Here is a 42,669-nt window from a genome sequence, read left to right as displayed (position 1 = left end):
CTAAATGATCGGCATTACTGCTTTGCAGCCCTTTTTAGTGGGTGGATATCAATGGTTAAACCAGATAAAGTTACTGAGTAACTCTCCCGAGTTAAAAGGAGTATTGTTTGAAGCTAGCCCTATTTGATTTTGATGGCACACTAACCCATCATGATATGTACACTCGATTCATCCTTTATTCGGCCACTCCTATACGTTTGTTTCTTGGCTCTATTTTCCTTTCTCCGTTATACATACTTTACCGGCTAGGCATTATCCCTGCACGTAAGATCCGGCCACTGGTGAGCTATTGCGCTTTTGTAGGGCGAGATGTAAAAACGGTAACTGCACTTGGTAAACAATATGCGCAGGAGACTATTCCCAAATGCCTGCGACCTGAGATGCTATCAGTGCTCGAAAAGCATCAAGCAGACGGTACTGAGGTGGTATTGGTGTCGGCATCTCTCGACCTTTACTTACAGCCTTGGTGTGAATCTATGGGGATAAGGTTAATCTGTAGCCAGATGGCCGTAGAGCAGGGCCGCTACACGGGTCGTTATCAGGCTGGGGATTGCAGTTGTGAGATGAAAGCAATCAAAGTACAGCAACAGTTTTGTTTAACCGACTATAGCGAAGTCTTTGCCTACGGCGACACCCATGAGGATCTCGCTATGTTAGCCCTCGCAGAACACCCGCATATGAATGGGATAAAAGTGTCGCTTTGATTGCCGTTGGTTATTCAGCCATTCTTACAGTAGAACTAGTTAGCGATGAGATTGAACTTTGCCCTCATCTCGATATCTCATCTGTTGCAGAAAATCGATGGCGCTAGTGTCTCTTTGTGGCGTGAGCTTAGGATAATTCGTACAAAGCTATTTAACACTGATACTGAAAATCAAAGCTCAGTATTAGAGCAAGCCCGTTTTGCCGCAGGTAACAGCGATTGGCAGGATTACACGACAACTATGGGGGGGGCTCGACCAAACTTAAAGATAGGCCGATTAAACTACGTTACGAACTGAATAATGATGAAGAAACAGGGGAGTGCTTACCGAGTTACTATGACGGTGAGCTTATCAGTAAAGTGAAAGGGTTATGGTATGCAGGAAAAACCATAGTCACCAGACTTTACCAATGGAGGAAAGAGAAGGCATAGGAGCTTTCAGGTTAGGCTCTAAACCTAAGTTAAAATTAAATGGACAGATAAGCCTAAGCTTTCAATGCTGACAGCTTAAATCTAGAAGAACACCCCTCACCAGCAGTTTTAGCCAAAAAATAGGCTATAGCTCTAATCAAATACATTCAGAAATCTCTCAGAAACCTTTTGTTAGTTGCCTGCCAGAATGGTAAGGATGCTTTTACTTGGAGTTCTGTAAATAACTGTACTAGGCAAGTTTTTTATTAATATGTTACGCAGCACTGTTAAAGCTATTAGTTATTGGTGATATCAACTTATTATTGGGCAGAAGTGAGTTGAAACGATGTTTGGTCGGATATATTTTATGTTTAACTCTATACGCTCAAAAAAGGCTGCGCTATAAACTAAATATTGTTGACGGTGTCACATCGGTAGTGGAGTGTAGTAGTATAAAAATTACTTTCCTTAAGACTCCATCGAATTATGAAAGCAGCTTTAGTATTTACATTAGGTTTGACAACCTGTACGGCTGTAAGCGCAACCACCTCTCTTAAAACTGCATTCGATACCTTCTCAGATAGCTGGCTAAATACTAGCTATGTATTCACTTGTGGCTCGGACACTTACAAGCTAGAGAAAACATTCCCAAATAACACTTCGCTTTTCAGGAAGTTTGGTCTGGAATGGAAGGCGATGATGGGCCTGCTAGTTAAGGGTACAGGTATTGAATTCTCTGGATTAGCAATCAGTGGAAATCTTCCTAGAGAAGCAATTCCCCTTAATGTTGAGCTACCTATACATAATGGAAAGGATGATGTATGGCGGTATTTCACACTAAGCCAAAGTCGCTCTTCACACCCGCTTGCAAACGTAGTCGATTTTTATGAGTCAAAGATGATTACAAGAAACACTACAGGTGCAAATCACTACCTGATGTTTGATTCTGAAAAATATATAGTCGAGCAAAAAGTTGTTAGCCGCCAGAAGGAAATTGATGTGCACCCGCAGAGACTTTCAAATCTAAAAGTTAAATTAGAGCTGCTTAAAATCAGAAAAATTGCAAGTCATAACGAGAATGTAAAAGAGATAAATCAGTTGATTGCTAACACCAAATTACTAATAACCGAAGTAAAACAGAAAGAAGAAAAAAAGGCCAAGGAATTAAAATCGAGCAATAGTATCGAGGACTTAGCGCGTTTAATGGAAGTTAAAGCAACTGTAAAGCTATACGTAAATGGTATTACGGTAAAAGCACCTGCAGGAAGCTACCTAGCGACAAGCAATTGTAGGTTTTCTGAGTAATGCCCTGTTTTGATGCCAAGGCCAAGGCCAAGGCCAAGGCCTATGGTTGTTGAAATAAATAGGTAATTTGACCAACTAACTAAATGCTTTCTCTAAATCATCGCTAACACACTTTTGGAAAAAATACGCTAGATTATATACTCTGGGGCGGGTGGCTCAGATGAGAAAAAACTTCTAAATATCCCTAATTCACTCCGTCCCACTTATCCGGTATTCACGAGGGGGGGATTGGATAGCAATTCATACTGCAATTTTAGCTGTTTAGGTCAGGTGTTATAATTGAGTTAACCTATGTGAAGTTACATGCTGTATAGCGTGGGAGCTAGAGGCTGGACGCCTCTGACTACCCAATTGTTTATGCTGCAAGAACTGGTTTTTTAGGTATAATCATATTTTGTATTACTGATTTATACATGCTCTTATAGTCGCCATTTGAAACTTCTGTTTCTATGACCTCAACTCCAAATGACTGCAATAGTCCTTTTTTCTCATGATCAATATTATTTGTATAGAAAAAAATTTTATTATTAACCAGTTGTTCAGATGAATAGCGTGCACGCTTATTCAATATCCACCATAAGTCAGTTTCACTATAATCTAACGAAAGCCCAATAATATGAACATTACTAGAAAAAAATAGATCTACCCATGAGGTATCACAGTATTTATTTGCTTTAAGTTTTTTCACCATGGATAAAACACGTTGCTTCTCACCTTTTAACTTATGCGTATACTTTCCTTTAACATAAGAATCGATTTTGCTAACAGAGCCACAATAATGATCTAGCCCAAGCATGATTGATTTTGGGTGTTCTATTTCGCCATGGATATTCCACAAATATTTAAATCCACCATTTAACTTATATCTTCTTTTTCTACGTAAGCTATAGATTTCTTCAGTGGTAAATTTTTCAGGTGAGCAGTTAAGGGCCTTTTCAAAAGCCAAGTCATAGTTTGTTGTCAGGTAATTATCAAAACTCATACCAGCCAGTAGCTCGAAAAGTTCATTTGATCCCTGCTCTCTCATCTCATCGGCTATGCTTTCTTTTATTTTTAGCTCATCCGCCTTTTGATTATGACTAGAATCGTGTTGTTCCATGAAAATTCGCTCATAAACCATAGTGTTTGGTAGATTCTTGTTCGTAAACTTTTTACCTGCTTTAAGCTTATCTAAAAGGCTATCCCATGAAACGGAGTTTTCTGAAATTCTATTTAATCCATTCCCAAATAAAAGAGTATTTCTCATAATCCCTCTAAGCAGTATTTATATGTGGTGGGAGTGACGGAAAGGTTTTAAACCATTCCTCATGTACTTTACAGTTTTCACTATTTGGCTCAGGTGATGCTTGCTTAATACGAACGTGTAAAGGCATCGCTACGCAGTTGCCAAAGACTAGTGCCTCACCAGGTACAGACTGTTTTATTTTATTAGCAAAATCATCTGAGAAATAAGGTAGTATCGAGTAAACATAGTTCATATCCACTTCATTCTGAATGCGGTGAACAATGAAGTTAGAGCACTGTGATAATACGGTTCCAGATAGTTCAGATGGACGCTGTGAAGATATCAATAAATACAGCGCGTACTTGCGACCTTCCCGCGCTATCTGTTCAAAAATGTTCTCTCTCAGAAGGTACTTTGAATCTTTTTTAATATAGCGATGAGCCTCATCCAAGACCAGATGGATTGGTTTTTCACGTCTTTCTGAACCTTTAAGCTTTTTCCTGAAAGAGAAGTGAAGTCTGGATGTCACGGAAGTTAATGTTTCAAGTGCATCTCTGGAAAGTTCACTGGTATCAATGATTACCATGTTCGTCTGTGAAGGAATTGCACATTTTGAACTCCAAAGCCAATCAAGATAATCCTCTATCTTACTAACATTTGGAGGGCTATTTCTCATGAATAAGCAATTATCGTTATCAAGGAAAAAATCCAGTCTAGTCATCATTGTCGATGTGTATTCTCTGATTCGACCGTTACCTCGGGCATCTTCTTCGAGCAGAGCCATATTGGCCGCTTGCTTTAGGAAGCGATAGTCGAAGAACTCCTCAGTAGTAGCTCTATAATCCATAACCAAACGTACATCGTCATCGTTAACTTTTCTACGGACTGTTTGGAGAGTGTTCTTAAGCTTGTCCTTATTTTCACCGAATGAAATAGTGCAACTCGTTAATAATTCACGAAGGTCTTTAAAAATACCTTCTTCTCGGCAAGCAGACGCTAAACCAGTATCAAGTTTAATCAGTTCCACAATACCGTAGATAATACTTTTTGCTGCAGTAATTATCGCTGTTTCACTATCACCTTGTGAGTGAAGTGTTTGGAGTAGATTGCAAATTTTAAATCTTAGATAGTTGATTAACTTCTGACGTTCATCCCCCGCTCGCGTTGAGATCATGTAGAATTTATAGCTTTCTTGTAGCACCCTATCCCAGAACGGCCGCTGAGTGGCATCCGTTGCCATCAAGAAGGCACTCCATTCGTCGATATTCATCAGAAAATGAGGAAGAAAAAAAGGTTCATAACCATCTTCGCAAGCTTCAATATTTGGCTTAAGAAATCGTACACTTAAATTATGGCATTTTTCATGTTGCTCAAACGCATTTCGATATTCACCGTTCACATCGAAAATTAAAATCCTAGAGCCGATAGCTGAGTTGTCTTTTTTCTTATGGATTTCCTGAATGATATGAGTAATAGTATTCGACTTGCCACTGCCTGAGTTTCCTAGTACAGCTGAATGGATGTTGAAAAACGAATTGATAGATATATCTATTGGGTAATTAATTAAGTTCTTGCTCTCCCCCAAATAAAAGCTTTGGTGAATTTTATCACATAGCTCATTGTTTCTACTGGTTTGAAGTATTAACTTCATATCTTCAAAAGTAACAATATTTACTTCACTATAGATAGCTGGAAAAATACCAACACCGAGGTTAAAACGATCATCCCTTGTTATCGTGCCGATAGGTTTTAGTAATAACTCTCTGCTGCTATCAACGTCATAAGCAGCAGTATCGCCCTTCATATCACTATCAAAGATAGAGACAACCTCACATATTAATTTGTCACCAATCGAATTGGTGGTCTTAAGATAGCTACCAATGTTTCCAAAGTAGTAAATAACACCCGCAAGATTGACCGAGTTCCCCCTGACTTCTGTTGATACTGTAACTTTAAACTGGTTAAAGTTGACTGAGGTGATTTTACCAACTTTCATGAGTTACCTCTTGCCTGCTTCAGAGTTTGCATAAAGTCTTCTAATAAATCGCTGTCGCGACTCTTATCCAAATCAGGAATGAGCTTGTTTACGATGTACTCGAAGTAGTGAATTTTTGATTTTTCACTCTCAATATCAACTTCTCCAGAGATTTGATATATGCGTCTATCTGGGAGCTGTGTAAGGTTTTCAGAAGGGGAGTAATCACCGAAGATCACTACGCTCAAACTTGGGTTTGAAGCAAGAGCGGCATAGATGGCATTGTTAATGTGTTCATCACTAAAACTGTAGCCGATTACAATTAGCACTCCATGCTGGAGTAATAACTTATTCTGAAACTCTCGAATCAAATCAGCATATGGGGAGCCTAAACTCTTATTCTGCTTTAAAGGTGTTGGGTATATGAGAATGTTATTTTTTGGAGGAGGCTGATTTGGCTCAACATCAACCTCTTTTATATTAAAGAAGGAGTTATCATTAGACTCAACCCAGCTGATCGAACCATGCAGTTTGTATAGATAAACCATGTTCTCTAATGGTTCATACTTCTCCATATTCGAGTCGATTCTTCGGGAAAATGTGTAAGAAAACCGCGCAGGATTGAAGGTTCGAGATAGGCCACTACTAAAGCCATTGTTGTAGTTGACGTTAAGGTAGCCGAGAGCTGTTTCACTTAATAGATCGTTGTTAGTAGTGAAAATATTCACCCTCGCTAGATCTTTGTTCCGCAGTGACAGTTTTTGATAGAGATGCTTGTACAGTCCTAGGGATTTTTCTGAGTCACTAGCGTTACAATCAATGTTGATTGATGAGTAGATTTGGGATTCAATTAGGTCAATCAAGTAGTCATTAACCTCATCTTTTTGACCTACGCCTTTTAGGTAGGAACGCTTTGAATATAGGGTTCCTAACATGTTTTCAAGGTTAGTGGGCGAATTATCTTTAACCTTATTGAAGGCTTCTATTAAATCCTCATGAGTAAAACTAAACTCTCCAAACGTTATAGCTGCTAATGAGTCGGTTACCTTCTCTTCAACAATCCTAATCAGTGGAGCCATAGCAGGTATAGCGTCAGCACTTGCCCCTGCTCCAAGGAGAAAATGCAGATTTTTAATGTTGGTTAGATCAGACATCTTGTTTCTGATTTTCTTAAGCCCCTCTTCGACATCATCCATGTCACTAAATAGCGAATCTTGACCTTGTTTGAAAATGAGCTGTTCATTAGCTATTTGCTTTCTCGCTGTATTCTCAGGCATTACTATAGATTCCTTTTCTCTAGAGCTATTTTTCGTGGACTTAACAGATGATTAGCTAGCCTATAATGGAGGGTGAATAGCTTACTTTACGCTTATACATAGTGATAGACCTAGTGCCAAAGCGGCCACGACCATGACCAAATAGCATCGCTGTGACAACTAATAAAGATATTATCGTGCTAGCCACCACAAACCCGTTTACTATGAAACTCTCGCCAAAAGACCGTATTAAATCTTGTTCGAATAGATATTTGATCCCTAAAAGAAACCAAATAAATACAAACATTAGACTTACTAATTCATTGATCTTAGATACTGAAAAGGTTTGCTGAGGATAAACAGTTTTGTACAGTGGCCCTGTAAATGCGTCCTCTAGAAGATCCACATGAACCTCCCAATGACGTTGCCAAGATTTACTACCAATATTGGTTAAATGCCAAGCTAAAGACAGTACGAACCCTATACAGATTAGGAAGTAGACTTCGACATGGTTGAACGGATCTGGCTTTACATAATTTGCCGATGAAATTAGAGCAAAATATCCTACGAATGTACTGGCTATGAATGCCCAAAAGTAAGTGGCTCGCTTCCAGTACATTTCAATCTCAAAATTTCTTGTAGCCCAAGCCTTCTCAAATGCCCTTTCTGCTTTTTGAGGGCAAATATCGACTAATAAGCTATTGTATTCATCTTTAGAAAGCCCAGAAAGAGCTGATGGCTCATTAGAATATATATATTTGAAAACTTCCAAGTATCCCTCTCCCAAAGTTATCTAAATTTAGACTGATATATCTACCTTTTGACCAGTCACTATCTTGCAAGTATCAGGTAAGCAATTCAAGGTGTATTAATAACTTATGTGATTCTGGGTGAAGGGAAGATCGTTAATGTTGGCAAAATTATGTAGTCAAACACGACAAGACTTCTCAAGTTTTGAAAGGAAGAGCTGTACACTGCTTAAAAATGAACTTCTTTATTAATGGTATTAGTTTTATGAGTATAGAGTCGTATACTGCGCGATGAAGCGTTGATAGGGGGCTTGGTTAATTGTATAGGATTGATTAACAGCTGAAGTCAGCAGTATTTTTACCAATATACTTAACAGTGCATCTGCTACATATTTGCTACACAGAACTTCAGATACGAAAAAGCCGTAGTAGGTACTAACCTACTACGGCTTATCTGTATTGGTGGCCCCTCCCAGACTCGAACTGGGGACCTGACGATTATGAGTCCAGGTCGCTTTTTTAGGCTCATAATAGAGTATAACCTATCCTACTGAAAATCAAGGTTTTAAATTCTATAGGTAAATGAGCTTTTGCATTGCTTTGCATTATTTATCATGTTTCTTGTGCGACAGATGTGCGATCAGATTTCACTGAAATGATGAGAGCAGACTTATGAAAACCAATATACAAATTCCATTTTCGAGAAAATCCATTACGCAGTTTCTTTGCTATGTGGCTATACGTTTAAATCAGAAAAATGCTAAACCAAACCAAAAGTCGTTAGCGCTTAAAGCCTACCTTGACGCAACTTACTCTCGAGAATCTATCGACCATTTTCACAATGAAATCGAACGTTGGTGGTTGGGAGATACAAAATACTTAGTACTTAATTGCACTGATGTGAAAGGACTATCAATAAGGTTTTACAAAGCCCAGCTCAAGCTGACTAAAACAACATTATCACCGATTGAGGATGCAAAGCTTGCAGTGGTCTATTTACGATATCGAGACGCACTAACAACAAAGTTGATAGCAACTAAAGTTGGTGAACTTTCAAAAGATAATATTAGCCAGTTAGTAAAGGCTGCTGTTCAGCTTAAATCCGGTAATAACCTAGGCATGAAGCTGATTGAAAAACAGAAAGCGGCAGTAAATAGTGATAGTTGTGCTGTCAGTTTACGTACGTTTTTACATTCAGATTACCTAGAAACAAAACGCTACGAAAACCCTAAAACGGTTATGTGCAAGATCAGAGTGATTGAAAGAAACTTCAAGGGGTATCTTGATAGGCCTATATCCGACATAACGGCTGAAGTGGTTCGCGAGTGGATGCGTGCGAAAGAACGCAAGCTAACTAAAAGACAATTAGCAGCAGGTGAGAGCTTATGGAGTGTTAAGCCCTCAACGCTTAAAGAGACTATTTGCACCTTAAGGGCATGTATTCAACTAGCTAAGGAAAAGGGGGCTATAAGAGATCACGACTTGTACACTTTGCCCAAAATTAGAGTCGATAACCAAATTATTCGCTATTTGTCAGATAGTGAGGAACTGAGGCTCTATGATGCGATTAACCATCGCAATAAGATGAAGCATGAGCAAAGAGTTAGAACTATCGGGCATCGACAAGAACGTGGCTTGCAGGCTCCAATAAAGTTAGACCTTTGCCAGTTTGCAGATCATGTCACGCCGTTCATTATTTTATTCAAAGAAACTGGAATTCGGCCTGGTACCTTGTTTAATTCTCGCTGGCAGGATATCGACTTAGAAAATCGCTTTTTCCGCATAAGGAAGTCATTGGATAAGCGGGGAGTTTCAAACTTTATTCCTTTAAATGAGCTTGCTTACGCAACGTTAGTTGAGTGGCGTAAGCATTGGGTTCACAAGGAGTCAGCTAAACATTTTAGGAGTAGAGCAGATTCGTGGCTGTTTCCATCACCAACAAACCCCAGCCTACAGTTAACAACAATTAAGAAGCCTTGGACCAAATTGCTTAAAGAGGCAAAAATAGAAAGCTTCAGGCTCTATGATTTACGCCATGATTTTGCATCAAAAGTGATGATGCAAACGGGTAATATCTACATGGTAAGCCAGTTACTCAATCATAAGCAGATTGAGACTACTAAGCGTTACGCTCACTTAATGGATAGAACACGGTTTGAAGCTGTTGGTAAGTTGGACTCATCGCGACAGCTAGGAGCGCTGCCGGATTTTTTGAAGTAAAGAGAACTCACAACGTTAAACGTTGCTGATACATATTTTGCTATTTGGCTCGTATGTCTAATTTGAAAATAAAAGCTGCCTATTAGACATAAGGAGTCTGCTGCTTGCTTCGAGATTTAGGTTTTTTAGTATCAATGTTCTAATTCATATAACGATTTCAAACTCCTAATTGAAGGCGTCCAGATCGATTAGATTTAGAGTAAGTGGTAATGGAGCCAACTTAGTATACATTTTCATTTAATGGTCAATTGCAGCTAATGTCCGTTAGTGGACATTAGTTTACTTTTATCTCTGTCACAATAATTCGGTTATTTATTGGTAAAGTTTGCATTGAGTGTAAAGCACACCTTCGTTTTTTTAATATTGGTAGTTAATGTCAATAGCATCAACAGCATACCGAAAGTGATAGGGTGGTTATACCTTAAGTTACGGTGTGCTTTCGTGGTTTGCCGATGATGTTTCATTCTGGTGAACCTCGAATCTTTTGTTTATTCAAAAAAGATTTTATGTCACATCTACAGTGGGGGAGGTGGTACTTTATGTTATTAGATTGTTCCTCTTGAATAAGTGCTTTTATTTGATTTGTTATTTTTGGTGATCTTGATCAATGTTAATCAACAATGTTAGCTAATGCTTGAATTTGGTCTTTAAAGTAATTGCTGTGCGGTTCATTTTGACACATACTGCGTCTAATTATTTTGTCAGAGCCTTTTCATGAGTTTAAAAGATATCAATTATGCTCAAAAGCAAAGACTTGCTTACATCGACTTTAAGTTACTGTTTGTTGGGTCTCTATCTCGAATCGAGATCGTCAATCACTTCGAAAAGGGGTTATCTTCTGCAACTAGAGATATCAACCTGTATAAAGAGTTATGCCCCTCTAATATGAAGTATGATCCTAAAGATAAGAAATATTATCAAACCAGTGAATTTGAGCCACTTTTTAACCACGATCCGCGTAAAACACTGGTTAAGCTTGCTAACCAGATCACTGATGGTTTCGATGTTGTTGGTGAGTTAGCTTTCCCAGTGCAGGCACCTTCACAGCTTAATGTCCCTAATATTTTTATCGTTGCTAAGTTAGTGCAAGCCATCATCAATAAAAAATCAGTTAAAGTCACCTATACCTCATTAAGCAGCGGTGAAACAACTCGAGAGCTCGTACCCCATAGCATGGTTGATAATGGCCTTAGGTGGCATATCCGTGCGTACGACCGTAAATCTAAATCTTTTCGTGACTTCGTTATTTCACGGATTTCTGAGGTAACACTTTTACCAGTAATTAATGAAATTAAAGAGGGGATACTCGAAGATCACCAATGGATGCGTATGGTACCGCTTCAACTTGTACCTCACCCTAAAAATGTGAAGCACGCCAAAGCGATTGAGATGGATTTTGGTATGCTGCATGGTGTCCTTGAGGTCAATGTCAGGGCCGCAATGGCGGGCTACCTTCTTAGATGCTGGAATGTGGATTGTTCTAATGAAGCCAAGTTAAAAGGTGCAGAGTACCAGCTTTTCTTACAGAACAGACAAACGTTATATGGTGCAGATAACTTAATGATTGCACCCGGATACCAGTCAGATGAAGAGGGATTTTAAATGACACCTCAGCAAATAAATAGTAACCATAAAGCCTATTTAGGTGACCTAATAGGTGGCAGTTTGATGTTAAGTGAGGCTCAACTCGTGGCTGAGCTGCTTCTTACTGAGCCAGATAAACAGCAGTGGGATGATGCAATAGTAGAGCAAAATATATTGCAAAAGCGTTCCCCTGCTTCAGCCAAGCGAAATGCGGCAACAATAAAAAAGCGCATTGCTAACTTAGGAGAGCAGTTCCTCAGTAGTTTGGTAAACGCTAATCATGAGGAAGCGGCACAACTGATGATGGCGGCAACCTTAATCAACTCGCCTTTACTAGCAGATTTTATGCGCACCGTAGTTATGGATGCTAAGCGCATGTACCGCGAAAGCATCGATATAAAGGATTGGGAAGGTTTCTGGGAAGATAAATGTCGAATTTATCCTGAGTTAGCAGATATGTCAGAGAGTTCGACCTACAAAATTGCCCAAGTCGCCTTTAAAGTAATGACCGATAGTGGCTTCTTAGAAAGTACTAAAACCAAGGTGTTGACCAACATCTATATCACCCCAGATGTCCGTAACCTATTAGTTCAAATGGACCAGGAAGATATCATTCAAGCGATGGAGGCTTACTAGTGCTGCAACTACAACAGCGTTTAGACAATATCCAATCACGCCTCGAAAGTGACGAGTTTCTTCAGAATAAAGAGCTTGGTGGAGAGATTGGCTTCTACATCTTCGACTATAAACCTGAGCATGAGCTTGCCGTTCGTGAACATATTGCGCAACTCGAGAAGAAGCTACCAAAGCGAGGCTATACCTTTGCAAGCATTAACCTTTTCGAGATGATCATTAGATTGCTTGAAAGTGAAGGTATCTTAGAAAGTACTTTTGAAATGCAGAAAAAAAGAAGTGAACGGTACTTATTTAAAGCACTGAAAGGAACGTTTGAGCAAAATCGCGTCGCTGAGTTCATTGTGAAGGAAGCAAATATTGATAATTGTGACTTCATCATGCTTCATGGCATGGGCAGTGTTTGGCCAATTGTTCGAGGCCACGGCCTGCTTAATGCATTGCACGCAAAAGTAGGGCAAGTGCCTACCGTAATGTTCTATCCAGGTGAATATGATGGCGCAGCGCTAAAGCCATTTGGACGTATTGAATCAAACAACTATTACCGAGCCTTTAAACTGGCCTAACGTGTCTTTAAGTACGTTAAAGCAAGAAACGTTAGTCAACACAATCAGTGTCGTCAGAAAAAAGCCAATATGGAATATGAACTCTTGGAATAAGAGAGTCAGATAGGAATTATCATGCAGTTAAAGCAGTTATTTAATAAAGATATCACTCGCCCAATTAATGGCGTCGTTAAAGCCGATCAAGTAGGTAATGAGACAGTCTTCGTCGAACTAGACGAATATGTCATTACAGCCGAGCTCAAAGGCCATATTGAGGACTTCTTCAAATACTACATGCCATCGGTTGATGATCCTAAGACGGCCTCTAAAACGGGGAAATCAGGCATCTGGGTATCTGGTTTCTTTGGTTCAGGTAAGTCGCACTTTATCAAAATTATGTCATATCTACTTAAAAATATAGAGACAGCCCATGATGGTGTGACAAAACGAGCGATTGACTTCTTCGAAGATAAACTAGAAGAGGAGCAGATGCTACTGGGTGACATGCGCCGTGCTATTCAGAAAGAGAACAATGTAATTTTGTTCAACATCGATAGCCGCGCCGATACTGACGACAAAGAAGATGCGATCTTAAAGGTATTCCTAAAAGTCTTTAATGAATACATGGGATATTCAGGAGACCACCCCCATCTAGCCAATTTAGAAAGAACCTTTGATCAGCAAGGGAAACTGGACGACTTTCAAAGTAAGTTTAAAGATGTTTCAGGGCATGATTGGGAATCAGTAAGGCATAATTACTATCACTATCTAGACCAAGTTATCACAGCATTTTCACATGTTACTGGACAAAGTGAGGAGTCCAGCGAAATAGCAATTGAACAGATAGATGAAAACTTCAGCCTCGATATTCAGAACTTTTGTAAATGGGTAAAGCAATACCTTGATGGTAGCCCTGAACGCCGTATCAGCTTCTTTGTTGATGAGATTGGCCAGTACATTGGTCAAAACACGCAAATGATGCTTAAGTTGCAAACCATTACAGAAAGCCTAGGAACTATTTGTGAAGGCCGAGCATGGGTGGTAGTTACATCACAAGAAGATATCGATGCAGTATTAGGTAAGATGCAAGAGGGATCGCGCAAAAACGACTTCTCACGAATTCAACAACGTTTCGACCGCATCTCTCTGTCTAGCTCAAACGTAAGCGAAGTTATCGAAAAGCGTCTACTCGATAAAACCGAACCTGCGCAAAATGCACTTGCAACCCTGTATAGTGACAAAGGCGACATCATTCGCAGCCAATTGAGCTTCGAAAACACTAATACCGCAGAGTTTTCTAACTTCGCAGACACTGCCAACTTTGTATCCAGCTATCCGTTTGCACCCTACCAGTACAACCTAATACAAAAGGTCTTCTCTGGTATTAGTCAAGCAGGCGCAGCAGGTACACACCTTGCTAAAGGTGAGCGTTCATTAATCGAAGCATTCCAAACGGCGAGCAACCAATTTGTTACCGACAGTATTGGCCGCTTAATCCCGTTATACAGCTTCTACCCATCAATTAAAAAGTTTCTAGATACCGCTGTTGTGCGTGATATCAACCACGCTCAAGAAAAAGCATCTATCGACGGTTTTGCCGTTCAAGTGCTACAAATCCTATTTATGATCCGCTACGTCGAAGAGATGAAGTCGACCATAGATAATATCGTCACCTTATGTATCTCAGAAGTTGATCAAGACAAGCGCCAACTTCGCATCGACATTACAGAGCGCTTAGATGCATTAGAGAACAACCTGCTTATCGCACGTCAAGGTGATGAATACATCTTTTTGACCAACGAAGAGAAAGAGATCGAAAAAGAGATCCAAAACACCGAGATCGAAACCTCTGATGAAACCGCGGAACTCAGTAAGATCTTGTTTGATGAGATTTTAAGCAAAAATAAAATTTATAACTACCCAGAGAACAGGCAAAACTTCCCAGTTTCACGCTTCTGTAATGGCCAGCCATTCGATAAGGGCTCAGTAGATAATGACCTGCGTCTTAAAGTGGTATCGCCAATAGACGCCAGCTTCGATGACATGAACGAAGGTGTCTGTGGTAATGAATCTGCTGACTCAATTCTAATCAAACTTCAAGATAAAAGTCGCTTGTTTGACGAGCTGCGCACCTATATCCGCACTGCTAAGTATACCAAGCGCAACGCAGGTCGTGATGCCGATATGGAACTGCTTATCCGTGCTAAAGCGGCTGAGAACAGTGCCAGGCGTAAGCAGATTGTCACCGAGTTAGAGCAGGTGATAAAGGAGTCAGATTTCTATCTATTAGGCCATAACTACAACGCCAAAGGCGCTACGCCAACAGCGATTGTCGATAACGCCTATCGCCAAGTAATAGAAGATACCTTTAACAAGCTTAAATACGTTAAACCTTACGTTGGTGACATTCGTCAGCAGATTCAACAAACCTTGGTTGTTGATGATCTGAGCCAGATGAATATCGACCTGACTGACGTAGAAGCTAATCCCCGCGCTTTAGCCGAATTAGAGCAGCACATCGCCATTAGTGACGAATATAATCGCCCCATCACCGCGGGTGACATGGTGAAAAAGTTCGCACGAAGCCCCTTTGGCTGGAACGATAATGAGATCATTTTAATGATTGCTCGTTTAGCGGTCGCCAACAAAATCACACTACAAGCTAATCAGCAAGATGTACCGCTACGCAGCGCATTTGATCACTTAGACAAAAACGCCAAACGTGCCAATTTGCGTATCCGCCGTATTCAGCAGCAATCAGAAGCGAGCCTTAAGAAGGCTGCCAAACTGTACAAGTCAGTGTTCGGCAAAAATGCGCCAGTTACTGAAAAAGAACTTCACGAACAAGCGCGTCAGCAGCTTAAAGGGATGCTGGCTAAATTAAAGGATTTCAGAGCAAAATCTGACACGGGTCATTTTCCGGGTAAAAATGAGATTGAAGATGGCATCACCACTCTTTCATTACTCGTAGAGCAGCAAGGTAGCTATAAGTTTATCGATGAGCTGCTACGCTTAGGCTCTGAGCTGGAAGACTTTAAAGAGGACTTCGAAGATCTAGAGGTCTTTTACGAGAAGCAGTTCTCAGCATGGCAAAGCTTGGCTAAGGCGTTAAAAGTTGAATTTGCCAAAAACCGTCATCTATTGGAAACATCTGAAGTTGCGAACTCAGCCCTAGAGAAGCTAGAGGCAATCTATAACGATACACGTCCCTACGGGAAAGTACGCCAGGTACAGGGCTTAATTGAATCGGTGCAGTCTGTGAATGATCAGATGCTCAATGATTGTCGCACAGAGGTTGCAGGCAAACTTGATACCGCAATTGAAGATGTACAGCAGCACGTAGCGGCGGCAAATGCGCCAGATACTATCAGTCACAACGCGCTTCGTCCGCTACAACAGTCGCGCAAGCGTTTAGCGCACTTAACCAGTATTGCCGAGATCAATGAAGAGCTTCGTAATGCATCAAATTTAGTGGAAGAAGCTGAAAGGCTCATTAATACCTTTATCGATCAACAAGCTAAGGAAGCTGAGCTTGCAGCTAAATTAGAAGCGGAACATCTAGCAAAGCTTGAAGAGGAGCGTCAAAAGCTAGAAGGACGAAACGATGACCAAAACAAGGTGGCAGAGCCCAAGCCTAAACCTAAACCTGCCCCAGTAGCACCTAAGCCAACACCGAAAAAGCTGGTGACGGTAAAAGCTGCTGATGTCTACCAAGAGCTGGCAGACACAGCTTATCTAGAGACAGAAACCGAGTTAGACAACTATCTTGCTGCGTTAAAGTCTCAGTTATCAGAGCTGCTGGCTTCAAACCATAAGGTTCGAATCAAGTAGCCAAACATTCCCTCACAGAGGCTACACAAGGCATTATCTGTGAGGGAATAACTAAGTATCAAGCAATAATAGAGAGTGGTGATTAAGTTGTCACAATTAGATATCAAGCCAAGTTTCATCAAAGAGCTTATCGGCACAAATAATTACAGCCTACTTAAGCATAACCTTGAGTTTATGTGTAAGGCTTATGACCACTCTTACTTTAATGTGTTGCTTGAACAACTGAATGAACACGAATACTTAGCATTTTTCAATGAATTAAATAGTTCGGTTTTTGATGGGGGATTAAGTTCAAGTGAAATAAATAACAGTATCCAATTATTAAAAATAAATGCTCATGAAATTTTTGTTGATGAGTTTGATATATTTATGCTGAAAAGCAACAATGCACTAGTTTTCAGTGCAGTGCTTGAGTTTCACTTTAAGTTACAACATGTTGTCGAACTGATATTGACAGAACCAGAAGACCTAGCAGGCCAAGAGAGTTTGCTACATACATTCCGATGTACACAAGAAAAAAAGCAGCAATTAACTCAAGAGTTGGAGCTATTAGACATTGGTAGCGATGAATATATTCATACGCATGAGTTACTGCTTGCCATTGAAAGCGAATTACTACAAATAGCCAAAGAAGTAAAAGTAACTAAAGAGAAGTCTAATTTAGCTGCTGAAAGAATAAGCCTGTTCCAGTTATTGCAACCACTACAAAAATTGGGTATGCCCTATAGCATGCAATCACTAGATGGGCAAAATTCAATTAAAACGCTCTACTCTCAAATCAATAAGATCTTAGAGTGTCTCGCTAGCCAATACTTTTCTCTCCCAAATGGAGAATCCGAGTCATTAAGAAACCATATTAGCCCTGAGATATTGTCTCAGCTTCAAGACGGGCAAGGTAAAACTGCCGATTTTGATCTATTTAGGTTCGTTTTCTTACCAAAGGCACCTGATTTAAAGACCCTGCATAAAGCTATTGAGCTTGCTCTGATTCACCTAAACGATCTGTTAAAAACACTAGATCCTGAAAACGCAGCAATCAGTAAAATTGTAGAGTTGCCTAAAGCGCATAAGAATGCAAAAAACTTCAGGCTGTACAAACAAGGCGACCTAGCCATTTTATCTACTCGTAAAGGGACTAAAGTTTTAGAGTTCCAATCTATGGCAGAAGCTGAAGTGTGGAGTCGGCAATTTCAATTACTTAACAGCAATATAAAAATAATCAAAGGACTGCCTGTTCCCAAAAAAACAAAGGTCAGACGAGCTTATTCAACACCTGCGCTAGGTAAAAGAACTTTAGTCGTAGGTAACGCAAATGCATCAACAATATGCAAGACCTGTAATGGTACTGGATTGTGGGGAAACTGTAGAAGTTGTGACGGTAAAGGGTTCTTTTAGAGTGCTGCTCGGCTTTGGTCGTGGGCCACAAAATCTAGTCCCCACTTATCAAGCTTAGTTCAGTAACAAAGTTGCATACAAAATAAAAGCAGGCGCTCTTTGAGCGTGGAGCTTCAACCAAATCAAATGAGAACACAATGAACACCAATAAATTAAAAACCTACGCACCTAAAGCTCGACTCGCTTTCATGCATGCGGTAGAAAAAAGAGCTGCGACATTAGGTCTATATCAAGATCGCATCGCAGATATGACCACTGACGGCGACAGTGCGGTGATTGAAGGCCGTATTTTTACTCGTCAGCAAGGCCAGCAGCGCAGCCAACTGGTACGACGCATCAAAGCCCTAGGTACTAACAACGGCAAGTTGGTTATTAAAGAGGGTTTTAACCAGTTCATCAACGAAATAGCGTTTACCTGGTTCAACCGCTTAACCGCTATTCGCTTTATGGAAGTTAACGAGTACCTAGACCACGGTTTTCGTGTATTAAGCAAAGGGGAGGGGGCAAAATTTGGTGAAGGCTTTGAGATACTCGCCTCTGCGGCAGATGTTGCAGATGACTTAGGTCTTAACAAAGAGCAGATCATCGATATGGTGCTCGACGGCAATAAAGAGGAGGAGCTGTATCGCACCATTCTTCTTGGTCAGTGTCACCAGTTAAGCGAGTCAATGGCTTTCATGTTTGAAAAGCTCGATGATGCAACCGAGTTACTGTTGCCAGATAACCTTACTAAAACCGATTCTATCTTAAAAGATCTAATCAACGACATCCCTGAAGATAACTGGCGGGACTTTGATGAAGGTAAAGGGCAGATTGAAGTTATTGGTTGGCTATACCAGTTCTATATCTCCGACCATAAAGATGCAGTAATAGGTAAAGTGGTCAAGCGAGAAGATATTCCTGCGGCAACACAGCTGTTTACCCCCAACTGGATTGTAAAATACCTAGTACAAAACTCGTTGGGTCGAAAATGGCTTGCGACCTACCCTGATTCTGAACTGAAAGAAAAGATGGAATACTACATCACCCCTGCTGAGCAAAGTGATGATGTTATCGAGCAGCTCAAAGCCATTACCCCGACAAGTGTCGACCCTGAGGCAATTAAAGTCCTAGATCCCGCTTGTGGTAGTGGACATATCTTAGTTGAAGTCTATGAGGTACTGCGTGAAATCTACCTCGAACGTGGCTATCGACTACGTGAGATTCCAGAGCTGATTTTAACCAAAAACATCTATGGTTTAGATATCGATGATCGTGCTGCACAGATGGCTGCATTTGCTGTGTTAATGAAAGCCCGTGAAGATGATAAGCGTATCTTTAGCCGTATTACTGACTCTGTCGGCACTGAGAATGAAATCAAGCTTAACATCTACTCACTGCAATCAACTGAAAACCTCAATATCAACAAGCTGTGGGCAGATTTAGATTTTGACGGTATACAGCAAACTGGTGGAATCTCAGATCTATTTGCAGAGCCACAACAAGACGTTGCCGAAACATCTCCTGCCAGTGCCGATAATCTGGTTTACCTTAACTTACTTCGTTATCTCAAAACGCAGTTTACCGATGCAAAAAATCTAGGTTCATTGATTGAAATAGACAGCAAATATCAAGAATCATTAGTGGCGTTAAAAGCCAAATTACAAGATAAAGCAACAAGTAGCCATCAACCAACGCGATTAGCGGTAGCGACTTTATTACCGATTTTTGAGCAGGCGATTGTATTAGCGACTAAATATGATGTAGCCGTTGCGAATCCGCCTTATATGGGACTAAAAGGGATGAACCTTACCATAAAGGATTTTGGTAAGAAGAATTTCCCAAACTCCAAGTCTGATTTATTTGCAATGTTTATGGAAAATGGGTTTAGAGTATTAAAAAGGGGGGGCTTTAATGCACAAGTGAACATGCAGTCTTGGATGTTCTTATCAAGCTATAAAAATTTCAGGGCTTGGTTATTGAGTACCCATTCGGTCATGACTATGGCTCACCTAGGAGCTAGGGCTTTTAGCCAAATTTCTGGTGAAGTTGTTCAAACTACTGCCTGGGTTTGTCAAAATAACTTTAATTTAAGCTATACCCCTACCTTTTTAAGGTTGGTAGACGGAGACGAATTAAATAAAAAACAAAATTTACTATTAAAGAATAACAAGTATACAAACTTAAGCCATTATGATTTGCAAAAAATCCCAGATAACCCTATTGCTTACTGGATAACATCTGGGTTATTCGATACGTTTTTAAAATTAAAACGAATCGGAGAAATTGCAGAAGTAAAAGGGGGAATGAACACAGGAAATAATGATTTGTTTTTGAGGCGTTGGTCAGAAATTGATCTTTCAAGAATAAAATTCAATTGTAAATCCCATGAAGACACTCTTCTTTATGATGAAAAATGGTTCCCATATAATAAGGGGGGGAGTTGGCGCAAATGGTATGGAAATAGAGACCTAATAGTTAACTGGAAAGATAAAGGAAAAGAGATCCATGCATACAACAATAAGCCTATGGATTATAATGGCGCTCCTGTGAGGGCTAAAAGGTTTCAATTTAAAGAAGCTATCACATGGTCTGACATAGCTATAAAAAGCTTTGCTGCTAGATATTCTCCAGAAGGTTCATTGTTTGACGTGAAAGGCTCATCAGGTTTTACATCTGATCAACATTCTAAAACACTGCTTGCATTAATGTGCTCCCCATTAATAGTCAAGTATATGAAGTTACTAAATCCTAGTGTAACGTTTCAAGTTGGGGATATAAGTCGAGTCCCATTTCCTAGTGAAAAGCCAATAAGTGAAGAATTAGAGATAAATGTAGAAAGAGCTATTTCTATCGCAAAAGAAGATTGGGATAGTTTCGAGGTTTCATGGGATTTTAAAGGAAGTCCTCTTCTCAATTTTAACGACAAATTGTTGTCATCTATCTTTCAAAAAACTTATAAAATGAACTCTGCAACTATTCAAGAGCTCCAATCAATTGAAAATAATAACCTCAAGCATTTGTTGTCTTTATATAGGCTTGATTCTTCAGAGTGTGAAACAGTGCCTGTTAATGAAATTTCATTATTTGTAAATCCTTTGTATCGCTATAAAACTGAAAATCCTACTGCTACGCAACAGGGGGAGGCTATTGGAGAGTTTATATCATACTCATTAGGCTGCATCATGGGCCGCTACTCCCTAGATCGCGAAGGCCTAGTCTATGCGCACTCTGGAAATAACGGCTTCAAAGAACTAGTCGCTGATGGTGCATACAACACTTTTCCCGCTGATGACGACGGCATTGTGCCTCTAGCAGACGAAGATTGGGTGTTTGAAGATGATGCTACTACCCGCTTCCGCGAATTTGTGAAAACGGTATGGGGTGAAGAGCACTTACAAGAGAACTTAGGCTTTGTGGCTGAAAGCTTATGCCTTGATGCCATCAAACCGAAGAAAGGTGAAAGCTCGATCGATACTATTCGTCGTTACTTCTCCACTCAGTTCTACAAAGACCATTTGAAGACTTATAAAAAGCGCCCTATTTATTGGCTGTTTAGCTCAGGTAAAGCAAAAGCATTCGAGTGTTTGGTTTACCTACACCGTTACAACGAAGGTACGCTGTCACGTATGCGCACAGAGTACGTCACACCACTTATGGGTAAGCTTGAAAGCCGTAAGAATATTCTAGAAGATTCCAAAGCCACTGCTTCTGGTGCAGAACTACGCGCAATCGACAAAGAGCTAAAAATTATCGATAAGAAGCAAGCTGAACTGGTCACGTTCGATGAAGAGCTAAAACACCTAGCGGAAATGAAGATCAGCCTAGACCTCGATGACGGCGTTAAAGTCAACTACGGCAAATTCGGTAACCTGCTCGCAGATGTAAAAGCGATTCATGGTACAAACCCTGAAGTGATTTAGCTATTAGGAATGGCACAGTCTATAGACTGTGCCTTGCTATCAATGTACAACAAAGTGTAATGCATTATGATCACTCGCTCCCAAGAACAAAACCTGTTCAACTTATCAAATGATGAGCTGTTTGAAAATCGAACTAATTTGGTTGAGATCACGCTAAAAGATAACTTTTCTTCTTTTGCAAAGGATAGAGGGTTTGGATTCGCTAAATTTTGCAGTTCCAATATTTCAGCAGATATTTTCGTGTCACAGAAAGTAACAAAGAGTATTTTCAATACAATCTCATCAACGTCACTCTCATCTTCATCTTCATTTTGGGCTGAAGTATCTTGCAAAAAAGAGGGGGAAACTTATAAATATCGCGTGGAAGATCTATGGCCACAACTTGATGATGTGATATCACTCTCTAAAAAAGAGCATGTCAAAGAAGCGGCAATTTCTATAAGTCAATTTCACGAGCAAAAACAGGCTTACTTTGATAGAAAGCTAAAAACAGACACCGATGCCCAAAGTGAGCAGCATATATTCACTTACGATGAGTTTTTGTTGCCACAGAAACAGCTTCAACTTCAAGCTAGGTTAACGGACATAGGGAACCCAGACAAAGGATGGGGGAAACATTATACTATTGTTTACACCTATGCAGAATTTTATGCTGAACTCTGGGCGAAACAGCAGCAATTACCTGTCTTAGATTATAACGAGACAAATTTGTTTGCACCTCAGGATTACAACATAGATGGGAAAGATATAAATGTTAAATCTGTTATCGGGGTAGGGAGGCGCAAGGGAACACAATACAGTTCATTTACCGATGGCAACGAAGTGTTGCTTGGTGTATATACACATACTAACAAATTAAATGATGATGCAATTGGGCTATCAATTGATGGCGTGTTTGACCCGAAAAATTACCAAACCGTTAAATTGGCATTGAATTATCTGAAAGTAAACACATCACCTAACGTCTGTTACTTTTCCTCTTTGTATGACTATTTTTTGTCACAAAAAAACAAACCATTTAAGCCATTAGGAATAAATACTTCTTTGACCCTATATGCGGCGAGCGTAAACGCTGTGCCATTACTGCTTAAATCATGCTCAGTGGATGATCTTGAGGATTTACTCAAAAGACTCATTACTGAACCAAACAACCAATTAACTCCGATTATTCTTGAGTTAATTGCGAAAGACCGCATTGAGTTATTCCCCCATTATTTAGCTGATTATGCCATTCATCAAACGATACAAAAACGGGTTGTTGATACTGTCAATATCGAACGATTACTAGAGATAGTGACACCTATATCTCAACGACAGCAACGTTTTATCCTTGATTTACTTAAAGCAAATGAAACACTGAAAGAAGTGCGCTGTCATTGGCACCCTGAAGAAACCATTGCTGAGATGGGGGTGGATATTTATTACTCAGATACTTCTTCAGTTCCAACACTAAAAGCCGTGTGTAGCTGTGATCCAAGATTAAAAACAACCTTTTTTACCTACTCTTGGAAAACAAACGAAACTCTTTGTTATAAGCAGGATGACAATATTTGTGACGTTCAACACTGTGGTTGTTTACTTCATCAGTATAGAGACTACAAGCTAGGTCCTGTTGTTTTAGGAAAGTCATCTTGTACTAAATATGGTAAGAAAAGTTACGATTCTTGGCAGGAAAACAGGGCTTATCCTTATCCATATAGAAGTAACCTATTGTAAAGTAAACCAGTAATGCAAATTTGAACATCATGGTTCTGCTGTTACCGATTTTATTTGAAGGAATATATGAAATTACAAAGTCTAAATGACATATTTGAGCGTCGCATCCTACGTATCCCTGATTACCAGCGCGGGTATGCTTGGTCTAAGCAACAACTAGTCGATTTTTGGGAAGATATCATTCAGCTTGATCCTAAACGAGTCCACTACACTGGCGTTATAACGTTAGAGCCTGTTAAATCGAAGCTATGGCAAAAGTGGGAGCAGGATGAATGGATTATTGATGGTGTCGGTTTTAAGCCTTTCTATGTTGTTGATGGGCAGCAGCGACTAACAACATCGATGATTTTAATTCAATCGATAATTGAGTCAATTGACCCAAATGTACAGCTTAACTATCAGTCACTAGAAAGCATACGCAAACAATATATTCTGTTTAAAGCGGATGATGGGCAGCGTGAAAGTTTCATTTTTGGTTATGAAAAAGATAACCCCAGCGACGAGTACCTTAAAACGACGATCTTCGGAGAGCACTCACATAGCAATCTACATCAAGAAACTCTATACACTCAAAACTTACTGGCAGCGAAGGACTATTTTAAAGAGCAACTTGCTCAACTTGATGTCGAGGATATAGCGCTAATATTTAAAAAGTTAACGCAAAAATTGAAGTATAACTTGTATGAAATTGATGAAGAAATTGATGTTTTTGTAACGTTCGAAACAATGAATAATCGTGGTAAGCCACTCACTAGCCTTGAGCTGCTAAAAAACCGCCTTATTTACCTTTCTACCTTATTTCATGATCATGAAGGGCATGATGTTCTTCGTAATAAGGTCAATAGTGCATGGAAGACGATGTATGAATACCTAGGTAAAAATCCTGAAGCACCATTGAACGAAAATCTGTTTTTGCGTAATCACTGGACAATGTATTTTAAGTACACAAGGAACAAAGGTGATGATTACATAAAATATTTACTCAATGACAAGTTCACGGCAAGGAATGTCACTCATCCAGGGAAGGAAGAGGACAAGATCATCGTCAGTGAAATTAGTGATTATGTGACCAGCTTGCAAGAATCTATTCGTCATTGGTTCTACATCCACAACCCTTATTTCTCGTTAATGGATTATAAGGATGAGCAGAATAAACTGTTGTTGGATCGCCTTCAGCGTTTAAGCTTCAAGGCGTTTAGACCATTGTTGCTAGCTGCTTTTGTCTCTAAGCAAACTGTAGAAGATATCAATAAGCTCCTGGTTGCGGCAGAGCGGTATAATTTTACTTTGTTCTCGTTATGTCATCGCCGTTCAAATACCGGAGATTCTGAGTTTTTCTCTATGGCGAGGGACTTAGCGACGGGAACGATTTGTATAGATTCAGTGATAGCTAATATTAACAGCTGGATTGATAGTTACTACGATCCTCAGAGGTTCTTGAGCTACATTGCAGAGAAGTATGAGCTTGGTCTTGGTGGTTTCTTCAAATGGGATGGCTTACGTTATTTTTTATATGAACATGATCAGTGGTTAACCACACGGGGTAAGCAATCGACCAATAAGTTGGGTTGGTCAGATCTTAAAGCAACCAAGAAAGACAACATTACAATTGAGCATATCTTTCCTCAGACCCCTGATAATGAGTATTGGCAGGCGCGTTTTGGCCACTTAGATAATGAACAAACCACTCTTATTGCTAACTCACTGGGTAACCTAGTGCCTCTTAGTCGTGCAAAGAATTCAAGCCTACAAAATGATGGCTTTGATGATAAGAAAAATAACGGAAGTGGAGTTGGTTACTACAACGGCTCTTCTTCAGAAAATGAGATTGCTCAGCATGCTGAGTGGCTACCTGAAAACACTCTTGAACGAGGACTAGAGCTACTTGAGTTTATGGAGAAAAGGTGGGCTGTATCAATTGGTGATGAAGAGTTTAAAACTAAACTCCTCCACCTGGACTTTTTATCAAGGAAGGAAGAGCTTGAAGCTGTAATCTAATCTGTTTTAGCTTTTGATTACAGTTGCTTGTTAATAATTATTTTAGGGACAATGTGTAGATGAGTAATACATACAGAAATGATAAATACTTGGAGTTACTTCGCTATGCAGACAATGAGATGCTTAGTGTTTTAGTTAAGTACCTCACTATAGATAAAGATGGTGAGTTGAGGTATACCGAGACGCTTACAGATAATACAGAATTTAAAGCCGCTGATGGTGACTATCAGCAAGTTTGGCAACAGATTGCTGGCGAGCTGCAACATTTTGGTGGCGATACTCTGGTTAATTTGTGCAGACGCTCAGGTGTTGAATATAAAGAAGTGCTCATTGATGTCTGTAAGAAGCTAAAGATAAAAACTGATTATAAAGCTGAAGTAGTTAAAATAGAACAAGCTTTATTAGCAAAACTATTTCAAGATTCATGGGAAAAAATGTCTGAATCTGAAAGAGCGGAGTTAAGGAAAGAACTCAAAGTAGATACTTCTTTAACAAGTGGTGCTGCTTTAACTGCAATTATTGCCGCAATACGAATGGGAGGCTTTATGTCTTACCAAGTCGCTATGATTGTTGCTAATGCTGTTGCAAAAGCATTGCTTGGGCGTGGGCTAACTATTGCTGCCAATGCAGGGTTAGCTCGTGTTATAGGTATTTTTGCAGGCCCAATAGGCATTGCTATTACTGTCCTTCTTACAATACCAGCAATTAGTGGACCTGCATTTAGAGTGACACTACCTGCTGTTGTGCAAATTGCAGCTATGCGCCAACAAATGCTCAATGAAAAGGACCCTATTTTCTAATGGAAACTATCTTTACTTTTGATTGGATAAAAGTTTACCCCAAAGTTCTTGAAGGACTGAAAAGTGGGAAGATTACTTTACGTGATGGTGTTGCCTATTGGACTGAGCTTGCAGATAAATCAGGTATTGTTCAGCACATGCCGTTAAAGCAAGTTTCATTTGATTCTGACAAAATAAACGAATTAAGTCAGTTGCTCCAAGCTACCCATTCCACGCAGTTGGTCGCAATTGGTTTATCGACCACAATCGTTGTTGGAGCCATCGTTGTTCAGACAATGTATCTTGCAAATAAAATAGACAAACTTCAGAAGCAAATGGACCTGATTTCATCTGATATAAATGCTCAAAATGTGATGTTTTATATGGAAAAACTTTCAAAATATTTTGGTGTGGTCGAGTCTTCAAGAGTTCTTTTGTTGGATCGATCTTTAGTTCCGGAAACTCAAGATATTGCCTCTAATTTGATTACTCAGCTATCAACCGAACGCAACGAAGTATTGTCATTAATAGATAACCTCATTTCTTATGCTGAACAATTAACTGATCGCCATTTTGAACAGATGTTAGATTTCATCACAATGATGCTTGATATTATACCCAAAGCCATTTACATCGAAAGTCAGCTTTGTGACCGGTATGGAAAGTTTAATCTTTCTGAGCACTTGATGCGTGAGAGTAGCAAGCGTTATAGCCAAACAATCGAATATTATAGAGGTTGGTGCAATTCAAAAGCCAAAGCTGCTATTCGGGGAGATGCTAACCCTATTGCGTTATCTTTTCATGAAAAGAAGGATGATTTGAAAGCGTTGTTTGAATCAAGTAACAACAAGGCACTGCTTAAATCATTAACACGTCCAGCGTTAGAAGTCAGAACGTAGATATTCTATTTTATTCATTAGCTAGGAATGAGGTATTTAACAGTGGGTAACTATTACACCAATTTCATTGACCCTGGTAATAGCGGTGGCTCTGTACCAACTCCAGACACCTGTGTTGCCTTTACTCCTAGTGAAAGCAATTATCAGTGTCGTTTTTGCAATGAGACATTTACGACTGATGATAAACGGGTTCATCACGAGTGGGACAAACATCCAAGTAAGACGCCACAATTACTTATTTTTGGCCGTTCAGTTGGATCGACTTCAGTCTCGGTTCGTACAAAACTGACTAATGGTGATATCGAGCTTACTCATTACGAAAAAATCTTTAGCAATGATATCGAAATGGACTATGTAGGAATGCTTGAGCTGCTTCAGTCTAAGGATAAGTATTACTTTGAACTAGTGGTTACAAATCAAGGGACTAGAAAAGAGTTCAAAATCGATATCGATGTGGCTGACTCTAATGAATTAGAAAAAGTTGATGAATTCTTTTGGCTATTTTTAAGTAGAGATGATTTTACAGACGAGCTAGTCACCCAATTTGTTCATGCTTGCGCAGAGTTACCAACAGTACGCAATTACGTTGATGGTATAGTTAAGTACCTCCAAGGAATTATGGCAAAAGACAATAATGCTAAGGTATTAACCTTTGAAGACTTTGAACCACGCTTTAATCAAGCTAGAACACAACTCAAACAGTACAACACCCCAATTTCATTTGCTATTCAAGCTGTCATAGATTTTAACCAAAACCAATTTGATTCAGTATATCTCAATGCTACTCCTGGGTTGCAAGCAGCGATGGCATTTTTTAATGGGTCGTCATTAGCAAGCTTAAGTACTATCTCTAGTAAAACCGGAAATCAATTACCAATAGATAGGGTGACCTCTCTATTAATTGATGATGTGATAGTAGTATTTAATGAGCATACTGTTGAGACGGTTAGAGATTGTATTGATACGTTGCCTAAGCGCAACATTAGCCTGAATGACCGTATGAAATTTGATTTTTTACTATTAAGAAAAGCATATAATACAGGCCAAATTGATCTGGTACAAAAAATGAAAAAGAGACTGTCTCATCATGAGTCATTCAATTTAATGAAAATAGAAGAACATCATAATGCGTGAGAATTTTACCAATAACTCGAAAAAGCCGATCGTAAATTTCAGTAGCCTTCCTGATTTGCTTAGTGACCTATTTAGTGTTGTGGCTGATGGAAAAAACAATAAGAAAAAGCCACTTAAGCTACTATCCGAACATCGCAATTCATTAGCTGAGCTGCCGATGAACTCCAGACTGTCGATTAACGAGCGTAATGCATTAAGTAAAAAAGTCCTCGATACTGACAGTGAACTTAAGGTGTTATTAGCATTAGTTGTTGCTAGTGCAAATTGCAGACATTTAGAGGTTCGTAAAGAGGTGTTGTCTTTTGCATGTGAGGTAATTAGTAATATTACGTTCCTTAATCCTTTAAATAACTCGAATATATTTTTACTTGGTGATATCTCATCAACTAACTCCGGTTATTTGCCTCACTTAATTTTGCAATTGAGAAACAGCTTCGAGCACTTCAAAGGGGAAACCTACAAGCCCGCGCAAAAGAAAACCCTGGAAGCTAATATACTTGCTATAGCCCACATATGGACATTCGAAACAGGTAAGTCAGATATTGAAATCACTCTCAATAGTTTCAATAAGCTGTTAGCTGATAGTTTAAAGCCTGTTGATAGTAAAAAGGCCGTTTCTATAGATGGTGACGGGCATGCAAAAACGTCAATGGTGTATTTTTTAGCATCGATAACCAGCAGCTCTTTACTTAAAGATTTCTCCGCAACGTTGTCTTATTTTAAAGCTAGGCAAGAAGCAGCTAAATCGGCTTCTATAAGTGCTCGACGTGAGGTGGGAGATTTAGCCGAGAAGAACAAGAAGCTTGAAAATAAAATAAAAAATCATAAATCAGAGGTTCAAGAAAGGGATGCCTTGATTGAAGACCTCAAGCAGCAGTTAACGGCACTTACTGAACAAAGTTCCGAAAGTGAGCTGTCGTTGAAAGCCCAAAAAGTTCATTTAAAGGATGATACCTCTAAAGCTAAAGCTAAAGCCCTAAACTTTCTTGAAGAGGAGCTTCTATCGACGTTACAAAGCTCACTTAAGGCGTTAGACCGTGAAACCCCGAAAGTGCATATCGCGGTTCATAATATTGATGTAATGATTGAGCGAGTTGAAGAGGAGTTAGAATGGTTCAAAAAATAGGAATAGATTTTGGCACGACTAACAGTCTGATCTCTGTTGTGACCAAAGAAGGAAAAATCAAATCGTTTACTGAACGAAATCGTCCTCATCCATCTGTAGTTTCTTATGATGGTGGAAAAACTGTTTGTGGCTCGAAGGCTAAACAGAAATTAGAAGAGAGTGGTGTTGGTGTATTCGGCAGCACCATTCGAGGCCCTAAGAAGTTTATTGGCAGTGATCACATACCTGTTGGTGGTGCAATTAAACATCCTAAAGATGTTGTTGCTGATTTGATGCGCTTTTTAATTCAGCATGCTGAAGATGATGATGGTGCTGATATTGCAGATCTTTCGACAGCAGTAGTTACTATACCTGTTGCTATGGATGGGCGCTCGAGACAAGCGCTTCGTGAAGCAATGTTAGATGCAGGGATTAAAGTTGACTCTTTTGTGCATGAGCCTCTTTCGGCTCTATATGGCTACTATAAGGATCAATCTGATCCTTTAAACTCTTTGAGAAGAGATGAGGGTAAAACCATACTTGTTTTTGATTGGGGTGGGGGCACTCTTGATTTAACATTATGCCAAATTCGTAATGGCACAATTGTTCAGGTAATGAATCGTGGTAATAATAAAGTTGGTGGTGACTATCTTGATGAAGCGATTTTACGCTTCATCGAGGAGGAGCATGCTAAAAAGTTTGCTTGGACTGAAGAGACTAAAAAATCTCGTCATCCTGGTATGAAAGCCAAGCTTCTTGAGCAATGTGAACGTGCAAAAATTATCTTGTCGAAGCGCTCAAAGAGTATTGTGTTTGTTCCTGATTATTACAATGGAGATAGCGAGGAAGAGTCAGAGATAGAGTTTGAATTAAGCCAAGAGACACTAGAGTCCATCTCTCGTCAAATTGTAAATCAAGGTATAAAGGAGATTGAGCACCTTCTAAGCACTGAGCAAGCAGATTTAGATCACCAGTCAATAGCGCTTTGTTTGGCTACTGGTGGAATGGTAAGTATGCCGATAATTGAACAGCAGTTGCGCGAAATATTCGGAGTTGCAGTGCTTGAGGTTTCTCCAAAAGGAGATCGAATTATTTCTGAAGGTGCAGCTTGGATTGCTAAAGAGAACTTAAACCTGTCTTTAGCTAAGCCATTTGAGCTAGTAGAAGCTAGAAATTCGCTATTGGCTTTGATGCCTGAGGGTACAGAGTTACCGAAACGAGGGAATAGCAAATCTATTCCCCAAGGACTGTATTGCGCAGACCCACGTGATGGGAAAGCGGTATTAACTTTTAAACGACCTCAAATGGTAGGTAAAACGGCTGCAGCTGATCGGCGAACTACTTATGCTAATTTAAGTGTTCCTGTTAACCCAGAATTTCCTCCAATGAAAGAGAGAATTGAGGTTCTCGTTGAGGTGGATGAGAACTACATTGTGACAGTAAGAGCCCTTGCTGCCGACATACAGCAGCAAGTGTCTCATCAAATATACGACCTTGAATTTTCCCTAAGAACTTCAGTTTCAAATCAAGAGGCACTTACAGTAAAAAAGTGCTGAAGGGACAAGGGGAGTACCAAGGTGTGGCAGTGAGATCTAATGTGACTCATAACTGTAATGCTTGGAATCTTGTTCCTGGAGAATTACTGAAGAAATTTAATGACGATAATCCATTTTTTAAGCAACACATGACAACAGAACAGTGGGATGAACACTTGTTCTATCAACCCTGTTCCTACTGCGGTTCTAGATGGAAAGTTGGTTGTTGTTGATATTGCTTTTCGTGTGTAAATTGCTGGTATTTAGTGGTGGACAGTATACTTTTGACTGGCCCAAATTAACGTTTAACCCCTTACACATAGTGTCAATGGTAGTTGATATACGAATTAAAGGCTCCTAGCCATGCGGAGCAGTATGTTGTTTTTTAATCTACTGCTAAGAAAATGATGAGAATAAGGCTGAATTTAGCTAATGAATTTTGAACAATTAAAACAGGGTCTTCAGGCCAAATTTGAGAGGAGCCGAATTGTCTTTTGGCAAGACACCGACAATGAGTTCAATGACCTTGTTGAATGTCTATCTTTTGAGACTGCTTACAGTGATACTCAAATTGTCCATTTAGATACTCTTTCTCACCTAGAGGTAAAGCACCGTGTAGAGTTAATAGAGCCAGAGACTGCTTTTTTACTGTATAGCAATAGTGCACCTAATGAACCGATTAGAGACTGGTTGTACGATATTAGGCTTTATGCTCAAGAGTTTTATGCTGATAGCAGCTCAATGATTCTTAATGATATCGGTATGAATATGGAGTTTCGTCCTGTTATTACCAAGTACAAAGCGTTCTTTGGCAGTAAACAGCGTGTGGCTCGGCTAAAGAAAGTGCTGCCGACATCGGCAACTGAAAGTGAACTTGAACTTGCGTTAATTGCAGCAGCTTTAAAAATCGAGACTCCAACTTTCGTCACTATTTTGCAGACTCTATTAGGTCAGCTAGCTGATGACTTTGAATCAGATCATCTATTAGCCGAGCTTGAAAAATTTGACCTCTCTGATTCTTTTTGGCGGTTTGCGTATGACGAGTTGGGCTATATTGTCGAAGCCATAGAGGAGGGGGCAGATCAAAAACCGACGATACGTGAGCTTGCAGTAAAACTTCTCTTTACTGAATGCTATCAATCTTTGATTAATAGTGGTTGCTCGAATAGCGATGAAGTTGTTAATCGCTTTACTACCCACCTGTTACCCATGCCAACCCTAGAACAACTCGAATCAGGTTATACCGCTGAACGTGTAGGGATGAATTCTGGAAGGCGTGCGAAAGTTGTTAGTTTCGTAGTCCAACTTCGTGAGAGTCGAACCTATCAAAGTAATTACAATCGACTTGCAAAGCGTATAGAAAGTGATTATGAAGTCTCAGATAAACTGCTGCTAATTGAAACTCCAGATAAGTTGCGGCTTGTTGAAACTTTTGAGTTTGCTGATAAGCAGATATCGGTATTACTCGTTAAGTTAATTGCCTCGTTAAGCCAAGAAGAGGTTAATAACCTGGTATCGCACCGTCTTTCTACCCACTGGTGCCACGTTAAGCCAGAGTTTGTTGATACTAAGTACACGAATGTTTACTCAGCGATTAAAGCTGCTAAACAGTTTTACTCCTTAAAGTCGAAATACATTGATGGTTTTGACTTTGCTTCAGCTAAAGAGCTGTATAGAGCCTATGAAAATGAACTTTTCCAATTTGACACCGCATACCGCAGCTTTTGTGAAAATGCTAGCCATGTGGCCCATCAAGGTTCAGACATCCTAAAAAAGCTTAAGTTAGTCGATGATATCGAAGAGCTGTATGTCAATTGGTTCCTGCATGATCTTGCCATCGCTTGGGGTAAGCATGTAGATGATGAAAACCTGTTAGAGCAATGGAAGATTGGTGGTTTATTTAATCAATATGACTTCTACAACAATGAGGTAGAAAGGATATTCCAGTCGAGTCAAATCAAGCGGGTGTTCGTTATTATCAGCGATGCATTGCGCTATGAGGTTGCCCACGAAATACATGAGAAGATTAACAAAGAGAAACGCTTTAAGTCTGTTATTAAGTCACAACTGGGCGTTGTACCAAGTTATACCCAACTTGGTATGGCATCTCTGTTACCCCATAAAGAGCTGACAGCCCATATTGGTAAAGATATCAAGTACAAGGCTGATGGATTAAGTGTGCATGGCCTTGAGAATCGACATGCAATCCTTAAAAAGTATCAGGGGATGGCAGTCAAGGCTTCAGATGTTCTTAATTGGACAAATGAAGAGGGCCGAAAGGCCGTTTCAGATGCGCGAGTTGTGTATATTTATCATGATGAAATAGATGCAATTGGTGATAAAGCTGCAACAGAGAATAAAACGTTCGAAGCTTGCGCTAAGGGAGTTGAGGAAGTTAGGTTATTAGTTGAGCGTATTATTAATAAGCTAAATGGCAATAGAATCTTAGTAACTGCTGACCATGGATTTTTGTTTAAGTCGAGTGATGTTGTTGAGTCTGATAAGACAGCATTGTCAGTTAAGCCAAGTGGAACAGTTGAAGCTAAAAAGCGCTATCTCATTGGCCAGCACCTTCCTGAAGATAGTTTCTACTGGAAAGGTGATATGGCTGTAACAGCCAATTTATCTACTAATGGTGATCAGGCTGAGTTTATTGTTCCTCGTGGTTCAAATCGTTTTAACTTTGTTGGCGGTGCCAAGTTTATTCATGGCGGTATTATGCCGCAAGAGGTTTGTGTGCCAGTGCTGCGCATTGAGCATCTAAAAACAACTAAGCAGAAAACAACGGCTAAACAAAAAGTGGGTGTCGTACCTTTAAGTAATGGACTTAGGTTGGTTACTCTAAGTGAGAAAGTTGAGTTTTTGCAGACTAATGCTGTTGGCGAACAGTTTAAAGAGCGTAATTTAAGTATTTGGATAGAAGACCCCGAAGGTGTCGTTTTATCTAACAAGGCGCAGGTTCTGTTTGACTCTACAGCCTCTAATAGTGATGAGCGTAAACGTAATGCGATATTGACCCTAAATGGCACAGGCTTTGACCGAGCAGTAACCTATAAGTTAGTTATGTGGGATACCGAGCAAAGTGATCGCTATGCAACGCATTCTGTAACGATTGACTTGGCAATCCAAGACGACTTTGATGATCTTTTTTAACGGATAAGAAGAATGACCAACGATAATATTACCGAAGAAATTAGAGATATAAGAGACTTCGATCTTGATGAGCTGATGACGGCTGAATTTAAAGGTCGTGTGGTAAGAAAAGATTTAACTAAGCAGCTAAAAGAGGGCGCTAATGTCCCTGTTTATGTGCTTGAGTATCTGCTGGGTATGTATTGCTCAGCGACTGATGATGATCTCATTGAAGCGGGTATGATCCGTGTTAAGAAAATTCTAACGGATAACTATGTAAGGCCTGATGAAGCGGAAAAAGCAAAATCACTTATTCGTGAAAAAGGTAGTTACAAGGTTATCGATAAGGTATCGGTTAAGTTAAACCAGAAGAAAGATATATACGAAGCTAACCTCTCTAACTTAGGTATTAAAGATGCTGTGGTACCTAATGGCATAGTAAAAGATAACGAAAAGCTACTCACTGGTGGGATCTGGTGCATCATCACTTTGAGTTACTTTTATGAAGAGGGGCAGAAAATATCACCATTTAGTGTCGCTAATTTAAAACCTATCCAGATGCCATCTATGAATATGGATGAGGTGTTTAATGCTCGTAGGAGTTTCACTTTAGACCAGTGGATGGATGTTTTACTTCGCTCAATTGGCATGGAACCAGCCAACTTAGAGCAGCGTGCAAAATGGCATTTGGTTGCTCGAATGATCCCATTTGTTGAGAACAACTACAATGTGTGTGAGCTTGGTCCTCGCGGGACTGGTAAATCACATGTTTATAAGGAGTGTTCGCCTAATTCTTTATTAGTTTCAGGTGGTCAAACAACAGTGGCTAACCTGTTTTATAACATGTCATCCCGCCAAATTGGTCTGGTAGGTATGTGGGATGTGGTGGCATTCGACGAGGTCGCTGGTATCCGTTTTAAGGATAAAGACGGTGTGCAGATCATGAAAGACTATATGGCTTCAGGATCTTTTTCTCGTGGCCGTGATTCTATTGAGGCGAAAGCCTCTATGGTTTTTGTCGGTAACATAGATCATAGTGTCGAAACCCTAGTAAAAACTAGCCATCTGTTATCCCCTTTCCCTGATGAGATGATTGATGCGGCATTCTTTGACCGTTTCCATGGCTATATTCCTGGCTGGGAAATACCCAAAATGCGGCCGGAATTTTTTACTGACCGCTTTGGCTTAATAACTGACTACCTTGCTGAGTATATGAGAGAGATGAGAAAGACGACTTTCTCTGACTCTATAGACAAGTTCTTTAAGCTGGGTAATAATCTCAATCAGCGAGACGTGATTGGTGTTCGTAGAACAACCTCTGGATTACTGAAGCTGTTAGTGCCCCATGGTGACTATACAAAGGAGGAGGTGAGAACTTGCTTAATTTATTCCCTAGAAGTGCGTCGCCGTATTAAAGAGCAGCTTAAAAAGATTGGTGGGATGGAGTTTTTCGATGTGAACTTCAGTTACATAGATAACGATTCTTTAGAAGAGTTTTTTGTCAACGTACCTGAGCAAGGGGGAGCAAACCTGATTCCAGCAGGAATTTCGAATGCTGGAGTAGTTCATTTTGTGAGTGAAGGGGCAACAGGAAAGTTAGGCGTATATCGCCTAGAAACACAGATGACACCAGGTACAGGAAAGCACTCTACTTCAGGATTAGGGCCTGATACTCTTGCAAAAGATCAGGTTAGAGTAGGCTTCGAGTATTTTAAAGGGAATTTAAGCAGGATCGCGGCTAATTCGCACTTTTCAGAGCATGAGTTTCACCTTCACTTTGTTGATCTTCAGAGCTCAGGTAATAGTCATACTGCGAGTTTGTCTTCACTTGTGGCTTCTTGCTCTATTTTGCTTAAAAAGCCTGTGCAGGAACAGATGGTTGTATTGGGAAGCATGACGCTAGGAGGTGTTGTTAATCCTGTGCAAGATCTAGCCTCAAGCATGCAGGTCGCATTAGAAGCTGGCGCAACTAAGGTGTTATTGCCTATGGCTTCAGCAACTGATATCCCAACCGTTCCTGCCGAAACATTCACCAAGTTTCAAGTGAGCTTTTATAGCGATCCAGTTGATGCAGTTTATAAAGCTTTGGGGGTTAATTAGGGGGGGCTGCAACTGATAAGGCTGTTGAAGGCCTTCTATCTAGGTGGAGGGCAGTAAACGAACCTGAATCAAGTTCTCGTATTGAGTTATTTAGCTGATTAAATCACTTAAAAACATTCGGACTTTAATATTTGGCGTGCTTAACAAGATATAGCACGCCAATAGTCATCACTGCAGCTGGGATTAAAAAGTACATTTTTTCTCCTTAGTTTTTAGCTTAAGCAATTGGAACTAACACATAGCTTGCGCGCCATAGGTTCACTTTGCTTGGGCTTTCTGTGCAAAGTCTTTGGTATGTTGTAGTGCCTTAAGTCAGTTTGCAGGTACCTAAACTATAGACGACGAGATGCCTATATCACCTGTTTCTATGTAGTTTGGTAATCACATATATTCCGCGATGTACGCCAGGGTTCATGCATTGATTTGGTACATGATTAGATCAGACCATGCATCTAGTGCTTTCTCTTTATCTTAATTGTTGAACTTGCTTATACCAGGGATGTATTTTTCAAGGATATGCTGTTCTTTAAGCTCTAATTCCACTTTGGTACTCCCTCTGGCTGGCACTATCCGTATTCGGCTGGCTAGTATAGTTGGATATGACTAGCCAGGACTGAACGAACACCTCTGATGTGCTTACTTTGCTATTGGCTAGCAACGGCTGTTTGCTGTTGAACTTCCTCCCTGACAACTTCAACAAGACTCTCACTCACATCTAACTCTTTACATAGCACTCTAACCAAGCGAGTGACGTGGCGGCTGAATTTATTGTGTGGGTTAAACTCGTTGTATAGGCTGAGCCAAGCGGCGACTAGCTTCTGTTCGTTATAGCCTGAATGTTCTAGTTGGTAGAGCATATCAATTATCGCTTCATCTTCGCCTCGTTCATCAAGATCTATAATATCGAATTCACTCATACCCATGTTGTTCTCTGGGGGGAATTCTTTATTAAGATGCTCGGCAAGGTTTTTAGTGGGCTCAAAATCGTCGAAGTCTACAAGCTTTCGCAAGAATAAGGGGACGTCGAGTGGGTCACTTTGCTCACAATGGATCGCTATTGGCGCACTTTGTGTGCAAGCTGTATCAGGAGCGGCGCTTCTACTAAACATGAGACTATTAGCCACAGCACCGAAGCCACTCTGCCCAGCGGGTAGTTGGTGGGCGATGGTTTGTAACTGCGGGAGCCCTGCATTACCTTTGTGTACATTGTTTTTTACTAGAATATAGCTGGTTGATTGCGTTATCAGTTGATACTTCTCGGCTATTTCAAGTGCTTCGCTATCACTTACTTGCGTGAGTCGGTCGTGGGCAGCAAGCCTGGCGAGTAAACCGTTATCATTTTGTTTTTGTGTGACGGTAATGGTAGCGCCGTACATTTCTTTTTCGTATTCAGCTTGGTTAAACTCACCTTCGTAATAGAGATCTGCCGTTGCGGCTGGGTAGCCTTCATACAGAGTGAAGGCATTAACTGTATCACCTAAAAAAAGTGTGCTTTTGTGGGCGGGCAATGGATCAAAGCATAGTGGCGCTGAATATTTGTCGCTAAGGCATAGCTGTGGATCTGTTAGTGGAGTTTGCTTAATACGCTTGAAGTGCTGCACGATGCGTGTGCTCATGACTTCGTTTGGTGTCACAAAGTCACTGGCACCCTGGGTGAGTGTGGCAAGTTTCGATAAAAAGGCTTCACTGACTGCGCTGCCTACACCAATAACAAAATGGCGATGGTTTGACTGGGTCGCATTGTTGATGACTTGGTCTTCATCCCAGATTTGACCATCTGTGATCAGCAGTAGGTCGGTTGGTAATCCAGTGGGTGTTTGTGAGCGATAAGCGGCATTTAATGCCGATTTCATCTCCGTTCCACCTAAGTTAGCTTCTAGGTTGTGTAGTTGTCTTTGGGCTATTTGAATATTGGCGCTAGTGGCTAATACAGACTCGTTAAACAGCTGCTTGTGGTGTGACCCAAATAAGATGATGTTGAACCAGTCATCACTTTTGAGTTTGTTAACAATTTCAATGAGTGCAATGCGCGCCTGCTTTATCGAATCACCAGCCATTGAGCCTGAGCAGTCGACTACAATTTTTACGCAGCGTGGTTCAGGTTTTGGCGCTGGTGCCGTTTCAAGTGTAGGAATAAATGAGGTTAATGCCACGGTATGCTCACCGTCATTAGCCCAGTAGCCTTCGCCTACATATCCGTTTGGTTTAGCGAGTTCTAGAATAAAGTCGCGATCCATGGGTTGCGGGCTGTTAAAACTCACTCGCATTATCTGGTCGTTAACTTGGTGCTGTATCTCATGCGTCGGGCAGTGAATCGCAGTGCCTGCTAATAACCCTTCAATTGAAATTGAAAAGGTTGATTTATAAGATGCTGCTAACGCATGTTGCGGTATTTGGTGTTCTGCAATGGTGCCCTGTTGCGGTACGCCATATTTGGGGGCGATGGTTGTGGGAAGGTAAAAACGCAAGCTGTCAGCTTGCCACTGATGTAGTTGAGCGTAGCAAAAGGTAATAACGGCGGCTTCACCGGCTAAAAGATTGCCTAAGTTAATACAATAAAGGCCATCATTAAGTTTACTCAGCATGACGGCGGTATCACCACTGACAATCGCCTCTTCATAATCCTCTTCTGCGGCTTTGTTTGCTTTTACGTGACCTTGCAGTAACTCGCCATTTATTTCGATTTCTAATGAGGTGAGTACAGCGTCAATAGGAAGGGGGAAGGTATAGACGGTTTCGATATTAGTTGTTGAATTGTTTTGATAGTGCTGTTTTATTTCGACTTCAGATAATACGCCTGTGAGCTTTGCTGTTATATCAACTGACTCTAATGCAACTTGCTCACCCGATAATGATGTTAATCCAATTTCACTGTTCATTTCTCTTCCTTATCGCTTGATGTGATGCGTTGGTACAGCGAGATGACTTCTAGTGTTAGTTGTTTGGCTTGTTCTGGTGTTAACCCAGCTTTGCTTGGGTTTAGTGTGAGTGATATACCTTCATCTATGTGTATGTGACTACAGACTTCTATATCACCTGCTTTGGCGCGCTTGAGTGGTGGAAGGGGCTTGGTATCGCTTGTATCGAACAGCAGGTCACCGATGCGATCGAGTGATAAGCCTGCATCTTGCCACTTTTTAATTTCGAGCAGTCGTTCTAAGTGTTTCTGAGTATAAAACGCACCGCGTCCACTGCCTTCAGGCGCTTGAAGTAACGCTTTTTGGATATAAAAGCGTACAGTGCGAGGTTTCAGTTCAACCAGCTGGCAAAGATCATTAAGGTTGTAGCGCATAGTATTTGAGCCGGATGATTTTTAGTGACACCAATACTAGACAGTGATACTGTTCAGATCAACTGTTAAGTTATTTATTTTACATTTCTTACAAGAAATGAGTGAAAGGGGTGTTGCCTTGGTCAACGATAAAATTGTTCATCTCCCGATATGGCGGTTGCTGGAAGCAGTAACCACCTCACAAGTGGAGATAGAAAATGAAACAGAGGCGTTCGCTCAGAAGGCATCATTACAACCGTAAAAAGCAACAAGTTGCCAAGCGTAACTATTTTGGTCACTCGATGGGGGAGTGGTTCTCAGAGCCGAATTTGAAATTAGGTCTTTATGCCAATACGGCTAAGTGTTGGTCATGTGATTGTTGTTCCAGTCCAAGAAAAGATAAAAGTCTAAGATTGAAAGATAGATTAACTAACCAAGAGAAAAGAGCTGATATCTCGCTAAAAGAGTATCTGGCTTCTTTGGGCGTTGAAAACAACTAGCTATGAATAAGTAAATTTAACTTGAGCGGTTTTGAGGGCTGTTGCTCTATTAAAGCTTTATCTGCTTAAACAAGAGCAACTCCCTGCGGGTTGAATGCCCTATAGACACTCAATCTTTGGCGTGCTTAACAAGATATAGCACGCCTATAATCATCACTGCAGCAGGGATTAAAAAGTACATTTGTTCTCCTTAGTTTTTGGCTTAAACAATTCGAATTAACACGTAGTAGCTAGCGCGCCATAAGTTCACTTTGTTTGGGTTTTCTGTGCATAGGCTTTGGTATGTAGCAATGCCAAAAGTCAGTTTACACGAACCTAAACTATAGACGACGAGGTACCGAATATCACCTGTTTCGATGTAGACAGAGAACAACCAGAACAAGAGTATTACGCCAAATAATAGCGGGATACTGGTTGTCTGGTCTCTCGTTAGCTTTTTATTAAACATCTAAAAGTCGTCAAATCCTGAGCTAAATGAATCACAACCGCTGTCAAATGAACTATCAAACGAATCGTCGAATGAGCTATCAAATCCACAGCTAAATGAGTCGTTAGTGGTGTCACTCACCACATCATAATTTGAATCTGTTGCCGACTCGGTTACTCCATACGGATTGCCGTGAATGTCTACACTACTACCCGGCACCATAGCCGTGCCATCGATATTGACTAGAGGCTCAGTGCTAATGTTTTTGCTCATACTTATCTCCAAAAATTGTTGTTTAAATGTTCAATCCTCTCTATACACATTAATGATAAAATGCTAAATTACAAACTTGTTTGACTGAACTGTCAGCAACAAAAAGTTTGGCGCTTTCCTCAAGTTATTCTTCATTTTTTCCTCGAAAAAACCGCAAAAAATTCCCGTTATGCTAAAACGAATGTGCGCTTTTATAGCAAAAATCGGCACGAGTTTTTGTGACAAAAGTGCATGTGAAACATGCTATCAGCTCGCGTATTTGGATGGATACGAAGTATCGATTCAAAGGAGCAACGCGCATGTACAGCTGGTCTGTACTAACCGTATTTACATTTTGCTTCAGCAAAATTTAGCCTCACATTTGGCACAAATTGATGGCTAAACCCTTCGCCTTTTCGTCAGAAAAGCAAGGCGTCGAAAGAGGGAATAGAGGTGGCACACATCCCCTCGTCGTAAGCGGTGAAAATGCGGTTAGTACAGAGCGGAGCGAGATACATGCGCGTTTGATGTCTTGAATAGCTAGAGCGTAGCTCGTAAGACAGTGTTGATGACGAGTCATCAGCGCTGGCGGGCGATTCAAGGCATATGGATGTGTCACGAAGTGATTCATCCATCAGGCAAAGCCTGGCTTGGTAGCGATACTTATCGCTATTTTCATCCCGAGAGGGAGAAATAAGGTTCTCGGAATAAATATCAGCACTTTGTTGGCTAAACTGCCATTGTTTGTACTGCTAAGTCCTACCTCTTGATATCGCTTAATAACGCAATGATAGGTATCCAGATGTACGAGCAAAACATTTCGCAGCAACAGCTCATCAACCAAACGATAATCGCAGCCGGTGAAGCAGGGCGGTTATACCAACCTTATCTATCGATGCCAATGCGATATGAGCACGGCGCTAACAACAATCAGATTGGAAAAAGCAGACGGGCGTTAACGATGAAACTGGTGGCACGTTTTGGCGTGACATCTCCAAGCATTATCTCTTGGCTTTATGGCGTGCCTCATCGACTTGCTTTAGAGCATTTGAACAAACTTGTTAGTGAGAAATTAATGAGCTTAGTTATCACTCATCGCTCAATCGATGGGCGGGTCTATGTGCTCGATTATGCAGGCGCAAAATACGCTGAAGAGTTGTTGTCAGTTGCGGTGTATTTTCGAACCGGAGAGCCAAGTCTGCGAGTCAACCAAAACACCATCATGCACGACCTTATGATGCAGTATGTTTTGCTTAAAGGTGTCCACAATCAAACAAAAGACAATAGAGATAAACCCTATTGGCATTCGTTTGTCACAGAATCTGAGTTTAAGCGGGTATTTAAATCAAATGACATACGCAATGTAGACGGTATAGCACTCGAGCCCGATGGCACAATTGCAGCCATAGAAATAGAGCACTCATTTAAGACTAAGGCTGCGAGACAAACCATTCTGTTAAAGTGGCTGTATGGCCTCAAGAACGGCTATTACAGTAAGGTGATGTTGTTCTCGCAATCACTGCAAATCTTCAATGACATAAAGAGACTGCATGAGCAGCTACTTGATGAGATGCCAACACGGTTTGATAAGAAGACGAAACAAGCATTATTGAGCCATGAGGATGCTGAGTTTCTTAAAGGTAAGGTAGTGCACCGAACGGCACTGTGTGATGAGCTGAATAATAGATTTTATAGATAATGGAACGGAAAAAGGGCGCCGAAGCGCCCGTTCCCGTAATTGTGTAAGCGATGCCTCGCAACGTAAATCCCTTCCACGCTTTCGTGTCAGACATTCAACACCATACTACCCAACTAGTACTCGTCCTCTCAAAATTCGCTGTTTTTGGGCCACAATTACTAGGCCTTGAGAGTTGTCGCATAGAACGTTTTGAGGATTCAAACCGTTCTAATGATAAGTAATGGCGGTAATGGCGAATTTTAGAGTTTCTTCGAAATATTATGACTGTTTGTTTGTAGGCAAGGCATAAATAGCTACTTGAGTAATTATCTTCCGGCTTGCTGACTTAATGGTAATCGTTATTAACGGGGTATTGGAGTGGCTCATTTCTGTCGGGTGGACGACACTT

General features: G+C 40.4%; 28 protein-coding genes. 21 read left to right on the top strand and 7 right to left on the bottom strand.

The features are described 5' to 3' along the window. Positions 1–107: 107 nt before the first annotated feature. The 3 genes from AB4238_RS03550 (at position 108) to AB4238_RS03540 (ending at position 2,419) form a co-directional block, all read left to right on the top strand. The gene (locus tag AB4238_RS03550) at positions 108–704 is read left to right on the top strand and encodes an HAD family hydrolase (protein WP_372031352.1); all 597 of its coding nucleotides are present in this window, start codon (positions 108–110) and stop codon (positions 702–704) included. A gap of 218 nt (positions 705–922) precedes the next feature. Further along, positions 923–1,135, top strand: a complete 213-nt coding sequence (locus tag AB4238_RS03545; RefSeq protein ID WP_372031350.1) for a hypothetical protein — start codon at positions 923–925, stop codon at positions 1,133–1,135. Positions 1,136–1,600: 465 nt separating this feature from the next. Next, the gene (locus tag AB4238_RS03540; RefSeq protein WP_372031348.1) at positions 1,601–2,419 is read left to right on the top strand and encodes a hypothetical protein; all 819 of its coding nucleotides are present in this window, start codon (positions 1,601–1,603) and stop codon (positions 2,417–2,419) included. A 355-nt stretch (positions 2,420–2,774) separates the two neighbouring features. Here the strand turns inward: AB4238_RS03540 and AB4238_RS03535 are convergent, their stop codons facing one another. Genes AB4238_RS03535 through AB4238_RS03520 form a run of 4 tightly spaced genes read right to left on the bottom strand, consistent with a single transcriptional unit; the run spans position 2,775 to position 7,647 of the window. Beyond that, a complete protein-coding gene (locus AB4238_RS03535; protein WP_372031347.1) occupies positions 2,775–3,665 on the bottom strand; it encodes an SIR2 family protein in 891 nt (296 codons plus the stop codon). Positions 3,666–3,672: 7 nt separating this feature from the next. Next, positions 3,673–5,640, bottom strand: a complete 1,968-nt coding sequence (locus tag AB4238_RS03530; protein ID WP_372031345.1) for an ATP-binding protein — start codon at positions 5,638–5,640, stop codon at positions 3,673–3,675. After that, the gene (locus AB4238_RS03525; RefSeq protein WP_372031343.1) at positions 5,637–6,896 is read right to left on the bottom strand and encodes an SIR2 family protein; all 1,260 of its coding nucleotides are present in this window, start codon (positions 6,894–6,896) and stop codon (positions 5,637–5,639) included. Before AB4238_RS03525 ends, AB4238_RS03530 begins: the two co-directional genes overlap by 4 nt. A gap of 55 nt (positions 6,897–6,951) precedes the next feature. Beyond that, positions 6,952–7,647 carry a hypothetical protein gene (locus AB4238_RS03520; RefSeq protein WP_372031341.1) on the bottom strand — a complete coding sequence of 232 codons (696 nt, stop codon included), beginning with the start codon at positions 7,645–7,647 and terminating at the stop codon, positions 6,952–6,954. A gap of 649 nt (positions 7,648–8,296) precedes the next feature. Here AB4238_RS03520 and AB4238_RS03515 point away from each other — a divergent pair. From AB4238_RS03515 to brxL, 16 genes are all read left to right on the top strand, one after another. After that, positions 8,297–9,844, top strand: coding sequence for a tyrosine-type recombinase/integrase (locus AB4238_RS03515; protein ID WP_372031340.1), 1,548 nt, complete (start codon positions 8,297–8,299; stop codon positions 9,842–9,844). 714 nt (positions 9,845–10,558) lie between these two features. Beyond that, the gene (locus AB4238_RS03510; protein ID WP_372031338.1) at positions 10,559–11,446 is read left to right on the top strand and encodes a WYL domain-containing protein; all 888 of its coding nucleotides are present in this window, start codon (positions 10,559–10,561) and stop codon (positions 11,444–11,446) included. Next, the gene (locus AB4238_RS03505) at positions 11,447–12,064 is read left to right on the top strand and encodes a DUF1819 family protein (RefSeq protein ID WP_372031336.1); all 618 of its coding nucleotides are present in this window, start codon (positions 11,447–11,449) and stop codon (positions 12,062–12,064) included. It abuts the gene before it with no gap. Beyond that, entirely contained in the window at positions 12,064–12,627 is a 564-nt protein-coding gene (locus AB4238_RS03500) for a DUF1788 domain-containing protein (protein ID WP_372031333.1), read from the top strand. Before AB4238_RS03505 ends, AB4238_RS03500 begins: the two co-directional genes overlap by 1 nt. A gap of 114 nt (positions 12,628–12,741) precedes the next feature. After that, positions 12,742–16,437 carry a BREX system P-loop protein BrxC gene (brxC, locus tag AB4238_RS03495; protein ID WP_372031331.1) on the top strand — a complete coding sequence of 1,232 codons (3,696 nt, stop codon included), beginning with the start codon at positions 12,742–12,744 and terminating at the stop codon, positions 16,435–16,437. Between the two features lie 87 nt (positions 16,438–16,524). Further along, positions 16,525–17,832: a hypothetical protein gene (locus AB4238_RS03490; RefSeq protein WP_372031329.1), complete on the top strand. Its 1,308-nt coding sequence runs from the start codon at positions 16,525–16,527 to the stop codon at positions 17,830–17,832. 137 nt (positions 17,833–17,969) lie between these two features. Next, complete coding sequence (pglX, locus tag AB4238_RS03485) at positions 17,970–21,734, top strand: BREX-1 system adenine-specific DNA-methyltransferase PglX (RefSeq protein ID WP_372031326.1); 3,765 nt, start codon at positions 17,970–17,972, stop codon at positions 21,732–21,734. A 66-nt stretch (positions 21,735–21,800) separates the two neighbouring features. Next, positions 21,801–23,450, top strand: a complete 1,650-nt coding sequence (locus AB4238_RS03480) for a hypothetical protein (protein ID WP_372031323.1) — start codon at positions 21,801–21,803, stop codon at positions 23,448–23,450. 66 nt (positions 23,451–23,516) lie between these two features. Then, positions 23,517–25,448 (top strand): DUF262 domain-containing protein, encoded by a 1,932-nt coding sequence (locus tag AB4238_RS03475; protein WP_372031321.1) that lies wholly within the window; start codon positions 23,517–23,519, stop codon positions 25,446–25,448. Between the two features lie 59 nt (positions 25,449–25,507). Next, positions 25,508–26,248, top strand: a complete 741-nt coding sequence (locus tag AB4238_RS03470; RefSeq protein WP_372031319.1) for a DUF3944 domain-containing protein — start codon at positions 25,508–25,510, stop codon at positions 26,246–26,248. Next, on the top strand, positions 26,248–27,126 hold the full coding sequence (locus tag AB4238_RS03465) for a hypothetical protein (protein WP_372031318.1): 879 nt from the start codon (positions 26,248–26,250) through the stop codon (positions 27,124–27,126). Before AB4238_RS03470 ends, AB4238_RS03465 begins: the two co-directional genes overlap by 1 nt. A gap of 42 nt (positions 27,127–27,168) precedes the next feature. Further along, positions 27,169–28,260: a hypothetical protein gene (locus AB4238_RS03460; RefSeq protein WP_372031316.1), complete on the top strand. Its 1,092-nt coding sequence runs from the start codon at positions 27,169–27,171 to the stop codon at positions 28,258–28,260. A 232-nt stretch (positions 28,261–28,492) separates the two neighbouring features. Continuing rightward, positions 28,493–29,386, top strand: coding sequence for a hypothetical protein (locus AB4238_RS03455; RefSeq protein ID WP_372031314.1), 894 nt, complete (start codon positions 28,493–28,495; stop codon positions 29,384–29,386). Beyond that, positions 29,371–30,921, top strand: a complete 1,551-nt coding sequence (locus AB4238_RS03450) for an Hsp70 family protein (protein ID WP_372031311.1) — start codon at positions 29,371–29,373, stop codon at positions 30,919–30,921. Before AB4238_RS03455 ends, AB4238_RS03450 begins: the two co-directional genes overlap by 16 nt. A gap of 411 nt (positions 30,922–31,332) precedes the next feature. Continuing rightward, positions 31,333–34,053, top strand: coding sequence for a BREX-1 system phosphatase PglZ type A (gene pglZ, locus AB4238_RS03445; protein ID WP_372031309.1), 2,721 nt, complete (start codon positions 31,333–31,335; stop codon positions 34,051–34,053). A gap of 12 nt (positions 34,054–34,065) precedes the next feature. After that, a complete protein-coding gene (brxL, locus tag AB4238_RS03440; protein WP_372031307.1) occupies positions 34,066–36,132 on the top strand; it encodes a protease Lon-related BREX system protein BrxL in 2,067 nt (688 codons plus the stop codon). 644 nt (positions 36,133–36,776) lie between these two features. On the opposite strand, the gene AB4238_RS03435 is transcribed toward brxL, so the two are convergent. Continuing rightward, entirely contained in the window at positions 36,777–39,011 is a 2,235-nt protein-coding gene (locus tag AB4238_RS03435) for a VIT domain-containing protein (protein WP_372031305.1), read from the bottom strand. Further along, positions 39,008–39,424, bottom strand: coding sequence for a MerR family transcriptional regulator (locus AB4238_RS03430; protein ID WP_372031303.1), 417 nt, complete (start codon positions 39,422–39,424; stop codon positions 39,008–39,010). The genes AB4238_RS03435 and AB4238_RS03430 overlap by 4 nt, the downstream gene beginning before the upstream one ends. Before the next feature lie 197 nt (positions 39,425–39,621). On the opposite strand from AB4238_RS03430, the gene AB4238_RS03425 reads away from it, so the two are divergent. Then, positions 39,622–39,903 carry a hypothetical protein gene (locus AB4238_RS03425; RefSeq protein WP_372031301.1) on the top strand — a complete coding sequence of 94 codons (282 nt, stop codon included), beginning with the start codon at positions 39,622–39,624 and terminating at the stop codon, positions 39,901–39,903. A gap of 448 nt (positions 39,904–40,351) precedes the next feature. Here AB4238_RS03425 and AB4238_RS03420 read toward each other — a convergent pair whose 3' ends face one another. After that, complete coding sequence (locus AB4238_RS03420) at positions 40,352–40,603, bottom strand: hypothetical protein (RefSeq protein WP_372031299.1); 252 nt, start codon at positions 40,601–40,603, stop codon at positions 40,352–40,354. 781 nt (positions 40,604–41,384) lie between these two features. Between AB4238_RS03420 and AB4238_RS03415 the strand changes: the two genes are divergently transcribed. Further along, positions 41,385–42,281, top strand: coding sequence for a hypothetical protein (locus tag AB4238_RS03415; RefSeq protein WP_372031297.1), 897 nt, complete (start codon positions 41,385–41,387; stop codon positions 42,279–42,281). Positions 42,282–42,669: the final 388 nt, after the last annotated feature.

Origin of the sequence: Shewanella sp. 10N.286.45.A1 (assembly GCF_041470405.1) — a bacterium.
Classification (GTDB): Bacteria; Pseudomonadota; Gammaproteobacteria; order Enterobacterales; family Shewanellaceae; genus Shewanella.
This window is presented reverse-complemented; position numbering and strand designations above follow the sequence as displayed.

What these genes read in the sequence shown, in the direction of transcription:
- AB4238_RS03540 (WP_372031348.1), top strand. Translation starts at nt 1,601, where the DNA reads ATGAAAGCAGCTTTAGTATTTACATTAGGTTTGACAACCTGTACGGCT.
- AB4238_RS03535 (WP_372031347.1), bottom strand. Translation starts at nt 3,665, where the DNA reads ATGAGAAATACTCTTTTATTTGGGAATGGATTAAATAGAATTTCAGAA.
- AB4238_RS03530 (WP_372031345.1), bottom strand. Translation starts at nt 5,640, where the DNA reads ATGAAAGTTGGTAAAATCACCTCAGTCAACTTTAACCAGTTTAAAGTT.
- AB4238_RS03525 (WP_372031343.1), bottom strand. Translation starts at nt 6,896, where the DNA reads ATGCCTGAGAATACAGCGAGAAAGCAAATAGCTAATGAACAGCTCATT.
- AB4238_RS03515 (WP_372031340.1), top strand. Translation starts at nt 8,297, where the DNA reads ATGAAAACCAATATACAAATTCCATTTTCGAGAAAATCCATTACGCAG.
- AB4238_RS03510 (WP_372031338.1), top strand. Translation starts at nt 10,559, where the DNA reads ATGAGTTTAAAAGATATCAATTATGCTCAAAAGCAAAGACTTGCTTAC.
- AB4238_RS03505 (WP_372031336.1), top strand. Translation starts at nt 11,447, where the DNA reads ATGACACCTCAGCAAATAAATAGTAACCATAAAGCCTATTTAGGTGAC.
- brxC (WP_372031331.1), top strand. Translation starts at nt 12,742, where the DNA reads ATGCAGTTAAAGCAGTTATTTAATAAAGATATCACTCGCCCAATTAAT.
- pglX (WP_372031326.1), top strand. Translation starts at nt 17,970, where the DNA reads ATGAACACCAATAAATTAAAAACCTACGCACCTAAAGCTCGACTCGCT.
- AB4238_RS03480 (WP_372031323.1), top strand. Translation starts at nt 21,801, where the DNA reads ATGATCACTCGCTCCCAAGAACAAAACCTGTTCAACTTATCAAATGAT.
- AB4238_RS03475 (WP_372031321.1), top strand. Translation starts at nt 23,517, where the DNA reads ATGAAATTACAAAGTCTAAATGACATATTTGAGCGTCGCATCCTACGT.
- AB4238_RS03470 (WP_372031319.1), top strand. Translation starts at nt 25,508, where the DNA reads ATGAGTAATACATACAGAAATGATAAATACTTGGAGTTACTTCGCTAT.
- AB4238_RS03465 (WP_372031318.1), top strand. Translation starts at nt 26,248, where the DNA reads ATGGAAACTATCTTTACTTTTGATTGGATAAAAGTTTACCCCAAAGTT.
- AB4238_RS03450 (WP_372031311.1), top strand. Translation starts at nt 29,371, where the DNA reads ATGGTTCAAAAAATAGGAATAGATTTTGGCACGACTAACAGTCTGATC.
- pglZ (WP_372031309.1), top strand. Translation starts at nt 31,333, where the DNA reads ATGAATTTTGAACAATTAAAACAGGGTCTTCAGGCCAAATTTGAGAGG.
- brxL (WP_372031307.1), top strand. Translation starts at nt 34,066, where the DNA reads ATGACCAACGATAATATTACCGAAGAAATTAGAGATATAAGAGACTTC.
- AB4238_RS03435 (WP_372031305.1), bottom strand. Translation starts at nt 39,011, where the DNA reads ATGAACAGTGAAATTGGATTAACATCATTATCGGGTGAGCAAGTTGCA.
- AB4238_RS03430 (WP_372031303.1), bottom strand. Translation starts at nt 39,424, where the DNA reads ATGCGCTACAACCTTAATGATCTTTGCCAGCTGGTTGAACTGAAACCT.
- AB4238_RS03425 (WP_372031301.1), top strand. Translation starts at nt 39,622, where the DNA reads ATGAAACAGAGGCGTTCGCTCAGAAGGCATCATTACAACCGTAAAAAG.
- AB4238_RS03420 (WP_372031299.1), bottom strand. Translation starts at nt 40,603, where the DNA reads ATGAGCAAAAACATTAGCACTGAGCCTCTAGTCAATATCGATGGCACG.
- AB4238_RS03415 (WP_372031297.1), top strand. Translation starts at nt 41,385, where the DNA reads ATGTACGAGCAAAACATTTCGCAGCAACAGCTCATCAACCAAACGATA.